Genomic DNA, 57,671 nt, shown 5'->3' with positions numbered 1-57,671 from the left:
CTGAGCGCGACCTTGGTGAGCGGGGTCTGCTCGAAGTCGGGGGCGGAGACCTGGGCGGTGCGCACCCCCGCGGCGTCGGCGCGCGTAAAGACGGTGGGGTACGGCTGCCAGGCCTTCGGCGGGGTCCAGGGCTGCCAGCGCAGCTGGTTCATCAGCTCGCCGGTCTCCGGGTTGCGCGCGGTGTAACCGGGAAGGCCGTGCTCCCCGGGCGGAAGTCCGGTACCGACCGAGGCCAGTGACGTCGCCGTGGTGGCCGGGAAGCCCGCCGTTATCGGGCGGCCGGTGCCGCCGCGCGAGGTGGGGAGCAGGGAGTGCAGAAACGGTGCCTCGTCCGGGTGAGCCTTGATCTGCTCCCAGCCGAGGCCGTCGATCAGGAACACGCAGTTCCGGTCGGCGGGGGTGAGTTCGGGGATCGCCGCGGTGAAGCCGGGCACGCCCTGGCCGGCGGCGAGCGTGGGCAGCAGATCGGAGAGCGAGCCGCTGCCGTACTCCGGGACGGGGGCGGTGTCGACGGGGAGCAGAACGGGATCCTGCCAGGCCGGCTGGGCCATCAGCGGCCGGACGCCGCGGTCGCGGCCGTGGCCTCGGAGAGGGACTGTGCGAACGCGAGGGTCTGGCGCACGGTGTCCGGGCCGTCACCGGCCTCGCTGACCCGCAGGCTCAGGTCGTCGGCGGTGGAACTGCCGGTGTAGCCGTGGTCGGCCTCGCAGTTGGGGTCGCCGCAGGCGGCCGGCTCCAGGTCGATACGGGAGACCGCGCCCCAGCCGATGGTGAGGACGACCTCGCGGGGCAGCGTGCCCGGTACGTACTTCTCCGGGTTGGCGACGACGCGGCTGACCACGACCGACGAGATCCGGTCGAGCTTGACCGACTCCGTGGAGGTGGTGGCGTACGGCGTCGGGGAGCTGGTGTCCGCGTTCTGCTCGTCGGTGTGGCTGACGATGAAGCGGGTGTCGGTCAGGACCAGGACCGTGACGTGACGGCGCACCTCGTTGGAGTCGAAGGTGGTCTCCTGGTGCACCAGGTACGAAGCGACCGGCTCACCGCCCACGGCGGCCTCCACCGCCTCGGCCACGAGGGCCGGGTAGTAGCCACTGCGCTCGATCGCCGCGCGCAGCCCCTGGGTCGTCGTACCGGTCTTAGCCATGAGGACCATCCTACGGGGGGCGGATGACTGCCGGGGACGATGTCCGGCAGGGCGACCGGGGCATGCGCGGAGAAGGGACCGGTACTTTCGGGCTCGTCCGGCGACCGGGGACGAAGCGGTGCCGTTCCGGTCGGTGGCCGGTCAGTAGTTGGGGAGGCGGCGGGGGCCGAGGTCGGTGCGGGCCGGGGGCGGCGAAAGCCGGACGCTCGCGCCGAGAACGGTCAGCCCCTGGGGGGCGACCACGACCGGTTCCAGGGCGATGGAGACCACCTCGGGGCGGTCGTCGACCAGCCGGGACACCCGCAGAAGCAACTCTTCGAGCGCCGCGGTGTCCACGGGCGCCGCGCCGCGCCAGCCGAACAGCACCGGGGCCGCCCGGATGGACCGGATCAGCTCGGCGGCGTCGCGGTCGGTAGCCGGCACGAGGCGGTGGGCGGTGTCGCCGAGGAGTTCGGAGGGCGCGCCCGCGAGCCCGAAGGAGAGGACGGCGCCCGCCGCCGGGTCGATCGTGGCCCGTACGACGGTGTCGACGCCGCGCGGTGCCATGGCCTGGACGACCGGCCGGAGTTCGGCGGGCTTGCCGAGCAGGTCGGTCAGTTCGCCGTAGGCCCGGCGCAGGGCGCTCTCGTTGGCGAGGTCCAGCCGGACCCCGCCGAGGTCGGCACGGTGGCGCAGATGGGGCGCAGTGGTCTTGAGCGCCACGGGATAGCCGAGCCGCGCCGCGGCGTCGACGGCGGCTTCGGGGTCGGGGGCCGGAAGCGTCGGCCGTACGGTGATGCCGTAGCGGCCCAGGAGTTCGCGCGCCTCGTCGTGCGCGACCGGCCTGCCCCGCGGGTCGGGGTCCGGGCCGAGCAGGGCGTCGATCAGGTCGGCGGCGCCCTGTTCGTCGATGGTGTCGTCGAGGAACTCGGGCACCTTGCCGGGCACGGCGGCCTGTCGTCGCCACTGCGCGTACCTCACCGCTTCGGCCAGGGCGCGCACGGCCCGCTCGGCGGCGGGGTAGGCGGGGATCCGGCCGATACGGGGGCGGGAGCCGGGGGCGGGTCCGAGACCGCCCTTGCTGTCCGTGCCCGTGGTCGCGGTGACCGCGTCGCCACCGGGGGCGGAAGCGGTGTGCGCCGGGGCGGGCGCGGGTGAGGCGGGGGCGGCTCCGGCGCGCGGGGGCGTCGCGGGCGCGGAGGGCTGCTTCGAAGGGCGCGGCTGCGCGACCGTGCTGGTGGCCGCGGCGAGGGCCTCTGCCAGGCCGCCGATCTCCACGTGGACGACGGCCACCGGCTTGGCGGGACCGGCGGCCGCGGCCGCGTGCAGGGCGGTCGCCAGTACCTCTCCGCCGCCCGGCTCCGCCTCGCCGTCCTCGCCCACCCACGGGATCGCCGTCACGATCACGGAGTCGCAGCCCTCGTCGGCGAGGGCCTCGGCCAGGGCGTCCCGGAAGTCCTGCGGGGTCGCGGCGGTGGTGAGGTCGAGGGGTTGACGCGGGCGGAGCCCCTCGGCCAGGCAGGCGTCGTACGTGAGCAGGCCGAGCGACTCGGAATTGCCGAGGATCGCGACCCGTGGGCCCGCAGGGAGCGGCTGGTCGGCGAGGAGGAGACCCGCGTCGACCATCTCCGTCACCGTGTCGACGCGGATTACGCCAGCCTGCCGCATGAGCGCGGAGACCGTCGCGTCCGGGATCCGGCTGACCGGCACCGCATGGCCGGGCGGGGTGGAGCCGCTGTGCCGGGCGCCCTTCACGACGACCACGGGCTTCACGGCCGCGGTGCGCCGGGCGAGGCGGGTGAACTTGCGGGGGTTGCCGAGCGATTCGAGGTACAGCAGGGCGACATCCGTGTCCGGGTCCTCGTACCAGTACTGCAGGAAGTCGTTGCCCGAGATGTCGGCGCGGTTGCCAGCGGAGATGAAGGTGGAGAGGCCGGCGCCGCGCCGGTAGAGCCCGGAGAGCAGCGCGATGCCGATCGCTCCGGACTGGGTGAAGAGGCCGATGCGTCCGGGGGCGGGCGGCTCGGGGGCGAGAGAGGCGTTCAGCCGGACGGCCTCGGCGTTGTTGATGACGCCGAAGGCGTTCGGCCCGATGGTCCGCATCCCGTACGAGCGGGCCTGGCGGACCAGTTCACGCTGCCGCTCCCTGCCCTCGGCACCCCATTCGGCATATCCGGCGGAGAGGACGACCAGCCCCTGGACACCGTGCTCACCGCAGTCGGCGACGGCCTCGGGAACGCGGTCGGCGGGGACGGCGACGACCGCGAGGTCGACCGGTTCGCCGATCTCGCCGATCGAACGGTGGGCGGGGACCCCGTCGACCGTGCCCTGGTCGGCGGCGAAGGCGCGGTTCACGGCGTACGTACGACCGGTGAAACCGGCTCCGAGGAGATTTCGCAGGACCGTGCGGCCGACCCCGCCGGGAGTGCGGCCGGTCCCGATGACGGCGACGGAACCGGGCGCGAGCAGCCGTTGCACGGACCGCGCCTCGGCCCGCTGCTCACGGGCGCGCTGGACGGCGAGGGACTCGGCGGTGGGTTCGAGGTCCAGGGTGAGGTGGACGGAGCCCTCCTCGAAGCTGCGCTGCTGGGTGTACCCGGCATCCCGGAACACCTTGATCATCTTGGTGTTGGCGGGCAGCACCTCGGCCGCGAAGCGGCGGATGCCGCGCTCGCGGGCGACGGCGGCGATGTGCTCGAGGAGCGTCGAGGCCACGCCCCGGCCCTGGTGTGCGTCCTGGACGAGGAAGGCGACCTCGGCCTCGTCGGCGGGTGCGGAGGCGGGTCTGCCCCGCTCGTCGATCCGGTCGTAGCGGACGGTCGCGATGAACTCGCCGCCGACCGTGACCGCGAGCCCCACCCGGTCGACGTAGTCGTGATGAGTGAAGCGGTGCACGTCCCTGTCGGACAGACGGGGATACGGAGCGAAGAAGCGGTAGTACTTCGACTCGTCGGAGACCTGCTCGTAGAAGCTGACCAGTCGTTCGGCGTCGTCCGTGGTGATGGGCCGGATCCGCGCGGTTCCGCCGTCGCGGAGGACCACGTCCGCTTCCCAGTGGTCGGGGTACGCGTGATGCGGACTCTGCTGCGACGAGGGCTGCATGCGCAAAGACTACGGCTCCGCCAGCGGTCGCGTAGGTCCTGGGGCCGGGGCAGGCTGAGGGGGCCGAGCCGCGGTACAGCACGGACTGCGGGCCTGCCGCGGGCCGGTCGGAGCCGCGCGCACTGCGTGAGAGACTGGTCTAGACAACCATTGATTCCTGAAGGGCAGAACCATGGCTGAGCGCCGCGTCAACGTCGGATGGGCCGAGGGCCTGCACGCCCGCCCTGCTTCCATATTCGTCCGTGCCGCCACGGCCTCCGGCGTCCCCGTGACGATCGCCAAGGCCGACGGCAATCCGGTGAACGCCGCCTCGATGCTCGCGGTGCTCGGTCTCGGCGCGCACGGCGGCGAGGAGATCGTGCTCGCATCCGAGGCCGACGATTCGGAAGCCGCCCTGGACCGCCTGGCGAAGCTGGTCGCCGAGGGGCTCGATGAGCTGCCGGAGACCGTCTGACCCATTTTCTACGAAAGAGCCGCGGCGCCCTTGACCGGGTCCGCGGCTCTTTCGCTTTCCCGGGCGAAACTCAGTGAGAAACGAAGAGCGAAGATATTTCGAACAGCCCGAAGAAGGCCCAACGGAATGACAACTCTTTGCATACGGCGTAATCGCTGATGCCGGATGCCCGTGGCGTTTACGGAATATTGCGAAGCTCTCACCCGGCCGGTGCGCGGAGCCGCGGGCGGGCCGTCCGGCCGGTCGATGCGGCGCAGCCGGTGCGCGGCCGCGGCCCCTTCGGCGTGCCGGGCGGTCGGCGCCCCGGCCCGTTCCGCGCCACCGCGCGCCGCCGCGTCCACGGCGGCTCCGTGCTCGGCCCGGGAATCCGCCGGGTGGGCCGACTGCTCGGCCGCGTACATCCAGGCTCCACCTGGCCCGCTCCTGACCGAGCCTGACCAGACCGCACAGCACCTTGAGGCGCGCCTCGGTGCGGCGCTGCACGGCGCGCGCGGCGGCCAGCGGCTCCAGCAGCGTCCGGACCTCCAGGAGGTCGGCGGCCTCCTGCTGAGTGGACTCGGCGACGCAGGCGCCCGCGTGCCGCCGGTGGATTGCCGTGCATACCGAATGGGCGGGAATGCGCATGTCCGAACCGCCGCCTCGATCCCCGCGGAACGCGGCCGACCGACGCATGTTCTGCGAGTCTATTGCAATGCGGCCGCATTTCCGATGCGGGGTGGAAATTCATGAATATCTTTTGGCCACGGGGCGACTCGGCATCTTTTGGCCACGGGGCGACTCGGCGCTCGGGTACCACGACGGACGCGGAGACCCGGCACGGCGAAGGCCCCGGGGTGTGCCGGGGCCTTCGAAGAGGTGCTGCGGAGGGACGGGCGGCGTCGGTCAGACGCTGACGCCGTGGGCGCGCAGGTATGCGACAGGGTCCATGTCGGAGCCGTACGACGGCGTCGTCCGGGCCTCGAAGTGGAGGTGCGGGCCCGTGGAGTTGCCGGTCGAGCCGGAGAGGCCGATCTGCTGGCCCGCGCCGACGCCCTGGCCGACGGTGACGCCGATCGAGGAGAGATGGCCGTACTGCGTGTACGTGCCGTCCGTCATCCGGAGCACGATGTTGTTGCCGTACGCGCCGCCCCAGCCGGCCTCGACGACCGTACCGGCACCGACGGCGACGACGGAGCTTCCGGACGCGGCGTGGAAGTCGATGCCCGAGTGCCTGCCGGACGACCAGAGCGAGCCGCTGGACTTGTAGCCGGTGGTGACGTACGAACCGGCGACCGGGAGCTGGAAGGCGCCCAGACGGGTGCGCTCGGCGGACCGGGCGGCACGCGCCTTCTCCGCGCGCGCCTCGGCCGCGCGCTTCGCGTCGGCCTCCGCCTTCTTCTTGGCTTCGGCCCGCTTCTTGGCCTCGATCTTCCGCTGGGCCTCCACCTTCGCCGCGGCATCGGCCTGGTGCTGCTGTGCGGCGGCCTGGGCCTCTATCTGGTCGGCGAGGGCACTGTCGATGGCGATGACCTGGTTCAGACCGGTCTCGCTGACGGAGGTGACCCCGGTGTCCGCGGCGAGGGCCGGAGAGGCCACCCCACCGACGACGCCGGTGGTGGCCAGCGCCGCGACGCCGGCCATCTTCGCGCTCCTGTGCGTCAGTCGGCTCGGGGCACGATGCTTCCCGGTGGCACGGGTGAACGCCATGAAGTGGCTGATCCTTTCCTTCCTTCTCGCCTACCGGGTTAGCTGACGGGTTCGGAGCAGGAAGGTCTCCTACGGATGCCCCGACCTCGGCGAGGCTCAGGCATCCGATTCACCCCAGGGACTTCACGGGTCCCCGGCTCCCCAGGCTCGCGCCTGACGGGGACTCGGCGATGACTGTCCGGTACGTCGCGGATGCGGCATACGAGTGACGGACAGCCCGGCCGACGCTAAGCGGGGTCACTTTCATTCACCAAACGGACAGGCCGTTTTGTAGCGCATCCCACAGGGCAGACAGGCAACCTCTCCACCAGAACGGACAAAAAGGAGGACCCCGGCGAGATCTCACTCACAGGGGTCTTCCTCGTGTCCCGGGATGTGGACAAGCGAGCTGCCGCGGGCGACGGGCCGACCGGCCTGTTCGGCCGCCTCCCGCGTCCGCGACAGGTACGCCCGTCAGCCGGTGACCACCGACACCTCTCCGATGTCCAGGGCCCGGACCGGCTCCTCGATCTGCGCCGCGTCACCGACGAGGACCGTGACCAGCCGGTCGCCCGGGAAGGCATTGACCACCGCCGCGGTCGCCTCGACCGTGCCGGTCTCCGCGAGCCGGGCATACAGGTGTGCCTGGTAGTCGTCCGGGAGGTGCTGCTCGACCTGGTCGGCGAGGGTGCCGGCGACGGAGGCCGCCGTCTCGAACTTCAGCGGTGCGACACCGACGAGGTTCTGCACGGCCGTCTCGCGCTCCTCGTCGGTCAGCCCCTCGGAGGCCAGGGTCCGCAGGACCGTCCACAGGTCCTTCAGCGCCGGTCCGGTGGACTCCGTGTCGACGGATCCGCTGATGGCGAGCATCGCGGCACCGGTCGCCCCCGTGGCGGAATCCGGGGCCGACGACCGCAGGACCTGGGCGAAGGCCCGCACGCCGTAGGTGTAGCCCTTCTCCTCGCGCAGCACTCGGTCCAGCCGGGACGTGAGCGTGCCGCCGAGGCAGTACGTGCCGAGCACCTGGGCCGGCCATACGCTGTCGTGCCGGTCGGGGCCGATCCGGCCGATCAGGAGCTGCGTCTGCACGGCGCCCGGACGGTCGACGATCACCACCCGGCCACTGTCGTCGGCGGTGATCGGCGGGGCGGGACGGGGCTCGGCGGTGTCGCCCGACCAGTCGCCGAGGGTGTCGGCGAGCAGGGCGTCCAGGTCGATGCCGGTGAGGTCACCGACGACCACGACGGTTGCCGCGGACGGCCTGACATGGGCGTCGAAGAAGGCACGCACGGCCGACGAGTCGATCCGCTCCACCGTCTCCTCGGTGCCCTGGCGGGGGCGCGACATACGCGCCGTGGCCGGAAAGAGCTCCTTGGAGAGCTGCTTGGCGGCGCGCCGGGCCGGGTTGGCCTGCTCGTGCGGGATCTCGTCGAGCCGGTTGCGTACCAGCCGCTCGACCTCGCTGTCGGCGAAGGCGGGCGCCCGCAGCGCCTCGGCGACCAGCGCGAGCGCCTTGGCCAGCCGGGAGGCCGGGACCTCCAGGGAGACCCGGATGCCGGGGTGGTCGGCATGCGCGTCGAGGGTGGCGCCGCAGCGCTCCAGCTCGGCGGCGAACTCCTCGGCGGTGTGCTTGTCGGTGCCCTCGGAGAGCGCCCTCGCCATGATCGTGGCCACGCCGTCGAGGCCCTCGGGCTCGGCGTCCAGCGGGGCGTCGAGGACCATCTCGACCGCCACGACCTGCTGGCCGGGGCGGTGGCAGCGCAGCACCGTGAGTCCGTTGGGCAGGGCGCCGCGCTCCGGTGCGGGGAAGGCCCACGGGCGGGCGACGCCGGGGGCCGGCTGCGGGTGGAACTGCATCGAAACTCCAGTCGCGGCAGCGTCGGTCACTTGTCCGCTCCTTCGTGCGCGTCGGTGTCGTCGGCTTCGGTCTCATCGGTGTCCGCTGATTCCGCGGACTCGGCCGATTCGACCGGTTCGTAGACCAGCACCGCCCGGTTGTCGGGGCGCAGCTGGGCCTTGGCGACCGCCTGGACCTCTTCAGCGGTGACATCGAGCACCCGCTGTACGGCGGTCAGGGCGAGCTGCGGGTCGTCGAACAGCACGGTGAACCGGCAGAGTTCGTCGGCGCGGCCCGCTACCGTACCGAGCCGGTCCAGCCACTCGCGCTCCAACTGGGCCTGCGCGCGCTCCATTTCCTCGGGCGTGGGGCCCTCGGCGGCGAACCGGGCGAGCTCCTCGTCGACCGCGGCCTCGATCTGCGGCACCTCGACGCCGCCGGACGTCTTGACGTCCAACCAGCCGAGGGAGGGCGCACCGGCCAGCCGCAGCAGCCCGAACCCGGCCGCCACGGCCGTACGGTCACGGCGGACCAGACGGTTGTGCAGCCGCGACGACTCGCCGCCGCCGAGCACGGTGAGCGCGAGGTCTGCCGCGTCGCACTCGCGGGTGCCGTCGTGCGGCAGCCGGTAGGCGGCCATCAGTGCCCGCGCCGGGACCTCCTCGTGCACCTCTTCACGCAGCTGCTCGCCGATGGTCTCGGGGAGCGTGCCGTCCCGGGGCGGCTGCTTGCCGTCGTGGGACGGGATGGAGCCGAAGTATTTCTCGATCCAGGCGAGCGTCTGCTCGGGGTCGATGTCACCGACGACCGAGAGCACCGCGTTGTTGGGCGCGTAATACGTACGGAAGAAGGTGCGCGCGTCTTCCAGGGTCGCGGCGTCCAGGTCCGCCATCGAGCCGATCGGCGTGTGGTGGTACGGGTGGCCCTCGGGGTAGGCCAGGGCCGTCAGCTTTTCGAACGCCGTGCCGTAGGGGACGTTGTCGTAGCGCTGGCGGCGCTCGTTCTTGACGACGTCGCGCTGGTTCTCCATGGACTCCTCGTCGAGCGCGGCGAGCAGCGAGCCCATCCGGTCCGCCTCGAGCCAGAGGGCCAGCTCCAGCTGGTGTGTGGGCATCGTCTCGAAGTAGTTGGTGCGCTCGAAGCTGGTGGTCCCGTTGAGCGAACCGCCGGCCCCCTGCACCAGCTCGAAGTGTCCGTTCCCCTTCACCTGGCCGGAGCCCTGGAACATCAGGTGCTCGAAAAGGTGAGCCAGACCGGTGCGTCCCTTGACCTCGTGGCGCGAACCGACGTCGTACCAGAGGCAGACCGCGGCGACCGGGGTCAGATGGTCCTCGGAGAGCACCACGCGCAGGCCGTTGGCCAGACGGTGCTCGGTCGCTGTCAAGCCGCCGGAGCCGGCCTGGGCTGTGGCCGTGTGACCCATGGGCATGTACGTCCCTTCGATCGCGATAATGGAATTCCTGCGAGACCTGCCACTGTAAGCAAGCGCGCAGACACCTGCCGAAGTTCCCATACCGCGGAAGTTCGCGTGAAAGAGGGGCGCACCCCCTGCGGGACGGGGCGTGAAGCCCCTCGGCAGGGGCCGGGAACACCTCTTGGGACGGGTCGAGGTCGGCGATGTCAGTGCGGCGGTCCACAATGGTCGGCGTCAGAACCTGAGGTTGCCCGGACAGAATCCGTCAGAATCCGTGAAGGAGTCGCAGCAGCGATGGCCCGCCGCAGCACGAAGACCCCGCCGCCGCCGGACGATTTCGAGGAGAAGATCCTCGACATCGACGTCGTCGACGAAATGCAGGGCTCCTACCTCGAGTACGCGTACTCGGTGATCTACTCACGGGCCCTGCCGGACGCCCGCGACGGCATGAAGCCGGTGCACCGCCGCATCGTGTACCAGATGAACGAGATGGGCCTGCGCCCGGAGCGCGGCTATGTGAAGTGCGCCCGCGTGGTCGGCGAGGTGATGGGCAAGCTTCACCCGCACGGTGATGCGTCGATCTACGACGCGCTGGTGCGGATGGCACAGCCGTTCTCCATGCGGCTCCCCCTCGTCGACGGACACGGCAACTTCGGCTCGCTCGGCAACGACGACCCGCCGGCCGCCATGCGGTACACCGAGTGCCGGATGGCCGACGCGACGTCACTGATGACGGAGTCGATCGATGAGGACACCGTCGCCTTCCAGTCGAATTACGACGGCCAGGAGCAGGAGCCGGTCGTCCTCCCCGCCGCCTATCCGAACCTTCTGGTCAACGGCACGACCGGGATCGCGGTCGGCATGGCGACCAATATGCCGCCGCACAACCTGGGCGAGGTGATCGCCGCCGCCCGCCATCTCATCAAGCATCCGGGCGCGGACCTGGAGACCCTGATGCGGTTCGTCCCGGGTCCCGACCTGCCGACCGGTGGCCGGATCGTGGGCCTCGGCGGCATCAAGGACGCCTACGCGGCCGGCCGCGGAACGTTCAAGATCCGCGCCACCGTCGCCGTGGAGAACGTCACGGCACGCCGCAAGGGGCTGGTCGTCACCGAACTGCCCTTCAGCGTCGGCCCGGAGAAGGTGATCGCCAAGATCAAGGACCTGGTCTCGGCGAAGAAGCTCCAGGGCATCGCGGACGTCAAGGACCTCACCGACCGCTCGCACGGACTGCGCCTGGTCATCGAGGTGAAGAACGGCTTCGTGCCGGAGGCCGTGCTGGAGCAGCTCTACAAGCTGACGCCGATGGAGGAGTCCTTCGGCATCAACAATGTGGCGCTGGTCGACGGTCAGCCGCTCACCCTGGGCCTCAAGGAGCTCCTGGAGGTCTATCTCGACCACCGCTTCGAGGTGGTGCGCAGGCGCAGCGAGTTCCGCCGGACCAAGCGCCGCGACCGGCTGCACCTGGTCGAGGGACTCCTCGTCGCGCTGATCGACATCGACGAGGTCATCCGGCTCATCCGGTCCAGCGACAACTCGGCGCAAGCGAAGGAGCGGCTCATCGAGCACTTCTCGCTGAGCGAGACCCAGACTCAGTACATCCTGGAGACCCCGCTGCGCCGGCTGACCCGGTTCGACCGGATCGAGCTGGAGAGCGAGCGGGACCGGCTCAACGCCGAGATCGACGAGCTGACCGCCATCCTCGAATCGGACACCGAGCTGCGCAAGCTCGTCTCCTCCGAACTGGCCGCGGTCGCCAAGAAGTTCGGCACCGACCGGCGTACGGTGCTGCTGGAGTCGGCCGGTTCGCAGGTCGCCTCGGTGCCGCTGGAGGTCGCGGACGACCCGTGCCGGGTGCTGCTGTCGTCGACCGGCCTGCTGGCCCGTACCGCCAATGACGATCCGATCGTCTTCGCCGAGGACGCCAAGCGTGCCAAGCACGATGTGATCGTGTCGGCCGTGCCGGCGACGGCCCGCGGCGATGTGGGTGTGGTGACGTCGACGGGGCGGCTGCTGCGGCTCGCGGTGATCGATCTGCCGCAGCTGCCGGACACCCACGCCGCGCCCAATCTTTCGGGCGGGGCGATGGTTTCGGAGTTCCTCACGCTGGGGAGCGACGAGGAGGTCGTCTGCCTCACTACGCTCGACGAGGCCTCGCCCGGCCTGGCGATCGGCACCCTGCAGGGGGTCGTCAAGCGAGTGGTGCCGGACTATCCGGCCAACAAGGACGAGCTGGAGGTCATCACCCTCAAGGACGGTGACCGCATCGTCGGCGCGGCCGAACTGCGTACGGGCGAGGAGGACCTGGTCTTCATCACGTCCGACGCGCAGTTGCTGCGCTACCCGGCTGCGCAGGTACGGCCGCAGGGCAGGCCCGCGGGAGGCATGACGGGCATCAAGCTCGCGGCGGACGCCGAGGTGATCTCGTTCACCGCGGTGGATCCGGCGGTGGACGCGGTGGTGTTCACGGTGGCGGGCTCGCACGGCACGCTGGACGACTCGGTGCTGACGTGCAAGCTCACCCCGTTCGACCAGTATCCGCGCAAGGGCCGGGCCACGGGCGGGGTGCGCTGTCAGCGGTTCCTCAAGGGCGAGGACGTTCTGGTGTTCGGCTGGGCGGGTGCGACGCCTGCCCGGGCCGCGCAGAAGAACGGCACGCCGACCGAGCTGCCGGAGCCGGACCCGAGGCGCGACGGTTCGGGGACGCCGCTGGTCAAGCCGGTCGCAGTGGTCGCCGGCCCCGTCTAGGGCCTCTCGTTTGGATCATGCCGGGCTCGCGTGCCCCGGAGCCGCACCTCGCCGCGTTGTCGTCAGCCTTCCCCAAGCTCTCGGCTCCGCTCGAGCAGGGGGACCCCATTGGCTCCGCCATGACTCCTTCCTCCGCCTTGCGATGCACGGCTCCGGACCCCGCTCCCTGATCCGGCCTGATCCAAACGAAAGGCCCTAGCCCGCCCCGGCGGGCAGCGGCGCAGGAAGTCGGCCGGGCAACGGGGCCCGCCGCTATGCGTCGTCGTCGGGCTGTTGTACGTACCGCAGGACGCCCCACATGCTTCGCTCATGTGCGGCGTCCTGCGTCGTGTCCGATGCCGGAGCGGTGGTCTCGCGGCAGTCGGCCAGCTCCTTGTGCAGCTGCTCCGGGTCGATGCCCGAGCCGATCAGCACCAACTGGGTGAGGCGCGGTTCGTCGCGTGCCCACGGCCGCGGGTCGAACCGCAGGAACCTGCCGACCGCGTGCAGGGCGTATTTGTTGCCGTGGTCGCCCGCGCCGAAGTCGACGAACCCTTTGATCCGGTAGAGACCCCGTGGCCGGGAGTCGAGAAACTCCATCAATCGGCGGGGATTCACGGGTACGTCCGAGGTGAAGGAGACGCTCTCGTACGCGGCATGCAGATGCTGCTCGTGCCCGGCGTCGGCCTCGTCCTCGGCCCGCTCCGCCAGGAGCAGATCCTCGAAGGTGAGCTGGCGCGCCTTCTCCTCACCGTCCGGCCGCAGCGCCGGGTCGAAGAGCAGCTCAGGGTCGATGCGTCCGTATGCGGCGCAGATGACGGCGGCCGCGTTGCCGCCTGCCGCCGCGCCGCCGGTCGCGGCGACGACGTCCCGGATTCGGGCCTGTTCCTCGCTCCCGACCCGGTCGGTCTTGTTCAGCACGACAAGATCGGCGACGGCGAGATGGCGGTCGATCTCCGGATGGCGCATTCGGGTGGCATCGAACTCGGCGGCGTCGACGACCTCCACCAGCCCCCCGTACAAGATGTGCGGATTTTCGCTGGCCAGGAGCATCCGCACCAGCTCCTGCGGCTCCGCCAGTCCGCTGGCCTCGATGACGATCACATCGAGGCGGGCGGCGGGCCGGGTCAGCGTCTCCAGGAAGGTGTCGAGTTCGCTCGCATCGACCGCGCAGCACAGACATCCATTGCCCAGCGAGACCGTCGAGCCGACCTGCCCCGAGACCGTCATGGCGTCGATCTCGATGGAGCCGAAGTCGTTGACGATCACGCCGATCCGGCTTCCCGCGCGGTTGCGGAGGAGGTGGTTGAGCAGTGTCGTTTTGCCGGATCCCAGGAACCCCGCAAGGACGATGACCGGGATCTGCTGCTTGCGGGGTGGGGACGACGGGTTCAACGGGGACCTTCCTCGGGGGACGTCAGGGCGCCGGGACCGGCTGCGGCGGGGGCGGGGGCGGGGGCGGACCGACGTAACGGGCCGCCGGGCGGATGATCTTCGAGTCCGCCGCCTGCTCCAGGATATTGGCGCTCCAGCCGACCACCCGCGCCGCGCAGAACGTCGGAGTGAACACCTCACGAGGCAGCCCGCAGGGGAATCACACAGAGAAATCGCAGAGGGAATTTCGGAAGGCACCGGAATGCCCTCTACCGTTCGTACGGTGAGCGCCCCACCGCCCGCCGTCAGAAGAGCGCGCCGACTCGGCTGGCCGCAGCGGGTCTTCTCCCAGGTCCTGCTGATGCAGCTGGCCATCGCCACCGGCGTCACCGTACTCGCCACCGGCCTCTTCCTGGCGCCCCTCAGCGCCCAGCTGGACGACCAGGCTATGCGTCGCGCACTGGCCATCGCGCAGAGCACGGCGGCCCAGCCGGAGATCGCCGAGGCGCTGCTCGCCACGGCTCCGGCCTCCGCCGGTCCCGTGCAATCCGCGGCCGAGCGGATCAGACGCGCCACCGGCGCCGAGTACGTCGTCGTCATGGACCGGCGCGGGGTGCGCTGGTCACACACCGACACCGACCAGATAGGCAAGGTCGTCTCCACCGACCCGAGCGACGCACTCGCGGGCCGGAACGTCATGGAGATCGACAACGGCACGCTCGGCCGCTCGGCCCGCGGGAAGGTACCGCTGCGCGACGAAGCGAACCGGATCGTCGGCGCGGTCTCGGTCGGTATCTCCTACGACAGTGTCCGCGCCCGGCTGCTCGCGGCGATTCCCGGACTGCTCGCGTACGCCGGCGGGGCGCTCGCCGTCGGGGCGCTGGCCGCCTGTCTGATCTCCCGACGCCTCCAGCGGCAGACCCATGACCTCGCCTTTTCCGATATCTCCGCGCTGCTCACCGAGCGCGAGGCGATGCTGCACAGCATCCGGGAAGGGGTCGTAGCACTCGACGGGCACGACCGCATCCGACTCATGAACGACGAGGCTCAGCGGCTGCTCGGGCTCGGCCCCGATGCCGCGGGCCGCACGCTCGACACTGTGTTCGGCGAGGGGCGGACCGCGGATGTGCTGGCCGGCCGGGTGGTCGGCGACGATCTGCTAACAGTTCAGGGCACCCGGGTCCTGCTCGCCAACCGGATGCCGACCGATGACGGCGGCGCCGTCGCCACCCTCCGCGACCGCACCGAACTCGAGCATCTCGGCCCCGAACTCGACTCCACCCGTGGCCTGATCGACGCGCTGCGGGCCCAGGACCACGAGCACGCCAACCGGCTGCACACCCTCCTGGGGCTGCTGGAGTTGAACATGCACGAGGACGCCATGGAGTACGTCACCGAGATCGTCGGCGTCCACCGGGCGACGGCCGAGCAGGTCACCGAGAAGGTGCGTGACCCACTGCTGGCCGCGCTCCTGGTCGGCAAGGCCACGGTCGCGGCGGAGCGCGGCGTCGCCCTGCGCATGGCGCCCGGGACCCTGCTGCCGAACCGGCTCGTGGACCCTCGCGGGCTGGTCACCGTCGTCGGGAATCTCGTGGACAACGCACTGGACGCGGCGGCCGGAACACCCGGCGCCCGGACCGAGGTGGGCCTCCACGCCGAGGGCCGGACGGTGGTGCTGCGGGTCCGTGACAGCGGCCCAGGGGTTCCGGCCGCGCAGCGCGCATTGATCTTCACGGAGGGCTGGTCGACGAAGGAGCTCCCGGCCCACGGCAGACGCGGTCTGGGACTCGCACTGGTGCGGCGGCTGGCGGAACGGCAAGGTGGCAGCGTGACGGTCGACGGGGCCGCGGACGGCGGCGCCGACTTCACCGTCGTACTGCCGGAGGCCCTCGGCGATCCGGACATGACGGACCCGGAATCGACCGAATCGGAAACGGCTGAACCGGAAGCCACAGAACCGAACACCGGCATCGCGGGAGAGACCCAGTGATCGGGGTCCTGGCCGTGGACGACGACATCAGGGTCGCGAAGGTCAATGCGGCCTATGTGTCCAGGGTGCCGGGATTCCGGGTGACCGCCCGGGCGCACTCCGCCGCCGAAGCCCTCGCGGCGATCGAGGAACAGCGTGTGGACCTGGTCCTGCTGGACCACTACATGCCCGGCCGCAACGGTCTGTCGATGTGCGGGAACTTCGCAGACTCGGTCACCACACCGATGTGATGGAGAGTGCGCCTGACCTTGCGGTACGGCGAGACGGGCCGCCCGGAACACCGCTACACCTGGTCCACCGGCGGTCAGGCCTGAAAGCCCCGGCCGGTACGGCGCAGGCATGCGGCTACACCGCCCCCGCCCCGGTCAGCGCACGGACCTCGGTCTCCGCATGCTTGGCGGCGTCGGGCGGTTCGGTGGAGGTGACCGTGCCGACCCAGCCGGCCAGGAAGCCCAGCGGAATGGAGACCAGGCCGGGGTTCTCCAGGGGGAAGAGCTGGAAGTCGGCGCCGGGGAAGAGTGAGTTCGGGCTGCCGGAGACGACCGGGGAGAGCAGTACGAGCAGCACGGCGGGGATCAGCCCGCCGTAGACGGACCAGACCGCTCCGCGGGTGGTGAAGTTCCGCCAGAACAGGGAGTACAGCAGCACCGGGAGATTGGCCGAAGCGGCGACGGCGAAGGCAAGCCCCACCAGGAACGCCACATTGAGGTCCTGGGCGACCAGGCCGAGCCCGATGGCGGCCACCCCGATCCCGGCTGCGGCGACCCGGGCCACGGTGACCTCGCTGTACTGCTTGGACCGCGGGCGCCTGAGCGAGGCGTAGAGGTCATGGGCCACGGAGGCGGAAGAGGCGAGGGTGATCCCCGCGACGACGGCGAGGATGGTCGCGAAGGCGACGGCAGCGACCACGGCGAACAGAATCGTCCCCCCGGTGGATCCTTCGCCGCCGCCGAGCTCCAGGGCCAGCAGTGGAACCGCGGTGTTTCCCGCAGAATTCGACGCCCGCACCTCGGCCGAACCGACCAGTGCCGCCGCCCCGAATCCCAGCGCGATCGTCATCAGGTAGAAGCTGCCGATGAGCCCGATGGACCAGACGACCGAACGGCGGGCCGTACGGGCTGTGGGCACGGTGTAGAACCGCGACAGGATGTGCGGCAGCCCCGCCGTACCGAGTACCAGCGCCAGGCCCAGGCTGATGAAATCGATGCGTGCCGTCCAGGTTCCGCCGTACCGGAGCCCGGGCGAGAGGAACCGGCTTCCATGCCCGCTCCGTTCGGCGGCGGAGTTGAGCAGGGCGTTGAAGTCGCCGTGGAAGCGGAGCAGGACGAGCACGGTGAGCACGACCGCCGCCACCATCAGCAGAACGGCCTTGACGATCTGGATCCAGGTCGTGGCGCGCATCCCGCCGAGCGACACATAGATCACCATGAGCGCCCCGACACCGATGACGGTCCAGGAACGGGCGGCACCGCTCGTACCGCCGAGGAGCAGCGCGACCAGGCTTCCCGCGCCGACCATCTGTGCCACCAGATAGAGCACCGAGACGGTAACGGACGAGGTGCCCGCGGCGATCCGGACCGGGCGCTCCGCCATCCGCGCCGCAACCACGTCGGCGAGCGTGAACCGGCCACAGTTGCGGACCAGTTCGGCGACCAGCAACAGGACGACCAGCCACGCGACGAGGAACCCTACCGAGTACAGCATGCCGTCGTAGCCGAAGAGCGCGATCAGCCCCGAGATGCCGAGGAAGGACGCGGCCGACATGTAGTCCCCGGCGATGGCGAAACCGTTCTCCATGGGGGAGAACAGCCGACCTCCCGCGTAGAACTCCTCGGCCGAGCCGTGCCGGTTACGGCTCACCCAGGTGGTGATGGCGAGCGTCACTGCGATGAAGGCGCTGAACAGCAGGAGCGCCAGCGTCTGGTGGTTCCCGTTCAACGCCCGATCCCCCGCGTCATCTCCTGTGTCTCCCACCGCAGATCGAGCGCGGCCCGGTCCCTGCACAGCCGCGCGTGCCGCGCGTACGCCCCGGTGAGAAGGAACGTCGTGAGGAACTGCCCGAGCCCCGCGACCATCGCGACATTGACCGCTCCGGCCACCGGACGGGCCATCAGTCCGGGTGCGGTGATCGCGACGACGACGTAGGCGAGGTACCAGACGAAGAAGGCAAGGGTTGCCGGGATGACGAACCGCCGGTACCGACGGCGCACTTCCTGGAACGCCTCGCTGCGCTGCACCTCCAGATAGATCTCGGCCGCACTGTGGCCGCGCTGCGGGTCCGCCGACCGCGGACGCCCGGCGGGAGCGAAGCCCCGCGCATCCAGCTCGCCCCAGCCGGAGGCCGGCGCGTCGCACCACGGGTCGTCGAGCCGCATCGCTGCGGCCTCACGCCCTGCTTCCTTCTCCACCGAACAACTCCCCTTGTCCACGGACCACTTCGGCCGCGTATCCAAGAATGGGCAGATCAGGAAGATCCCGGGCACTTCATTCGCCGGTCTTCACCTCTTCAGGTGAAGGTCGACCCGGGCGACTGTGCGAGGCCCCGAACGTACGCATAACGAACGGTCTGCCTCCGGTCGCGCACTCCGGCCTTGGCGAAGAGTTGAACGCCTTCGGCGCTACGGAGCGACCGGTTCAGGAGATCGGCTCAGGGGTTGATCACGGGTGGAGACGCCGTCTCCGCCCGTGGGTGGAGACGCCGTCTCCGCCCGTGGGTGGAGACGGCGATGCTCAGACGTCGATGCGCGAGCGGTCCAGCGTGGCGGCCGAGCTGGCGATGAACTCCTTGCGCGGTGCCACGTCATTGCCCATCAGCAGGTCGAAGACGTGCTCCGACGATTCCAGATCACCGATGTTGATCCGCCGCAGGGTGCGGTGGCGGGGGTCCATCGTGGTCTCCGCCAGCTGGTCGGCGTCCATCTCGCCCAGGCCCTTGTACCGCTGGATCGAGTCCTTGTACCGGACGTTCTTCCGCTGGAGCTCCAACAGCCGTTGGCGCAGCTCATTGTCGGAGTACGTGTAGATGTACTTGTCCTGGCCCTTCTTGGGCTGGACAAGCTCGATCCGGTGCAGCGGGGGTACGGCGGCGAAGACCCGGCCCGCCTCCACCATGGGCCGCATGTAGCGCTGGAACAGGGTCAGCAGCAGACAGCGGATGTGCGCACCGTCGACGTCGGCGTCCACGAGCAGGACGATCTTCCCGTAGCGGGCGGCGTCGATGTCGAAGGTACGCCCCGATCCGGCCCCTATGACCTGGATGATCGCACCGCACTCGGCGTTCTTCAGCATGTCCGAGACGGACGACTTCTGGACATTGAGGATCTTTCCTCGGATCGGCAGCAGCGCCTGGAACTCGCTGTTCCGCGCGAGCTTGGCCGTACCGAGCGCGGAGTCGCCCTCGACGATGAAGAGCTCGCTGCGGTCCACGTCGTCGCTGCGGCAGTCGGCGAGCTTCGCCGGCAGCGAGGAGGACTCCAGCGCTGTCTTGCGGCGCTGTGCGTCCTTGTGCTGGCGGGCCGCGATGCGCGTGCGCGCAGCCGCCACGGCCTTGTCCAGGACCGCCCTGGCCTGGGCCTTGGCATCGCGCTTCGTCGAGGTCAGGAACGCCTTGAGCTCCTTGGAAACGACGGCGGCAACGATCCGGTTGGCCGCCGAGGTGCCGAGCACCTCCTTGGTCTGGCCCTCGAACTGTGGCTCCGCCAGCCGTACGGTGACGACCGCGGTGAGGCCCTCCAGCGCGTCGTCCTTGACGATGTCGTCCTCGGCGACGCGGAGAAGCTTGGCCGACCGCAGTGCCTCATTGACCGTCTTGGTCACGGAGCGTTCGAATCCGGTCACATGGGTGCCGCCCTTGGGGGTGGCGATGATGTTGACGAAGGACTTGAGATTGGTGTCGTATCCGGTGCCCCAGCGCATGGCGATGTCTACGACGAGTTCACGAGTGACCTCGGTCGCCGTCATGTGACCGCGCTCGTCCAGGACCGGGACGGTCTCCTTGAATGTGCCCTGGCCGGTCAGACGCAGGACGTCACAGACCGCCTTGTCCTGGGCGAGGTACTCGCAGAATTCACTGATTCCACCGTCGAAGCGGAAGGTCTCCTCGGTCTTGCCCTGGCCATCGAGGCCACGCTCGTCGCGAACGACGATCGTGAGACCGGGGACGAGGAAGGCCGTCTGCCGCGCCCGCTGGTGGAGCGTCTCCAGGTTGAGCTTGGCATCCTTGAGGAAGATCTGCCGGTCCGCCCAATAACGCACCCTGGTTCCGGTGCGCGCCTTCGGTACCCGCTTGCCCTTGCGCAGGCCGTTGGCCGGGTCGAAGGGGCTGTCCGGCCCCTGCTCGGTGAAGATGCCGGGGACTCCGCGGCGGAAGCTGATCGAGTGGGTCGCGCTGTTGCGGTCGACCTCGACGTCGAGCCGGGCGGAGAGCGCGTTGACCACAGAGGCGCCCACGCCGTGCAGACCGCCGGACGCGGCGTACGAGCCGCCGCCGAACTTTCCGCCGGCGTGCAGCTTGGTCATCACGACCTCGACGCCGGACAGGCCCGTCTTGGGCTCGACATCGACCGGGATACCGCGCCCGTTGTCCCGGACCTCCACGGAATTGTCGTCGTGGAGGACGACCTCGATGTGATCGCAGTAGCCGCCCAGGGCCTCGTCGACGGAGTTGTCGATGATCTCCCAGAGGCAGTGCATGAGGCCGCGGCTGTCGGTGGACCCGATGTACATCCCGGGACGCTTGCGAACCGCTTCGAGCCCCTCAAGTACGAGCAGGTGCCGCGCGGTGTAGTTGGAACCGTCTCGGTCTGCTCCGGTCAGCAGCGCAGTGGACGGCACGGACGTATCGGCGGTCACGCGGTTCGCTCCTCGCTGAATTTCATTTGAGGCCCAAGTGGGTAACGGGCTCGGCTTCGGTCGCCGCTGAGAGGGTACCGAGGCCTGGTAGAGCGGTTGTAACGCCACCCTCCGAGAACCCTCACACTAGTCCAGCCTCGCATACACGTTCGATCCCTCGCGGGAGTGACGCGCACATCACGTTCCCTTCCAGGCATGAACCATTTAGGCTCCGGGCACGTCCTCATGAACAAACCGGCAAGCCAGCCGGGAGGATCCACACAAGACAAGCAACGCGAAACCGTAGCGCTACGCAATACGGCACATTCGCCGCCAACCGGCAACAGACAGCCATCTTGAGAAGAAGTTTCGAAGAAAAGCCACGAGCGGGAACGTTTTCGGCCTGGTTGGATGTTGACCCTGGTACGACAGCTCGTCGAGCTAGAGAAGAGGCGACGTGACTACTGTTCTGACCCCCGCGAGCCCGCTGACCGCAGCAGATCGCTGTGACCGTTGCGGCGCCCAGGCATATCTGCGCGTCGTCCTGATCAGCGGCGGTGAGCTGCTCTTCTGCGCCCACCACGGTCGCAAGTTCGAGCCGGAACTCAAGAAGATCGCCGCGGAAATACAGGATGAGACGGACCGGCTGACGGCTGTGCAGGCCCAAGCCGCCGAAGAGGAACAACACTGACACCTCGCATCCACGACGAGCCAGGGCCAGGTTCCGGACCGGCCGATGGGCGGCTTCCCAAGAGGAAGCCGCCCATTCTCGCGCCTACGCGGTGCTGTCGTTCAGCTACCGTCCGGCATCCAGCCGATGGCGGCCGAGATCCGGGTGTACACGCCGGGACTTCCCGCCCTGCCGCAGCCGTTCCCCCAGGACACCAGCCCGATGAGCCGCCCACGGGCCACCAGCGGCCCTCCGCTGTCGCCTTGGCATGAGTCACGCCCGCCCTGCAGTTCGCCCGCGCAGAGCATCGCCGAGGCGTCGTACGTGCCATCCCTGCCGCCCGGGTACGCCTGCGCGCACAGGCTGTCCGGCAGGACGCTCACTTGGGCGGCGCGGAGTGACGACGCGTAGTCGCCGTTCCCGGTCGTGTCACCCCACCCGTAGACGACGGCACCCGCACCCGGCTCGTATGCCGCGTCACCGGATTCGGCCATCGGGATCACGCTCGTCGCGGGCAGCGCGTCGGCCAGAGCAAGCACGGCTAGGTCCCCCGCGTTCGTGAGGGGGTCGAATCGCGGATTGCTCCACGTCGCCTCGACCCGTACCTCTTTCCCGCCTACCCCGGGAAGGACGTCCCGGCCTGAGATGATCCGCAGATCGCGCACTTTGCCGGCATCGACTCCGAGCGCCTCCCTGCTCAGGCAGTGCGCAGCGGTCAGCACCTTCTTCGGCGCGACCACGACGCCGCCGCAGAACTGGCCGGCACGCGTATCTCCGAACCGGTCCCGACTGGACAGCGCCACGACCCAGGGGCTGTCCTTGACGTGTGCGGGCTGACCACCGATGACGATGCTGTCCGAAACAGCCGGAGCGGAGGATCCGGGCGGCACCGCGGCCGTGGCGGCCACCAGGGCGAGCACCCCGGTCATGGCGTGGAAGACGGTCCGGGACATGCGCACTCCTGACTCTGTGGTGAACCATTTCCCACCCAGAGTCATCCGACCTGCCATGGATCGCACCCGCAGATAGGCCGAGGGCCCGACTCCCTTGCGGGATCCGGGCCCTCGTCCGTGTTCTTCGGCGACCTGGTCCGTGTACTCGTACGACCTAGTCGAGGTAATCGCGCAGCACCTGCGAACGCGACGGGTGGCGCAGCTTCGACATGGTCTTCGACTCGATCTGACGGATGCGCTCGCGCGTCACGCCGTAGACCTTGCCGATCTCGTCCAGCGTCTTCGGCTGGCCGTCGGTGAGACCGAAGCGCATCGAAACCACGCCGGCCTCACGCTCGGAGAGCGTGTCGAGCACCGAGTGCAGCTGCTCCTGGAGAAGCGTGAAGCTGACCGCGTCGGCCGGGACGACCGCCTCGGAGTCCTCGATCAGGTCACCGAACTCGCTGTCCCCGTCCTCACCCAGTGGGGTGTGGAGGGAAATCGGCTCGCGACCGTACTTCTGGACCTCGATGACCTTCTCGGGGGTCATGTCGAGTTCCTTGGCCAACTCCTCCGGCGTGGGCTCGCGACCCAGGTCCTGGAGCATCTGGCGCTGCACGCGGGCGAGCTTGTTGATGACCTCCACCATGTGCACCGGGATACGGATGGTGCGGGCCTGGTCGGCCATGGCGCGGGTGATGGCCTGACGGATCCACCAGGTGGCGTACGTGGAGAACTTGTAGCCCTTGGTGTAGTCGAACTTCTCGACCGCGCGGATCAGACCGAGGTTGCCTTCCTGGATCAGGTCCAGGAAGAGCATGCCGCGGCCGGTGTAGCGCTTGGCCAGCGAAACCACGAGGCGGAGGTTGGCCTCCAGCAGGTGGTTCTTGGCGCGGCGGCCGTCCTCGGCGATGATTTCCAGCTCGCGCTTGAGCTTCGGTGCGAGCTTGTCGGAGTTCGCCAGCTTGTCCTCGGCGAACAGACCCGCCTCGATGCGCTTGGCGAGCTCGACCTCCTGTTCGGCATTGAGGAGAGGAACCTTGCCGATCTGCTTCAGGTAGTCCTTGACCGGGTCGGCGGTGGCGCCGGCTACGGCGACCTGCTGCGCAGGTGCGTCGTCCTCGTCGTCGTCGGAGAGGACGAAGCCCTTGTTCTCGCCCTCGCTCTCCTCTTCCTCGCCCTTGCCGGCCTTTACTTCCTCGGCCGCCTCGTCGCCGTCGAGGAGCTCGTCGTCCTGCTTTCCGGACTTCTTCGTTGTTGCCTTCTTGGCCGCCGTCTTCTTCACGGCGGTCTTCTTGGCAGCCGTCTTCTTGGCTGCCGCCTTCTTCGCAGGGCCGGCCGCGGCAGCGTCGTCAGCCACCACGTCCACGGTCTCTGCCGATGGGGCGGCAGTGGCCGCGACCGTCCTGGTCACGGTCGTCTTGGCCGCGACAGTCTTGGTGGCGGTGCGCTTGACCGGGCTCTTTGCTGCGACGCTCTTGCGGGCACGTTTGGACGGCTCCGCGGCACTGACCATCAGCGTCACACCCTCTTCCTCGAGGATCTGGTTGAGGCTGCGCAGAACATTCTTCCACTGGGTTGGCGGAATCTGGTCAGCCTCGAAGGCCCGACGCACGTCATCGCCGGCGATCTGCCCATCAGCCTTTCCCCGCTCGATGAGCGCCATCACAGACTCGGACTCGGCGATCTCCGGCGGGAGCGTACGGGATGTGCTGGCCGACACGAACAACCTCTCGGAACGATGGAAACGGCTTCCGGTCCGGCCCCGGAGGGCTGGAACCGACGACCGCCGGGCTGGGAATGTACCGACGGCGCGGGTTTGGCCTCAGAACTGCACAGCGCACTGAATGGCTGCTGTATTCCTTCCGCGGCGGTCACCTCTTAAGTCATCGCACTGTTTCGAGGAGTGTTACGCCCAATCCGCGTGGCCCGAGTCACACCTCATTTGCGACGAACCTGACCATGGGTGCGATCCCACCACAATTGTGCCGCCGGACCGTAGGGGCCCGGCGACACGTGGTTCGTACACCCTGGCCGTGCTGCACTCAGTGCTCGCGGGGGGCGGGCACCACCCGTTCCACCTCGGGGTGGACGACGAGCAGTTGATGCATGGCCGCCTCGGCACCGGCCGAGTCGCCCGATGCGAGGGCGTCGACGATGCGTGCATGGTGGCCGAGGGACGCCTCTGTGGGGCGGTCACAGCCCGTGACAGGGCCACCCGAGACCTGCAGCGCCGCGGAAACGATGCCGGAGAGGTGCTCGAGCATGCGATTGCCCGCCGCCTGGATGAGCAGGGAGTGGAATTCCGCGTCGGCCCGTGAACAGGTGACCCCATCCCCCTGTCCGAGCGCGTGCCCCATGATCTCGACCATGTCACCGAGGCGCTGCTGAATGTCCTCGCGACCGTGGCCTGCAGCGAGACGGGCCGCGAGCGGTTCGATCGTCCACCGGAGCTCGCCCAGCTCGCGGCGCTGGTCCTCACGCTGGGGGCCGAAGGCGCGCCATTCGATGATGTCGGGGTCCAGTAGGTTCCAGTCACTGACCGGGCGGACCCGGGTACCCACATTGGGCCGGGCGCTGACCAGGCCTTTGGCCTCAAGAACGCGCAGCGATTCGCGTACGACGGTGCGAGAGACCTCGAAACGCTGACCGATCTCCTCCGGCACGAGGGGCCGGTCGGCACCCAGATCACCGGAGACGATCATCTGGCCCAGCTGCTGAACGAGTTGGCCGTGGAGGCCGCGGCCTCGACTGGCCGAGCCCCGTCGGCCCGCCCGGCCGAGGTCGGCATCGGGACCGTCCCAGGAGCGAAGAGGGGCACGCTCGCCGGCCGGCGCCTCCGCATACGGGTAGCGGTCGAGTTCACCCGGGCCGGCGAGGCCGGAATCGGCGGAGCGGGCGGCGGTCATCGTGGTGTGCGCAAGGGTACTCACGCATCCTTTGTCGGCGCGGCTCACCCGACCCTTGAGGTCTTTGGTGAAAAGCACACGAAAGGGTGATCGGCACCCGCCCCCCAATTGACGCCTTATCGGCGGAAATCGGGCACCTTCAAGGAAGTTGCCCGGCCTGGAGCGATCCGATGCAACCCTGTGATCACCAACGAACCCTGCTGCGAAGGCTGGTGAACAGATACGCACAGATCAGGGCCGACAACGACAATGACAGCGCGGTGCCCACGGGGTGCGCCACCACGCGCACGGCAGCCGCCACCCATCGATCCGTCTCGTACGGCCAGCGCGGCCACACCAGCTCGCGAAGCCTGCCCGGGAGTCCGGCGACCGGCCGGGGGGTCACCCCTGCCAGCGCATATTGGACAAATGGGACGACGAGTACGGGAACGGCGAGCACGGCGGCGACTCCGGCCGTCGTCACCCTGAACACTCCGGCGGCCAAGAGGCCCGCCCAGGCGCAGCCGACATTCAGTCCCGCCCAACCCGCGCCCAGAAATGCCGAGTTCGGTGGCATCTCGATCAAATCGTCGCCGTACACCAGGTGAATGGTTTCGGCGGACGCCAGCACGACAAGCACGGCGAGCACCAGGGCGACGCCTGCTGACACCACCAGCTTGGCGAGAAGCAATCCCAGACGCCGGGGGACGGTGCCTCGGCCCGCGGCGAGCGCCGGGTAGCGGAACTCGTCGCCGAAGGAGAGGGCGCCGATCAGTCCGGCCCCGACTGCCGCGGGTGGCAACGGCAGCAGCGACGGCCAGGCCGCCAGCATCTTCGGCAGCTGAGCATGGCCGGAGCGGGCGAGGAGGAGGGAGAGCCCGACTGAGGCGACAAGAACGGCTGCCACGACCAACATTGTTGTTCTGACGCCGAAGAGGCGGCGCAGTTCGTATCGCAGCGGGTGGAGCGGACCGCGGGCCGAGCGGCGGCGGATCGGCGGGAGCAGCTCCGAGCCGGAGGCCGACGCGGCCGGTCGCGGTTCGGCCTCCCTTCCACCGGGGTCTACTGGATCCGTGGGCTCTGTGGGATGTACGGGATCCGCGTCGGCAATCTCGTCGGCGAGTCGATGCACCGGGAGCCCATGCCGGAATGCCGCGTCGCCGACTTCCGCGCAGGTGGAACCGTAGACGGAGAGACGGCCGCTTGCTTCGGTGACCACCTCGACCGAGCGCCTGGCCGCTCGGGCCTCACGGGTGAGGACGGCAGCGAGGCGGGCTGCGTGCGGGGTCCGGATCGCGACCCGGGGGCGAAGACGGGTCCGTGAGAAGTCGCCCGCACTCTGGTCGGCGACGAGACGTCCGCTGTCGATGGTGACCACGTGGTCGGCGGCGCGCGCGGCTTCCTTGGGATCGGCCGTGGTGTAGAGAACGGTGCCGCCCTGGGTGGCGTGCGCCTGGAGCAGGCCGTGCAGCCAGCACTCCTCACGCGAAGAGAGACCTTCTGCGGGATCGTCGAGGACGAGGGTGTGCGGGTCGCCGAGCAGCGCCGAAGCCAGGGCGAGCAGGCGGTCCATGCCGAGTGAGAGTGTGCCGACGCGCTGGTCCCGGAGTCCGGCGAGGCCTACGACCTCGAGCAGTTCGTCGGCCCGGGATGCCGGTACGCCTGCGGCGGCGCAGAGCATACGGAGCTGACCGCGGACGGTGCGGGCGGGATGCCCCGGTACGTCCCCGAGGAGCACTCCCACCTCCCGCGCCGGGTGCGGAATGCGGTGCAGCGGTCTGCCCCGGAAGTAGGCACTCCCCCGCCCCGGGTCCAGTTCGAGCATCAGACGGAGGGCGGAGGTCTTACCCGAGCCGGGGGCACCCAGAAGCGCGGTGACGTGGCCTGGTCGGGCCTCGAAGGTGAGGTCATGCACGGCGGCGGCCGGAAGGCCGCGGCGGGGGGCACTAGTGAGTCCGATGGCCTGGAGCATCGCTTCTCTCGCGGAAGGTGAGACCGCTCGGCGGCAGGGCGGTACCGCAGCAAGATAACGCGACATATCCGACTTTTAGTGCAGCATCGACCTTGTGGGCGTTCCGCAAGGTCAGACTTCCGGCCTCAGCATCGGCGGGTTGAGCACTGTGGCCGCGCCGGCCCGGAAAAGCTGGGCAGGGCGACCGCCCTGCCGAGTGGTCGTTCCGCCGGCAGGAACCAGGAAGCCTGGCGTACCTGTCACTTTGCGGTGAAAATTCCGCGGGTCGAGAACGACGCCCCACACCGCCTCATACACCCTCCGAAGCTCACCGACCGTGAACGCCGGCGGGCAGAAAGCGGTGGCCAGAGAGGAGTACTCGATCTTGGAACGCGCCCGTTCCACGCCGTCGGCCAGGATCTGCGCATGATCGAAGGCGAGCGGGGTCTGGTCTTCGCCCTCATGACCGAGCCCGCTCTCCGGCCCGAGCAGATCCTCGACCGGTGCCCAACGCGCGCTGTTCGCATCGCCGCCTGCCCGCGGCGCCGGCAGGTCAGGGGCCAGCGCGAGGTGAGCGACGCTGACGACCCTCATCCGGGGGTCACGGCCGGGGTCACCGTAAGTGGCTAGCTGCTCAAGATGGGCACCGTTGCCGACCGCCGGGGCTGCAGGGTCCTGGGCGCACAGTCCGGTCTCCTCGACGAGTTCGCGCGCTGCTGCGGCTCCGAGATCCTCATCGGCTTTGACGAAGCCGCCGGGCAGCGCCCATCGCCCCTGGAATGGCGGCTCGCCTCGGCGCACCACCAGCGCACAGAGCGCATGACGGCGCACCGTGAGCACAACCAGGTCGACGGTGACAGCGAAGGGCGGGAAGGTCGACGGGTCGTAGGGCGGCATGCGGTGATCATAGTCGTCTGCCTGACGATAAACACTCCCTTCGCCGTGCTCGTAGGCATTACTACGTTTGCCACGCACCGATGGCTGAGGATCGCCGCTCTCCGGGGGCCACTCACCGCCCGGGAACGTCCGGGGCGGTGACCACCGACACCCGGAGATCACCGAGTCCCGCACCACGTCGATTCCTCTGGCGCCATCCCTTGCGGCATGGGCTTCGAACCACGGTCAGCCCTTGGCGCGCCACCGACTTCGTCTCGGGGGATTGCGTGCGGCGTCAAGCCGGTGTCGCACGGAGCGCCGACCGGCCCCGGCCCCCGGGTGAGGGCCGCCGGCAACGTCCACGGCATCGTCGGCCCGGTGCGGGGCGAGCCGGCGGGAGAGTGCCCGCAAGGCTGCGCACGTCGACACCCTCCGGGCCTGCGCTCTCCGTGCGGTGGGGACCGGGGATCTCGGTACCGGACCTTCGATGAGAGGTGTCGCAGCGCGACGAGGGGTGGCAGTCATCGACCGCTCCTGGACCCTCGACGGCTCGGGGAGACTTGCCCGGACCGGCGTCGGACAACAACTGCTTCGGGGCGAGTGGAGCCGGAAGAGGTCTTCCTCCGCCGAGTGGCGGTCGGGCGTACGGTGCGAGGCCGCGTCCGGTCCGGGCGTGGGCGCCCGTCCGTCCTACGCTCGCCCCGGAGACAGCGGCGCAGCGTCTCCGGGTCGAGCCCCTGGTTGCACGCCTCGTGGAGGAGCTGAGCAAAGGTGTACCCAGGGTCCACTCGCAGAGCGAGACCAAGCGCGACCCGTGCACCCGGTTCATCGCCTGTCGACCAGGAGACCCACCCGGCCAGGGTCAGCGGCGCCGCGGCATGCTCCTCGTACGGCGCGACACAGCGACGGGCCAGCGCCCGCCAGAGCCGCAACGCGGAATCGGCTTCGGGTCCTTCCATCCATTCCGCGGCCTTGTCGCGGGTTTCCCGGTCCTGCAGTCCGAGGATCACCGCAGCGGCCTCGTCATGGCTGATCAGCCGGTCGTCATTGACGTCCGACGCGGAGGGTGCCGCCATCGGCGCCTCCCTGAGGCGTTTCATGAGCCTTCGGACGAGTCCCAAGGTCTCCCGGGCCACGCCTTTCCGTCCCGCCTCGTCGAGAATCTTTGGCACCAGTTCGGCTCCGGCCGAGTCGAGTGCCCGTTGCTGGTCTGCCGCCGCCCCGGTGTTCAGCGGTTCGAGCCTGGCCTCCATCTCCCGCAGCGTTCCGCGCACTTGAATGCCCGCGTACGCGGCGGCGGCCGCCATCACAGAGGTGCCGGGCAGAGCCATCTGGTTCCCTTCCGCCGGGCAGCAGCGCTTGTCCGGGCAGCAGTACGACCAGTACCGGCCACCAGAAATGCAGAGTGCTTCGAGTACGGGTACGTCGAGGGCGCCGCAGGCCGTACGCAGGTGCTGGGCAAGCGGACGCAGCCGCTCCATCGTCTGGCTGCCGCTCTCGTCCTGGGCAGGATCCTGGCAGAGGAAGATGACGATCGCGTCAGGGCGCTCCCCACGCCGCTCGCTTCCCTTGATCAGGCACTCGGCAAGCTGCTCGGCGACGGACGCCCATTCTTGGGGTGACTGAGGGATGCCGAGCCTGAGCCGCCCGCCGAAGCGGCCCCGGCCGCCGTGCAGGGCGACCATGACCACGCTGTCGTTCGGGTGGAACCCCATGAGATACGGGAGGGCGTCTGCGAGTTCGGCAGGCCCCCGCAGGGTGATCTGCTGCTCGTCTACGGGACCGGTGGATTCGTGGTGCTGGTTCATGGCATGACCGTCCCGCGGGCGGCCAAAATCCGCGACCCCTGTGGATAACTTTATCCACAGCGGTGCGGGGTCGTTCGCGGTTTGTCATAGTCATCGGGTTGCATGGGGGCATGACCAACGCAGACCGCGCAGAGCTAAGGGCTTCGGCCGACTCCGTACTTGCCCGACTCGTCGGGGACACCTCAGGTGCTGCGCGACTGCGGGAGGACCAGTGGCGGGCCATCGAGGCACTCGTTGCCGACAAGCGCAGGGCCCTGGTCGTCCAGCGAACCGGCTGGGGCAAGTCCGCCGTGTACTTCGTCGCGACATCGCTGCTCCGGGCGCGGGGCGGCGGGCCGACCGTGATCGTCTCGCCGCTGCTGGCGTTGATGCGCAACCAGGTCGCGGCGGCGGCCCGGGCAGGAATCAGCGCCCGCACGATCAATTCGTCCAACGCCGAGGAGTGGGACACCGTCCAGGCCGAGGTTGCGGCCGGGGAGGTGGACGTGCTGCTGGTCAGTCCCGAGCGGCTCAACAATCCCGATTTCCGGGACCAGGTCCTGCCCCGGCTTGCCGCCACGACCGGGCTCCTCGTGGTCGACGAGGCGCACTGCATTTCCGACTGGGGCCATGACTTCCGGCCCGACTACCGACGTCTGCGGACCATGCTGGCCGATCTGCCCGCCGGCGTACCCGTGCTGGCGACCACGGCCACCGCGAACGCGCGGGTGACCTCGGATGTCGCGGAGCAGCTGGGCACCGGCGCGGGTACGGATGCTCTCGTACTGCGTGGACCGCTGGACCGGGAGAGCCTCAGCCTCGGCGTCCTTCAACTGCCCAATGCCGCACACCGGCTGGCCTGGCTGGGCGATCACCTCAAGGAACTTCCCGGCTCGGGGATCATCTACACGCTGACGGTCGCGGCCGCCGAGGAGATCACCACGTACCTGCGCCAGTGCGGGCACACAGTGGCGTCCTACACCGGCCGCACCGAAAACGCCGACCGCCAACAGGCTGAGGACGACCTCCTTGCCAATCGCGTCAAGGCCCTGGTGGCAACGTCCGCGCTGGGCATGGGATTCGACAAGCCCGACCTGGGTTTCGTCGTTCATCTCGGCTCCCCCTCCTCCCCCATCGCCTACTACCAACAGGTAGGACGCGCGGGCCGCGGCGTCGAGCGTGCGGAGGTGCTGCTGCTCCCGGGCAAGGAGGACGAGGCGATCTGGCAGTATTTCGCATCGGTTGCCTTCCCTTCCGAGGAGCAGGTCCGGCGGACGATCGATGCTCTCGCCCAGGCGGGCCGACCGCTTTCGCTGCCGGCTCTGGAGCCGTTGGTCGACCTGAGACGCACCCGGCTGGAGACCATGCTCAAGGTTCTCGACGTCGATGGCGCCGTCAGGCGGGTGAAGGGCGGCTGGATCGCCACGGGTGAGCCCTGGGTGTACGACTCCGAGCGCTATGCCTGGGTGGCCCGCCAACGGGCCTCCGAGCAGCAGGCGATGCGCGAATACGCGACGACGAACGGCTGCCGGATGGAGTTCCTGCGCCGCCAGCTGGACGACGAGAATGCAACCGCATGCGGACGTTGTGACAACTGCGCGGGAGCCCGCTTCGACGACCACGTGTCCGGTGCCGCACTGGACGGTGCCCGGGGCGAACTCGCCAGGCCCGGCGTGGAGGTGGAGCCCCGCAAGATGTGGCCGACCGGTCTCGCCGCTGTGGGTGTCGACCTCAAGGGCCGTATTCCTGCGGGAGAGCTCTCGTTCCCCGGCCGTGCGCTGGGTCGGCTCTCCGACATCGGCTGGGGCAACCGGCTGCGTCCGATGCTGGCGGCACAGACGGCAGATGCCCCCGTGCCGGACGACGTGACGAACGCGGTCGTGAGTGTGCTGGCCGACTGGGCCAAGGGACCCGGGGGCTGGGCCTTTGGGGGTGAGGACACCGCACCCCGGCCGGTCGGAGTGGTCACCATCGCCTCGCACAGCAAGCCGCAGCTCATCCAGTCGCTCGGCAGCCGCATCGCCGAGGTCGGCCGGATGCCCCTGCTGGGCACTGTCACCTATGCGCCGGAGGCCGATGCTGCGCGGATCTCGCAGACCAACAGCGCGCAGCGTGTTCGGGCTCTGCACGAAGCATTGGTCGTGGAGCCCGAGCTGGCCGACGCCTTGGCCACGGCGGGCGGTCCCGTACTGCTCGTGGACGATCTCTCGGACACCGGCTGGACACTGGCCGTGGCGGCCCGACTGCTGCGCCGGGCCGGGGCGCAGGGGGTGTTTCCGCTGGTCCTCGCCGTTCAGGCGTGATGGGAGGCGTCATCCGGGCACGGCATGGGCAGGGATATCAGAGTCATTCCGGCTGATTCCCGTCAGCTACGCCAATTGCTCGTTGCCGCCCGCCGATACGCCAGGAAGAATTGGACTCGCTCCCCGCACGACCCTTTCGCGCCCCTGAAGGGCTGTGCCGCGGTGCGCCCTCACTCGACCCTGCCCGCACCATGGGCGCGTATGCGAAGGGAGGACCGTGACCTTCGGATTCGCTCCGTCCGCAGCCACTTCGATATCGGCGTCTTCGGCATCCGTCGACTCCGCCAACCGCCTTGCCAGGATGCTCGAACCGGCCGAGTGGGCAGAAGCGGGTATACCGTTGCTGCGCAACCCCCGCGAGGTGGTCAGCGGCATGCACGCCCGGCACCGGCCCGCACCGGAAACCGCTGTCGTCGCCGTACTCGATCACGAGGAACGCCTCACGGCCAGCGCCTCGTTCGCCCGCCGCTCCACAACCGCGGACGGCTGGGAGTTCCGCAACGCGCTGCTGGCGCACATGCGCCGAGTGATTCCGCACGACCTTCGCCGCCGCACGCCCGTCCGCACCGCCGTGCTGCTCTACTGCCGTGAGGGCGACGAGCGTTGGACGGAGGAGGACGGGGCATGGATGTGGGGCCTGCGGGACGCATGCACGTTGCATGGCCTGCGGTGCGGTGCGTACATCACGCTCACCCGCGGCGGCTGGCAGGTGTTGGGCGAGGGCCGGGGCGGGCGTCGACCCAACTCCACAGCGCAGCCGTCCGCGCTCGCCGAAACGTCGCTGGACCCAAATCCGATCCCGCTGCGCACCGGCGGCGGTGCGGCTCAGGCACTGCGGCGCACCGCAGCACGCTGACCCGTGGTCGCGGGCCCGGCCGCCATTTCGGGCAGCCGGGTCACCACGGTTCCTTACGGATCAGACCCCGGCGCCGAGCTCTGCGTTGATCCGCTGCGGGTCCCCGCACACGATCAGCAGGGCACCTGCTCGTTCACGGGCACCCGAGAGCACACCGGCAACGGCGTCACCACCGTCGCCGTTGACAGCGACGACCACTACCGACCGGGGCTTGAGCCGGTCCGTGGCTGCGGCACCGGCGAAGAAGACATCGTCTCCGGCTTCGTGCTGCGCCCAGTAGGCGGCCTCACCGAAGGTGAGTTCGTGCGCAGCCCACGGGTGCTGTTCTCCCGTGGTGAGCACCAGGATGTCGCCCGGCGCGCGTCCGGAGTCGAGCAGCAGATCCACCGCTTCGTCGGCGGCGTCGAGCGCACCGGCGGCCGAGGAGGGGATCAGCTGGATCTGCGGTGCGGAACGATTCTCCGACCGGGCCGCCTGCGGCTGGCCGGAGCTGGAGTGCGGGCGCTGCGCCGGCGGCGCGGGCCTCGCGGGGCCGGGTCCCGGGCGACCCGGGCGCGGCATGGCCGCTGAACGCGGACCGGGTACAGGACGGGGGGTCGACGCGGTGCGGCCTGCGGCCGGAGTGACGCGGGGACCCTGGGCGCTCTCGTGAATCTGAGGCTCCTCGGGGGTGAGAGGCATGGGTGGTTGTCTATCAAACGCCGACGCGCAAGGCATCAGCGGGTGGGTACATGTGCGCGATCAGAAGTCGAAGCCGAGCTGGCCCCCGCTTTCCAGTGCAGCCGCCTCGGCGGAGAAGCGGATCTTCTTGAGGTGCTGCCACCTGGGCAGCGCGTCGAGGTAGGACCACGAAAGGCGGTGAAGGGGTGTGGGCCCCCACTCCTCCAGCGCGGCCCGGTGCACGGGCGACGGGTAGCCGGCGTTGGCGTCGAAGGCGAAGGCGGCGTACTCGCCGGAAACCGCGCCCAGTTCGGCCATCATCGTGTCCCGGCGAACCTTCGCGATCACCGAAGCTGCCGCGACCGCGATACAGGACTGGTCGCCCTTGATCACAGTGCGGACCTGCCAGGGCTCTCCCAGGTAGTCGTGTTTGCCGTCGAGTATCACCGCGTCGGGTCGGACCGGCAGGGCTTCGAGGGCGCGCACGGCGGCGAGGCGGAGTGCAGCCGTCATGCCCAGGTCGTCGATCTCCTGTGGAGAAGCATCTCCCAGAGCGAACGCGGTGACCCAGCGCTCCAGCAACGGGGCCAGCTCCGCGCGGCGCTTGGGGCTGATCAGCTTGGAGTCGGTGAGTCCGGCGGGAGGTCTGCGAAGGCCGGTGACGGCCGCGCACACAGTGACCGGTCCCGCCCACGCTCCGCGTCCGACCTCGTCGACACCGGCGACGGTCTTGGCACCAGTGGTCGCGCGCAGTGAGCGCTCGACGGTGTGCGTGGGTGGTTCGTACGGCATGGCGCCTGTCAGCGTACGCCGATGGGTACGCCGACAACACCCCGGGGCGCCCGCCGGCCGACCCGGCAGCACGCCGAGCCGCGGAACGGTTTGCGGCACGGTCGTGGCCCTCGGCATTCAGTTTGCTGCCGTACACACGTCCACTGAGTCGGATGTACGCAGTCGGCACTCACGAACGGTTGTGCCGAAGCCGGGAGAACTCCACTGAGGATCACGGATTGGAGGTGCTCCCTGGTGCCTGCGTCACATCCGTGAAGCACGGAACGCAGCGCGGAACGATGCGCCGCCTGGACCTGTCGGGCCGGGCCAGCTCACATCAGTACGGGTCGTAGGGGTCGTACTGATCGTCTTCGTCACCGCCGCGGTCGCCACCACCGCCGCTCGTACGCGAAGCGTCGCAGCTCCGTGCCAGGCCGTTCGAACTCCGCTTTCTCAGAATGTCCCGGGCCCGCGCCTCGCCCCAGCTCGTGGCGTACCACGGGGTGTCCGAGGATCGCAGCGACCGTTCGATGTCCTTGAGGGCGCAGGAGCGCAGTGGTTCGGGCAGCGTGTCCAGGGCCGGTACGGCGTCGGCCGAGAGGCCCCGGAGGTAGTCGATGTCGATCGAATGGTCGTTGCGGTACCGCTGAACGTTCTGCTCCGCGATCAGCCCATCGGGCGAGACCAGTCCGAACGCGAGCACGGCGACGGCTGCGCTGGCGGCGACGGCGCGCGGCAGCAGGCGGGCGCCGAACACTCCGGCCGCCATGATCAGGACGAGAACCACGCCGAGCCAGAGTTCCACCGCAGCCACGGATATACGCAGCCTTGTCAGACCGTACGCATCGACGTACAGGTCCATACGCCTCAGTGCGGACGCCACGACTACGAGGGTGAGCAGGCACAGCGTGCCGAGCACGCTCCGTACGAGAGTGCGGTCGCTCCCCACTCCGCGAGGAGCCCAGCGCAGGGCGATCGCGATCACCAGCAGCGTGAGGAGCGTGGCCCAGAGAAGCTGCCAGAAACCCTGACGGGCGTATTGGGAGTAGCTCAGATCGGTTTCGGCCATCACCTTGTCGTATCCGCCAAGCAGCACGGTGAGCTGGATGGCGATGAAGGCGGCGAACAGCATATTCAGCACGATGAGCGGCAGGGCCCATTCCAGCCGTCCGCGAGCCTTCCCCGGACGAACGGTGATGCCGTCCCACCGGACCGGTGCGGCTGCGCTGTACGCGGCGGCAAGCGCACCGACCAGGCCGATCACGAAGAGAAACAGACGCCAGGGGCTGCCGCCCACCGAAACATCCGGAATCAGGTTGCCGAGCACATCGGCGAAGGCGGCATCGGCGCTTGCGAACAGTGCCCCGAACACGATGAGCAGAACGACCGCCACGCCAGTGGTGCGGAACACGACTCCGAGCCGACCCCGGGAGCCTGCCATCCGTTCGCGCACTCCTCGCCCGCCCCAGGCCAGGCCGTCGGCGATAGAGCTGAACAGGCCCAGTGAGCCGAGAAACACCCCGAGCCAACTGCGACTGCCGTGCAGAGCGAGTGAGCCCAGTGCGACAGCCGATACGACGGCCAGGAAGGTAGGCCATCCAGCGTCCCGAAGGGCCGGGACCGCGAGGAGCGCAAGGCCGCCGACAGCCCAGACAGCTGTCCACGGACGGAGCCGGCGACCGGCCGCCTGTGCGGCGAAGCAAGCCGCGAGCGCTGCGGGAACCGCGACGATCAGAAGGTTCGGGCCGAGGCCGTCACCCAACAGGAAGGCGCTCAGCATCGCGGTGGCCAGGACGGAACAGAGTGTCGCGCTCCGGATGGCGGCGGGCTTGGCCGGGCGAAGTCGCGAGACCGCCGGGGCCTGGGGTCTGCCTTGCTGCCAGGGGTTGGGCGGGCGCTGTTGTCCATCCTGTTGCGCGTGGACCGACACCTTCTGCGGCTCGGCGGCTGCGCCGCGGGGCTCCTGCGTCGGAGCCTTCGGCATCCCGGCCGTCCCGGGCGTCCCGGCCCGCTCCGACAGCTCGGACCCCTCAGACCGCTCGGATGCCTCGGGGACATCTTCCGGCCGAGGTGTTTCTGACGTGTGATCGGACATGGGACCCCTCCCCCACCGGGGGCTGCACGCACCGCCACTGGGCAGCGCGGGAGGCACCCCGGCGTCTCATTTCGGCGCGCGCCCTTCACGATGATCACCGAGGGCGACGTGGCCGAAAGAGTAACTTCCCCTTACGGTTACCGGCCGCGCGAGGAAGGGCTGTGGCAGTACCGTGACAGTCGATGCGGTCCGATCGACGCACCGCATGTCGGCGCCGCCGTCGTCGCCCTTCGCCCTACCGCGGGAGCCAGCCCGGCAGGTCCTCCGTATACGCCGACCAGTCGGCAGGCGGTGCGCCAGATTTGCCTGCCGCGACGATCCCGCCGACGATCGCACAGGTCGTGTCGACATCGCCGCCTGCCTGGACCGTCACCCAGAAGGCCTGCTCGAAATCGCCGAGACTTCGCGCCGCCGACCAGAGGGCGAACGGAACGGTGTCATGTGCACTGGTGCGCCGGCCGTTACCGAGGACCGCGGCAACCGTCCCGGCATCGCCGTAGTCGAGCATGTCGCGTGCCCGGCGCAGCCCGGCGCCGACCGCGCTGCGCGGTACGAGCCCGATCACACCGTCGAGAAGTTCTGTCGGGGTGGGCGGTCCCGCGGGCGCTGCCGCCAGCGAGGCAGCGGCCGCAACGGCCATCGCGCCCACGACCGCCTCGCGATGCTGATGCGTGGTGTACGAGGAGATCTCGGCCTGGTGTGTGGCCTGCTCCGGGTCGTCCGCATACCAGGCACCGAGCGGCGCGATGCGCATCGCCGAACCGTTGCCCCAGGAGCCCTGTCCGTTGAACAGCGCGGACGCCAGCTCCCGCCAGTCGCCGCCTTCCCGCACCAGTCGGAGCAGCCGGTTCACGGCAGGACCGTATCCACGGTCGAAGTCGTGGTGGTCGGCGAAGGAACGAGCGAGCGCGTCCTGGTCGATTCGCTCGTGCCTCACCAGCACGGCCAGCACCGAGGAGGCCATCTCGGTGTCGTCCGTCCACTGCCAGGGGCCGGGTGGGAGTACGCGCTGCTTCAGCAGCGGATAATTGGCCGGTACAAAGAACTGGGAACCCAAGGCGTCTCCCACAGCCAGTCCACGCAGGCTGGCCAGGGCGCGTTCGAGACGTTGATCGGAGTCAGAGTCAGCGGTTGTCATCGCCCTTCCACTCTATCCGGTGATGCCGTACGGCTCAGGGGTGCGCCAGCGTTCGAACGGCCGGTCAAGGGTGTAGCGCCCGTCCTCTCCGAGTATCAGTGCCCTGGTTTCGCCGTTGCCCGGATTGGACAGCGATTCGAACTCGGCCACCGACCAGTGAAACCAGCGCATGCAGAACAAACGCATGGTCAGCCCGTGCGTCACCAGCAGAACATTCGGCGGGTGGTCAGGGGCTTCGAAGCTCCGGTACAGACTCTCCAGGAAGGCCCCGACCCTGTCGTACACATCGGCCCCGGACTCGCCTTGTGCGAAGCGGTAGAAGAAGTGCCCGTATGCATCCCGGTACGCCTTCTGCAGTCTCACATCTTCTCGGTCCTGCCAGTTCCCCCAGTCCTGCTCCCGCAGCCGCGGCTCTTCCCTCACCCGCACCCGCTCGAGGTCCAGCCCGAGGGCCCGGAAGGTCTCGTGCGTGCGGCGGTAGGGCGAGACGTACACGCTGACCCGTTCGCCGTCGAACAGCTCGCGCAGCAGCACGCCCGTCTCCCTGGCCTGCCGCAGCCCTGTCGCGGTGAGCCTCAGCGCATGGTCCGGCTCACGCTCGTACACCGTGTCATCGGCGTTGCCCTCGGACTCCCCGTGCCGTACGAGGACAATGCGTTGCGGTCGTGCCATGTACCGACCCTAGATCGACTGCGGCTCAATCGAGCAGTTGTCCGGACTCCATCCGACGGATGTCGCCCGTGAAGCGGCGGCGCAGCGCCCGGTCGCGGGAGACCACCACCAGAGCGCCCTGCCAAGTGGGCCGGCGCTTCTTCCAGTAGTCAGTGAGTGGCAGGTCCCCGGCCGAATGCCGCGAGCACCCGCTCCGCGGGTCGGTGCGTCGGTATCTCCTGCGCGAGGTAGCCGATTCCGCCCCTCCGACCACGCGGCCCGCGTCCGGTTCGAGCACGCCCGCCATGACGCGGAGCAGAGTCGGCTTCCCCGCTCCGTTGCCGCCGTGAATCAGCAGCCTGTCGCCCGCTGCCAACGGAGAGCAGGTCGACTGCGAACCGATCACCGACCCGGACATCCAACAGGCAGCGGAAACAACACCGATCAGTAAGGAACTGCCGAGAACAGCCCCGAGCCGCCCAGCGACTGCACATAAACGCAATCACTGTCGCATTAACGATGAGCGTGGCACGCTGGAACGCACTAACGCAACAGGAGTAGCAATTGACTGGACTGAAAGCCGCCCCGGAGACCGCCGTTCCGGCAGCCCCGCCCGCCCCCGGCGCCCCGTCGCACACGACGGCCGCCGCCTTCACCGACCCCACCGCAGCGACCGCGCCGACCGCGTCCATCGCCGCGGCCTTCCAGTCCTGGTGCGCCGCCGAGGCGCTGAGTGGTTTCTACGCTGAGCGGTTCGCCCGCTGCGATGTCATCGTCGCGCGCTGTCGCGCGCCGAACTGGACCGGTACATGGATTCAGGAGCGCTGGTCAGGGCGGTGACCTCACCCTTGTTCTTCACCTGTGAACCCATCGACGAGAGGCTGGCCGACCAGGCCGCGGACGCAGCACTGGCAGCTGCCCGAGCGGGCGTCTTCAACAGCCCGCCCACCTCGGCCTCGGCCGAACCCGCCTGATCAGCGGCCGAATCGCCCACGTGCAGAGCCTCGACCGCACCGATTCGTCCGATCGAACCCGGCTCGGCCAATTGCCTGCCCCGCCCGACCGGCCCCGCACCATCCGTCCGGCCGATCACACCGTCCAGGACGGCTCGAGCTGCACCACGTCTCCCGCCACGGCCGCCACATCGTCCTCGGTCTGTGCCCGTTGCGTCAGCCGCTCGATGCTCCCCGCCCGGTACTTGCCACGCTCGGCGCTCGACTGCCACATGGACAACACAAGGAATTCGTGCCCCGGCGCCTCCCCGAACACCCCCCGCAGCATCCCTGGAGATCCGGCCATCGCCGGGTTCCACACCCTCTCCTGCATCAATGCGAAATGCTCGACCCGATCCTCATGCACCTTGCTGTGCGCCACCCTGACGACATCCGCATCGGTGAAGCGCGGCTCGAAGCCGGTCTTCACATCGAAGCGGTACTCGAACAGCTTGACCTGAATGCTGCTGTACGTGCCGGACTGCGCTGCGGCCAGCCGGTCGTGGGCACGCGCCATGAACGAGTCGTAGAAGACGCGGTTCTCCCAGAAGGTGAAGACATGCGCCACTTCCGGACGCCCTCGGCTCCACCCGCCGCCCTGTCCCCTGAATCCCGGCTCACCCAGCAGCCCCGCCCACTTTCGCTGTTCCCGTTCAAAACCTCGACGGTCCACCACGGTGCAACGAATCCACTTGACCAGCACCGCGCCATCGTACGGTGCCGAACAAGGCGCGGGTCACGCTCTGATGGAGTACACCCGAACCGATCGTCGTGAAGCGCAGAATGATCTCCATGGCCTCGCTGCACACCAACCCCCTGTTCTCCCGACTCGAATCCGCGCAACGCGTCCTCGTCGCGGGTGCCGGAGGCGGGTTCGACATCTATGCGGGACTCCCCATCGCGCTCTCCCTGTTCCACCAGGGCAAGCAGGTCCAACTCGCCAATCTGTCTTTCAGCGCTCTCGAAGGACTGCCCCTCGATGCCTGGCTCGCGCCGGATGTCGCCGTCATCACCCCCGAAACGGCCCTCCACCAGGCCTACTTCCCGGAACGCACTCTCGCCCAGTGGCTCGCCCTGCACAGCTACCCGAGCAATGTGCATGCCTTCTCCCGAGTGGGCGTGCAACCGCTGCGAGCCGCCTACCGGGCGTTGATCGAGAAGTACGACATCGATGCGGTCGTCCTGGTCGACGGCGGTACGGACATCCTGATGCACGGCGACGAATCCGGCCTCGGCACTCCGGAGGAGGACCTCGCCAGCGTCGCTGCGCTCGCCCCGATCGACGTACCGGAACGCCTGGTTGTGTCCATCGGCTTCGGCGTCGACGCGTATCACGGGGTGAGTCACGGACTCGTACTGGAGAACATCGCCGCTCTCGAACGCGACGGTTCATGCCTCGGCGCGTTCTCCATATCCCGTAATTCTCGTGAAGGCGCCCTCTTCGTCGACGCGGTGGCGCACGCGCACCACCACACCCCCGACCGCCCCAGCATCGTCAACGGGTCGATTGCCGCAGCCGTTCAAGGAGCGTTCGGGGACGTGCAGTTCACCTCGCGCACCCGTGGCAGCGAACTGTTCATCAACCCTCTGATGACGCTCTGCTTCGCCTTCGAACTGGACGGAGTGGCCCGCAACTGCCTCTATCTCGACCGCATCGAGCACACCCATCTCATCCGTCAGGTCAGCAGCGCCATCGAGGCCTTCCGCGAGGAGGTCCGGCAGCGACCCCCTCGCCGCATTCCGCACTGAACCAGCGAACCGGCGAACGCCGAACCGTCGATCGACGGAGTGGCCCGATTCCGTCGTCGCCGGCCGAGCCGGTTGGATCCACCGTCCGTTACGGACATGATCTGGTGGTATGAACGGCCCGACGGCCCAGCGGCGCACCAAGGAGGGAAGTCCGATGAGCACGCCCAACAAGGACATCGAGAAGGTCGAAGTCAGGCTCAAATGGGATCCCAGCCCTCCGGGTGCCCCGGCCCATGACCTCGACATCATCGCGGCGACCTACCTCGCGGATGCGCCCTATGGCAGTCCCGCGTATCTCGTGCACTTCGACAGCCGCTCGCCGGACGGCACCATCACCCTCAACCGCGACAGCAAAACCGGCCAGGGATTCGGTTTCGACGAGGTGATGACGCTGGAACTGGGCCGGTTGTCGACCGCCTACACCCGGGTCGTCGTCGGGGTCGCCATTCAGCAGCGCGACGGCCACAAGACATTCGCCGAAATAGCGAATACCGGTGTACAAGTCCGGGAGGGCTACACGAATCTGGCGGAGGACGACTTCTCCGCGGTCGGCGCCGCCACCGCGGCAACTGTCGCAGAGTTCGTCCGCAACACCTCCGGTGTCTGGGAGTTCCACGCTACGGTCCGGGGCTTCGACGGCGACGCCGATTCGTTTGCCGGAATGATGGGAAGCCGTAACCCCGGAACCTGACGCCTCACGGGACACGGTCCGCACGAAAACCGGCCGAACGGTCCCGGCTACTGCGGCTTCGTACGGAGGGGACCGGCCATTGGTCGGTCCCCTCCGTACGAAGCCGCTCATCAGCTGGGGATCGGCCGGGGTGCCCGCCCCACGCGATGGCGCCGGTGTACTGGTGGGGATCGGCGTGCGCTATTCCTCGTGTTCAGACTCGCCACCACTACGGCCAGGGGTAACCGAGCCGGCTGTCGAACTCTGGCCACCCACCGCAGGCTTCGGCGGTCTGCCGTGGGTTGTCCGCCACGAGCTGCTCGGCAAGACCTCTCGGCCTGCCAGCAGGATCGTCGATGGAGACGGCGAGGCATGGAATCGGGTCCTCTCGCAATCAGCCGCGTTCGAAGGAGTGCGACTGGCCGATGACGGAGAAGCCGCGGCGCTCGTACCAGTGGCGCGGCCAGTCCGCCGCATCGGCGGTCAGGAACCGGATACCGCAGTTCTCGTCGGCAGCCAAGCGCAGGGCGGTGGTCAGGACGGCGTCGGCGTAGCCGCTCCTGAGGTGGGCCTCCGAGGTGATCAGGTCCTCGATCTGGGCTGTGCCGGTTGCCGGGTCCAGATAGAGGTCGGCCCATGAGGCGACCTCGCCCTCTTCCGTACGGGCACCGAGGAAGTGAACGACGTCGGCTCCCCGGCGGCGAGCCTCGCGTCGGTCGACGAGGTGGCGTATGACCTCGTCGTCGACATCCGGGAGGAAGCCCCGCCATCGCCGGGTGAGTGGAGTACGTATCGCGTCGAGGTCCATCTCCTCCGCCGGCCTGCCGACCGGCACCGGGCCTGCGTGCAGCATGACCACATAGGTGGAGTGGGTGTATCCGGCCCGGATCAGCGGCTCGGCGCACGCCATTGCGACTTCGTCGTCAAGGACGGAGATCAGTCGGTGGGGCAGATGCCCCAGCGCCTCCTCCGCAATGGCGGGCAGCGCCTCGGAATCGACGACCTTGTCGATAATGACCTGGTTGTTCGCGCGGGAATGGGCGAAGGCGTCGTCATACACAGCGAACCCGCCAGGGAGGTCGACGATGTGCGCGGCCTGACGACGGGCGAAGGCGGACAGGAAGGCGTTGATCCGCTGAAGTTCTGAGCTTGGCATGGAGGGAGCCTATGCAGCCGTGAACCACGGCCGCCTTCGAATTGCCCCACAGGGGGACACTGCCAGGGGCCCTCAGGCCACTTCGCCTTCGGGATCCGCATGAGGGTCGAGCTGCTGATTCCCGTCGTCGGAACGTGCCGCGAGGTAGGTGGCCCAGCCCCGACTAACGAGTCTGCCCCATCGGACTGCGGTGGATTTGTGGACGCCGAGCAGGCGACCACCAGGGCGGGGAGATGCACGACCCCAGAGGCGGGTACCAGGGACGCAGAACCTGGTGGATCAGCTGCTCTCGTCACGATGCACTGAACGCAACATGGGTGCATCGCTTACGCGATGTCTCGTCTCCGCGGATCCAAGACGCAGGAGAGGGTGCCGATCGGTGGTCGGCACCCTCTCTCAAGTGCGGCTCAGCACCCTCAGCAGCAGATGCTCAATGTTGCATCAGGCGCAATTCCGCTCATTTTCAGCTGCAACCGCTGGTCGAGCCGCAGCCCTCGCAGATGTAGCAGGACCCGGCGCGCTGCATCTTCGTACCGCAGGAGAAGCAGAGCGGTGCGTCCGCGCTGATACCCAGCTGCATCTCGACGAGCTCCGCCGAGGTGTGCGCCGTCTTCGGCGTCGGCTTCTCTGCCTCCTGCACAGGGGCCACCGCCTTCAGGGGCTCCGTACGCACCGGGGCGGACTGGGCCAGGCCTTCGACGTCCAGTTCGTCGTCCTCCAGGGAGGGCTCGTACGAACCGGTGTCGAGGTGGCGCTGACGCTCCTCGGCCGAGTGGATACCGAGTGCCGAGCGGGTCTCGAAGGGCAGGAAGTCCAGCGCGAGGCGGCGGAAGATGTAGTCGACGATCGACTGCGCCATCCGCACGTCCGGGTCGTCCGTCATGCCGGCCGGCTCGAAGCGCATGTTGGTGAACTTCGAGACGTACGTCTCAAGCGGGACGCCGTACTGCAGACCGACCGAGACGGCGATGGAGAAGGCATCCATCATGCCCGCGAGGGTGGAGCCCTGCTTGGACATCTTCAGGAAGACCTCGCCGAGACCGTCGTCCGGGTAGGAATTGGCGGTCATGTAGCCCTCGGCGCCGCCCACCGTGAAGGAGGTGGTGATGCCGGGACGGCCCTTGGGAAGGCGCTTGCGGACCGGGCGGTACTCGACGACCTTCTCGACCGCGCTGCGGATGGTCTGCTCGGCCTTTGCCGTGACTGCGTCCGCTGCGGACTTTCCCTTCTCCTTGGTCTTCGCGGAGAGCGGCTGGCCGACCTTGCAGTTGTCACGGTAGATCGCGAGCGCCTTGACGCCCATCTTCCACGCCTCGAAGTAGACCTCTTCGACGTCCTCGACGGTGGCCGTCTCCGGCAGGTTGACCGTCTTGGAGAGCGCGCCGGAGATCCACGGCTGGATAGCGGCCATCATGCGCACGTGGCCCATCGCGGAGATGGAACGCTCGCCCATCGCGCAGTCGAAGACCTCGTAGTGCTCGGTCTTGAGACCGGGGGCGTCGATCACATTGCCGTGATCGGCGATGTGGGCGACGATCGCCTCGATCTGCTCCTCCTGGTAGCCCAGGCGGCGCAGGGCCTGCGGGACGGTGCCGTTGACGATCTGCATCGAGCCGCCGCCGACCAGCTTCTTGAACTTGACCAGGGCGAGGTCGGGCTCGAGGCCGGTGGTGTCGCAGGACATCGCGAGACCGATGGTGCCGGTGGGCGCGATGACCGAGGCCTGCGAGTTGCGGAAACCGTTCTTCGCGCCGAGGCGGATGACGTCCTGCCAGGCCTCCGTCGCGGCGGCCCAGATCGAGTTGTCCAGGTCGTCCATGTGGACGGCCGCGGCGTTGGCATCGGCGTGCTGCTTCATGACGCGCTGGTGCGGCTCGGCGTTGCGGGCATAGCCCTCGTACGGGCCGACGACCGCCGCGAGTTCCGCGGATCGCTTGTACGAGGTGCCGGTCATCAGCGAGGTGATGGCACCGGCGAGGGCGCGGCCGCCGTCGCTGTCGTACGCGTGACCGGTCGCCATCAGCAGCGCGCCGAGGTTGGCGTAACCGATGCCCAGCTGACGGAAGGCGCGGGTGTTCTCGCCGATCTTCTGCGTCGGGAAGTCGGCGAAGCAGATGGAGATGTCCATCGCGGTGATGACCAGCTCGACGACCTTGGCGAAGCGCTCGGACTCGAAGGACTGGTTGCCCTTGCCGTCGTCCTTGAGGAACTTCATCAGGTTCAGCGAGGCCAGGTTGCACGAGGTGTTGTCCAGGTGCATGTACTCGCTGCACGGGTTCGAGCCGTTGATCCGGCCGGACTCCGGGCAGGTGTGCCACTGATTGATCGTGTCGTCGTACTGGATGCCCGGGTCGGCGCAGGCCCAGGCGGCCTCGGCCATCTTGCGGAAGAGGGACTTCGCCTCGACCTCTTCGATGACGTCACCGGTCATCCGGGCACGCAGCCCGAACTTGCCGCCGGACTCGACGGCCTTCATGAACTCGTCGTTCACGCGGACCGAGTTGTTGGCGTTCTGGTACTGGACGGACGTGATGTCGTCGCCGCCCAGGTCCATGTCGAAGCCCGCGTCGCGCAGGGCGCGGATCTTCTCCTCTTCCTTCACCTTGGTCTCGATGAAGTTCTCGATGTCGGGGTGATCGACATCGAGGATGACCATCTTGGCCGCGCGTCGGGTGGCACCTCCGGACTTGATCGTTCCGGCGGAGGCGTCGGCGCCGCGCATGAAGGAGACCGGTCCGGAGGCGTTGCCGCCGGAGGACAGCAGCTCCTTGGAGGAGCGGATACGGGAGAGGTTCAGGCCGGCGCCGGAGCCGCCCTTGAAGATCATGCCCTCTTCCTTGTACCAGTCGAGGATCGACTCCATGGAGTCGTCGACGGCCAGGATGAAGCAGGCCGAGACCTGCTGCGGCTGGGGCGTACCGACGTTGAACCAGACCGGCGAGTTGAAGCTGAAGATCTGGTGCAGGAGAGCGTACGCCAGCTCGTGCTCGAAGATCTCGGCGTCCGCGGGGGAGGCGAAGTAGCCGTGGTCCTCGCCGGCCTTGCGGTACGTCTTCACGATCCGGTCGATGAGCTGTCGCAGACCGGTCTCGCGCTGCGGGGTGCCGACGGCCCCGCGGAAGTACTTGCTGGTGACGATGTTGACCGCGTTCACCGACCAGAAGTCGGGGAACTCGACGCCACGCTGCTCGAAGTTGATCGAGCCGTCGCGCCAGTTGGTCATGACGACGTCACGGCGCTCCCACGCCACCTCGTCGTACGGATGCACGCCGGGGGTGGTGTGGATGCGCTCGATACGCAGACCCTTGCTCGACTTGGATCCCTTGGCTCGGGAACCTCGTGCCGGGCCGCTCGCCGTCTCTGTCATGCCGCCTCCCATATGTGGGCAAAAACGCCCTGAAGTGCCCAGAACTTCCCGGGGCACAGTCTGTCTCTGATGCTTCGTGTGCCGCGCACAGCACCCGGAGCAGGTCTATACAGCCGCCTGCAGCCGATCGGACCCGTGTCGATCGGCCGGTGTCGTTCAGTCGACGGCGACGGCGGGCACGGGGACCTCAAGGGTCTCGCCGGTCCCGCGTTCCTCCATGAGAAGCCGCCGCTCGCGGAGCTCCGCGATCGCGGCCTCGAAGTCCTCAAGTGTGTCGAACGCCCGGTACACGGACGCGAAACGCAGGTACGCGACGAGGTCGAGTTCCTGCAGGGGGCCGAGAATGGCCAGACCCACGTCGTGGGTGGTCAGCTCGGCGCTGCCGGTGGCACGCACCGCCTCCTCGACCCGCTGGCCGAGCTTGGCGAGGGCGTCCTCGGTGACGGGCCGCCCCTGACATGCCTTGCGCACGCCGGAGATGACCTTGGTACGACTGAAGGGTTCGGTCACACCGCTGCGCTTCACCACCATCAGCGAGCAGGTCTCCACCGTCGTGAAACGGCGGGAGCAGTCGGGGCACTGGCGGCGGCGGCGGATCGACGTGCCGTCATCGGTGGTGCGACTGTCGACGACCCGGCTGTCGGGGTGCCTGCAGAAGGGGCAGTGCATGGCTCCCAACCCTCCTTCACAGCACGACTGAATAGCCTCTTCAAGGCCCGCCAGGGCCCCTCGAAGCAGTCTCAAGCATAGGCGATGGCCGCGCTCCCAGCGGACCAGGGACCACAACTTCTGGGCGGCTGGAGCAATCCAACCACTAGATCTTGGGTTTGGTCGCGCATTCAGCCCTAGCGCGTGTCGCGCACCGCGGGCGGCCAGCAGGCAGCGTACGGCCGAGCACGAGGTTACGGGAACCGCGCGGCCGTCAGGATTGCGGGGCCCCGTCTGTCGGACCCCGACAACGTTCCCGCCGGAACCGGATCACAGCCTTCTCGACCCCGGACGCCGACCGGAAGGCGACCCCGCGTGGCGACGACGCACCGGCGGACGCTAGCGTAATGATCCGAATCGCCGCCCGGGCCGACCGCCCGAGCCAACCGATCGGCCGGACCGGCCGCCCCGAAGGGGCCCTGGCCGCGTCGGCGTCGCGCATACACCCAGCAGTGAACACACGACAGACTTTTATTAGTTTTTCACTCGAACGTGTGTTTGGCGCAACCTTTCGAAAGCTACTACCGTTGTCCAGCTAGGGAGACCATTCGAGAGGGGCCGACGTGACCACCACCGCAGACAGTGCCACCATCACTGCCCAGGACCGCTCCCAGAGCCGACTCGAGCCGGTGCATGCCATGAATGACTCAGTCGCGAACACGGAGGGCCCGGAACCCGTGCGCCCAGCGCGCTCGCTGCCCGGCCGACCTCCAGGAATCCGGGCGGACAGCTCGGGGCTCACGGACCGGCAGCGGCGCGTGATCGAAGTGATCCGGGATTCCGTGCAGCGGCGCGGGTACCCGCCCTCGATGCGGGAGATCGGTCAGGCGGTGGGCCTGTCCAGCACGTCCTCCGTCGCCCATCAGCTGATGGCCCTGGAGCGCAAGGGTTTCCTCCGTCGCGACCCCCATCGCCCGCGGGCGTACGAGGTCCGTGGCTCGGACCAGCCCAGCTCGCAGCCCACCGACACGACCGGGAAGCCCGCGGCGTCGTACGTGCCGCTCGTCGGCCGGATCGCAGCGGGTGGCCCGATCCTCGCCGAGGAATCGGTCGAGGACGTCTTCCCGCTGCCCCGCCAGCTGGTCGGTGACGGTGAGCTGTTCGTCCTCAAGGTCGTCGGTGACTCGATGATCGAGGCGGCGATCTGCGACGGCGACTGGGTCACCGTGCGCCGCCAGCCCGTCGCGGAGAACGGCGACATCGTGGCAGCCATGCTGGACGGCGAGGCGACGGTCAAGCGCTTCAAGCGGGAGGACGGTCATGTGTGGCTGCTCCCCCACAACTCCGCGTACCAGCCGATCCCTGGCGACGAGGCGACGATCCTCGGCAAGGTGGTGGCGGTGTTGCGGCGGGTGTGAAGACTCGCCGACTCCGACTGGGCCCCGGGATCCACTGCGCCGATCCCGGGGCCCTTGCCTGTGCCACCGTCCGCCCCAGGGTCCACGGACACCGGGTCCGGGAGCGGACGGGCTACTGGCCGTTGGCCTTGGCCGCCGCGTCGATGGCCGCGAGTGAGCGGCGAGCCTGGTTACGGTCGGTGGTGTACCAGAAGTCGGGCAGCGAGGCACGCAGGTAGCTGCCGTACCGGGCGTTGGCCAGCCGCGGATCGAGCACCGCGACGACGCCCTTGTCGCCCGTGGCCCGTACCAGTCGGCCGGCGCCCTGCGCCATCAGCAGCGCGGCGTGCGTCGCCGCGACAGCCATGAACCCATTGCCGCCGGACTCCTCGACCGCCTTCTGGCGTGCGCTCATCAGCGGGTCGTCGGGGCGTGGGAACGGGATCCGGTCCATGACCACCAGCTGACAGCTGGCCCCGGGCACATCGACGCCCTGCCAGAGCGACAGCGTGCCGAAGAGGCAGGTCTCGGGATCGGCCGCGAAGTTCTTGATCAGCTCTCCGAGGGTCTCCTCGCCCTGCAACAGGATGGGCTTGTCAAGCCGGCCGCGCAGTTCCTCGGCGGCGGCCTGGGCCGCCCGCATGGACGAGAACAGCCCGAGGGTGCGCCCGCCCGCCGCTTCCACCAGTTCGGCGAGCTCGTCCAGCATGTCCGTGCGGGAGCCCTCGCGACCGGGCGTGGCCAGATGCCTGGCGACGTACAGGATGCCCTGCTTCGGGTAGTCGAACGGCGACCCTACGTCGAGCCCCTTCCACTGCGGAAGGTCGTCGCCCGCTGTGCCTTCGGGAGCGAGCCCGAGCGACGCACCCACTCCGTTGAAATCCCCGCCGAGCTTGAGCGTGGCCGAGGTGAGGACGACGGACCGGTCGGCGAAGAGCTTCTCGCGCAGCAGTCCGGAGACGGAGAGCGGGGCGACCCGCACAGAGGCGCCGAAACGGTCGTGACGCTCGTACCAGACGACGTCGTACTCCGAGCCCTGGGTGATGCGCTCAGCGACGCCGTGAATCGTCTCCACCGAAGCCAGAGCCTGCTTGCGGACGGCGTCCTCGTCCTGGACGGACTTGTCGCGAGTGGCGCCGATGGCCGAGATCACCGTACGCGCGGCGTCGCGCAGCGCCAGCAGTGCGTAGCCGAGGTCCTCGGGGACCTCCTCCAGACGGCCGGGCAGCGCCAGCTCCATCACCCGCTCGAAGCCCTCCGACGCTGTCTGCAGGGCGTCGGCGGCCTTCTCGTTGACCAGCTTCGCCGCGCGGCGCACGGCGCGGTTGACCTGGCCGGGGGTGAGCTCGCCGGTGGCGACTCCGGTGACCCTGGAGACCAGCTCATGCGCCTCGTCGACGATCAGCACCTCGTGCTGCGGGAGCACCGGAGCGCCTTCGATGGCGTCGATGGCGAGGAGGGCGTGATTGGTGACGACGACATCGGCGAGCTTGGCACGCTCACGGGCCAGCTCCGCGAAGCACTCCGCGCCGTAGGCGCACTTGCTTGCGCCCAGGCATTCGCGGGAGGAGACCGAGATCTGCGCCCAGGCTCGGTCGGAGACGCCCGGGGTGAGGTCGTCGCGGTCGCCGCTCTCGGTCTCGTCCGACCAGTCCCGCAGGCGGAGGAGATCCTGACCGAGCTTGCTCGACGGGGCCGCGGCCTCGAACTGGTCGAAGAGCCCCTCCTCCTCGTCCTGCGGCACACCTTCATGGAGCCGGTGAAGGCAGAGGTAGTTCGACCGGCCCTTGAGCATGGCGAACTGGGGGCGTCTGCGCAGCAGCGGATGCAGGGCGTCGACCGTACGCGGAAGGTCGCGCTCCACGAGCTGGCGTTGCAGCGCCAAGGTCGCCGTGGCCACCACGACGCGCTCCCCGTGCGCCAGCGCGGGCACCAGGTAGCCGAGGGACTTGCCCGTGCCGGTACCGGCCTGGACGAGCAGATGGGCGTTGTCGTCGACAGCCTCGGCAACGGCCGCGGCCATGGCGGCCTGGCCAGGCCGTTCCGTACCGCCGACGGCGGTCACGGCGGCGTGCAGGAGCTCGGGGAGGGATGGCTTCGTCATAGCCCGACCACCCTACGGGGCACCACTGACAACGGCGATCACTCCCGGACTCGGACGGAGGGGTGGAGCGGGTTCGGAACCGTCCCGTGGATGGTTGCGTGCGGGCGCCGGGGGCGGTCCCGGTATCCGTCCACATGCAGACGGTTGCGGTTCAGACAGAGACGTTCGATGCGGGGCGTCAGCATGTCGAACAACTCGAACCTCTCCTTGAGCTCGGGAAAACGGGCGTGATGCCGCAGGATCTCGGCCCGCACGAGTGACCAGAAATCGGCCTCCGGAACTCCGAGCTGTTCCTCGCACAGCGGGGAGAGGAACCGGAAGACACCGATGAACAGTCCGGCGTGAATGAACTGGGTGAGGAAGGAGGGCTCCTCCGTGAGGAGGATGTCGCGTACGTCCTGCGGCATCGACTCGTGCTCCGGCAGCGGCTGGGAGCTGATGTTCACATCGTCCACGAAGTCCTTGATCGCCAGGCGCACTGGTACGTCCTGTTCGTCGAAGACGACGATGGCGTTCTCGCCGTGCGGGGAGAACACGGTGCCGTAGCGGTAGAGGAAACGCAGCAGCGGCGGAAGCAACGCCCCGAAGAGCCGGGTCAGCCAGGCGGCGGGGGTCAGTCCCGAGCGGGCGACGAGCTCGGCCGTGAAGGCGCGGCCCTGGGGATCGGTGTGGAGCAGCGAAGCGAGCGTCCGGGCCCGTTCGCCCGGCGCGAGCCGGGGCTGGAGGGGCTCTCGCCAGATCGCGCCGAGGATCTCCTTGAACTGGTACGGCGTCTCGGGGAGGCGGTCGTAGAGCGGATGCTCGACGGTCACGGAGGCGACCTCGCCGAGAAGGATGACACCGCAGGTGTCGCGCAGAAAGGTGTCCCGGTCCCGCAGGCCCTGGACCCAGGTCGTGACTGCGGGGGCCGCGAGGGTGCGTTCGGTCGGAAGGCCTCGCCAGACCAGCGTGTTGAGGATCGAGAGGGGCAGTTTGACGGTGTGCCGGTCGGGGCGGGTCACATTGGCGAAGGTGCGGATGGACTGCTGCGGCAGCCGGAGGTCCGCGTCTGTATGGAGCGGGACGATGTCGCCTGCGGCGATGGCCGGGGCGAAGACCGGAACGATCCATTCATCCCATTGCCAGGGGTGCACGGGAAGACAGAGGTATCCGTCGGGGTCGAGGTTGCGGGCGCGGAGCACGGCGGCGAAGGAGGCGCGGACCGACGGGTCGAGTTCCTGTGCGTACAACTGCTCGGGAGCTGCCAGGCCGGGCACTCCGCGGTAGGCGGCGATCCGGGTGGAAACGGCGATCCACGGCAGCCCGACCGGCCTGCGGGCCTCGGGCGTGTAGCGGGCGGCGTCGGTGGCGGAGAAGCCGAGGCGCCCTTTGTTGGCGACGAGCCAGGGGTGGCCCGTCTGGTGCCCTTCCAGCTCGGCGTAGTCGAGGTCGGCCAGCCGGGCGGCGGAGAGCGCGGTGTGGTCGAGCCGGGCGTCGGCGGCGAGAGTGGTGGTGATCTCGCGGATGAGGTGGCCGAGGGTGGCACCGTCGATCCCCAGGAGGTGGCGAGCGCGGGCCAGGAACTGCAGCGGATCCCGGAAGGGGACGGCGCCGGAATTCCGGTCCTGCAGCGGACCGGCCGACGCGCCGCGGTCGCGGTCGCGCGGCCGTTCTGCCGGTGCGTTCCGGTCGCTCGTGCCTGTCGCTCCGGCCGGTGCCTCCCGGACGCCCCAGGACGTCTCCAGGATCGACTCGGGGGCGATGTGCCAACCGCCGTACACACCCCGCCGGGCGCTGAAACTCAGCGTTCCACCGTCGTCGAGCGTGAGGGTGTACGTATCGCCCCCGTCGGCCTGCCCGAGCGGCTCGATGACTTCCTCGTAGGCGAATTGACCGAGCATCTTCGCGAGCAGGCGGGCGGCGGCTCCGTCCCAGACCGTCCGGTTCAGTTCTGGCGCGCTGAGCAGCGCGTCGGACTCCGCTGAATCATGACTCGCAGGATATTTCGGCACGGGGACTCCTCCGGGTGGAACCGATGGGGTTCGAGCGGGGTGCGCGTTGCAGCGGTTCGTTCAGTGAGTTCGATTCGTTCACAGCTGGGCACGGTGCGTTCGGTCGCGGACCATCAGGGCAGCTCGTTTGTCGGGGAGTTCGACTTCCGCAAAGAAGCGGAAGCCGGCACTCAGGAAGGCGGAGACGGAGGGTGTGTTTCGCAGATCGGGCTCCGCGACAACCCGCGCGCACAGGGGGCGGTTGTCGAGTACGAGGTCGGCGACGGCCCGGAGCAGGGCCGTACCGACGCCGCGTCCACGGTCGTTCACGCCGCCGATGAGAAGGTGGATCCCGGTGTCGTGCGGGCGAGCGGGGTAGTGGCGCGCCAGCGGATCGAGATCCGCGCGATAGATCTCCCAATAGCTCATAGGGATGCCGGCCAGCACACCGAGGCACGGGACGCTGCGTCCGTCACCGTCGAGCTGCGGACCCAGATGAGCGGCTGTGACGGCTTCGGATCCGGCGAGCTCCCAGAACGCGGCGACCGCCGGGTCGTTCATCCAGCGGCTGATCACGGCGAGATCGCGTTCCAGCCGCACGGGGACGAGTTGGAACACACCGGCCGGGGTGGCCACCGGTCCCCAGTCGGCCGGGTGGTCGAGCAGAGCGGAGGAGGCCGTCCTGTTCACGGTCGCCTGCGTGCCTGCGGCCGGGCCCGCGCCATCCGGTGCGGATGACGCGGGCCCGTTCAGCGGCAGCGGTTGTGCGGCGGTGGCCGGGGTGGCCTCCGCGAACACGGCGAGGAATTCTTCGGAGAGCGGCAGGTCCAGGGTGTCCTCGGCGCCCGTGTCGGTCTGTGGGGCAGGTCCGGGACCGGCGTCGGTGTGCGCATCGGCGGGAGCCACGGTGTTGCTCTCCTCTCGGCGGTTCAGGCGGTGGTCATCGTCTTTCAGACATACAGGGGGTTGGCAATGGTGACGTACACGGACTGGGTGTCGACAGGCCCGACGAGCTCGTCGAGGCCGTGCAGCCGGGTCAGCAGGTTGGCCTTGCACCGCAGTTGGGGGTTGTCCAGCAGATGTGCGGGCAGCGGGGAGCCGAGTTCGGTGGCCGAGTCGAGGAACCGGCGGAACGCGGCGATGAGCACGTGTTCGTCGGCGAGGCGCTGGGCGCCGAACGCTCCGATCAGGCCGAACACATTATTGATGCCGAGGTAGTAGGCGAAGCGTTCGTCGGTGACCGCGTCGGAGACGAAGGTGTCGCTGACCGATCCGATGCCAGGGAGCCGGTGCTCCAGTGCTGCGCGGTGGGACTCCCGGAAGTAGTAGCCCTGGTTGTCCCGGTACCGGCCGCCGACGGGCCAGCCGTGCGGGTCGAGCAGCACCAGGGTGTTCTGCTGGTGGGCTTCGAGCGCCACGCCTGCGTGGGCGTCGAACCAGAGCACGGGGCGTACGACGCGGTCGAGGTAGCGCAGGAACCACTCGGTGGCGACGGCCCCCACGGCTCTTCCGGTGGCGGCGACCAGGGAGAGAACGATCTCGGCGAGCCGTGAACGCATGCCGGCCCGTCCGGGCCAGGGGCGCGGGGCGGTGAGCGCGGCGATACAGACGGCGTCGTCGTACGGGCCGAACGGGTTGTGGCGCAGCATCACGTCGAGGCCCGCGACGGGCTCTCCGTCCGGGCCGTCGACGGCGAGCCAGGCAGGGTCGCGGACGATGTCGAAGCCCGGGTGGACGGCGTGCCACTGCGCGGCGAGTCCGCTGCGGAGCAGCCGGTGGACTTCCACTCCGCGGTGGAGTTCCTTGCGGAGGTTCTCACGACGGGAGTTGGTGATGCGGACGCCGAGGGAGAGCTTGAGCATGACCTCGGCACCGGGCCGATGCACGGTACGGACGGAGGAGGTGGGGTGCCAGTGCTTCCCGTGCGGCCCCAGGTCGTGAAGGAGTCCGGCGTCGAGCAGGGCGACCACCTCGGGCCGGTGGCCGAGTTCGCGGGCCTGCCAAGGGTGGAGCGGAATCGGTGCGGTGTGGTCGGGGAGCGACATTCCGCCGGCGTGGGAGGTGACCAGTTCCGTGGCCGGCACGGGACGGCCTCCGTCGGTCCAGGCGGAGTCGGTGGCCAGCACGGACCGGTCGACGGCCATCCAGTGCAGCGGGAAGGAGCCGTGCAACTCGGGTGAGTAGCGGCGGGATTCGGAGTCGGAGAGGCCCTCGCGGCTCTTGGGGGTGGGGTGGAGAGGATGTCCGAGGAGAAGTGACTGCTCGGCGGTGAGGAAGAAGTCCGCTTCTGGCAGGGCGTCCGGAGTGCGGCGCCGTTCGGCGATGAAGCCGGCAGTCCGCCGTACCGAGTCGGCGACCCGGGCCACCATGTCGGCGCCTTCGTGATGGTCGGCCTCGCGGCCCAGGAGAGCGGCGACCGTGACGGCGTCGGCAGTCGGTGCTCCTTCGGGCGCCCCCTCCAGGGCGGGCGTCCCGAAGCGGTGCCAGCCCGTGGCGGACCAGTAGGCAACGGGAACGAGCAGCGCGGTTCCACTTGCGGGGAGGGGGATCCGGAGGGTGTCGCCGGCCGGCCGGGGGAGGTCGCTCTCCCGGACCCAGCAGCGGAGCAGATTCTCGGCACCCGCAGTGTCGGCGGCGCGCAGCGGATCCGGATGGTCGAGTAGGTCGGCGGGTGCCGCGCCGGTGTTCGTGCACTTCGGGGCGTACTGCTCGTCGTACGGTGCCGCCTTCTGGCGCGGCACGATGGTGTGCTCGGCGACGAGGCCGCCGGTGTGTGTGTCCTGTCCTCGCTGCTGGCTGGGGGGAGGGCCGTCGGCCTGGGGCGCGGGTGTGGGGTTCACGGCGGTCTTCCTTGTGATGGTGTCCGGGGTCAGCGGATCGACCCGGTCGTGTTCCGGCGGTGCGGCAGGCGCTCCGCGGCTGCCAGGGCGTCGGCGAGGCGGTCCACGACCGCTGTTGCCTGTTCGTCGGTGAGAGTGAGGGGCGGCAGGAGCCGCACGACGGTCGAGTGGCGTCCGCCGAGTTCGACGATGAGCCCGCGGCGCAGACATTCCTTTTGGACGGCAACGGCGAGGGCCGGGGCGGGCGGCGGCTCGGGGCTGCCGCCCTGCGGAGCGGCCTCCGGGTCGACGAGTTCCACTCCGATCATCAGGCCCCGTCCGCGGACGTCTCCGATGGATGGGTGGTCCGTGGCCAGCGCCTGGAGGCGCGCGACCATCCGGGCGCCGAGCGTCGCGGCACGCTCGGCGAGCTGGTTCTCCCGCACGAAGGAAAGGGTGGCCGTACCGGCCGCCATCGCGAGTTGGTTGCCCCGGAAGGTGCCGGCGTGGGCGCCCGGCTGCCAGGTGTCGAGCTCGGAACGGTAGACGATCACCGCGAGCGGGAGGGAACCGCCGATGGCCTTGGAGAGCACCATCACATCGGGCACGATCCCGCTGTGTTCGACCGCCCAGAAGGCACCGGTGCGGCCGACGCCCGTCTGGACCTCGTCAGCGATCAGGGGGACGGACCGGGTCTCGGTGATCTCGCGCATCCGGCGCATCCAGTCGTCGGGGGCGGGGTTCACGCCGCCCTCGCCCTGCACCGGTTCGAGGATCATTCCGGCCGGCGCGGGTGCGCCTCCCTTGGGGTCGTCCAGGAGGTTCTCGGTCCAGCGGGCAGCCGTCTCCGCGCCACGCGCACCGCCGATACCGAAGGGGCAACGGTAGTTCTGCGGGAAGGGCAGCCGCGTCACCCGTACGTCCTCGGCGCCGCCCGACGCGGCGAGGGCTCCCGCCGTCATCCCGTGGTAGGCGCCGGTGAAGGCGAGGAGTCCGCTGCGGCCGGTCGCGGCACGGACCAGCTTGAACGCCGCCTCCACGGCGTCCGTACCGGCCGGTCCGCAGAACTGGATCCGGGCATTGTCGGCGAACTGCCGTGGCAGGGTGGCGAACAGCTCCGTGGTGAAGGCGTCCTTGACCGGGGTCGCGAGGTCGAGCACGTGCAGCGGTGCGCCCGAGTCGATCACTTTCCTGATCGCCTCCAGGACCACCGGGTGGTTGTGCCCGAGCGCCAGAGTGCCGGCCCCGGAGAGACAGTCGAGATATCGCCGCCCGTCCGCGCCCTCGATGGTCATCCCACGGGCCCGTACCGGCACGATCGGCAGCGAACGCGCGTACGTACGGGCGGCGGATTCGCGCAGCGATTGGCGGCGCAGGATCCCCTCGTGCACCGCCGGTGCTGCCACCGGAGCTGGTTCGGTCACGGCCACGGCTGTTGGTCCTCCTGCTGTAACAGTTGCGTTGCGCGTCAGTACGTCGGCGTACGGACGGACTGCGGGGATGAACGCTGTCCTCGAGTCCCTCGCACGTACCAACGACGCCGGTCGCAGCGGATCACGGGCAATTCCGAAGATCCTTACGGGGGCGGAACCGTGGCCCTGCTGCGTACCGTCCCCATCGGCACCGGCATAGTGGGGGGCCGCACGGAGGGATCGGGCAGTTTTCCGGGTGTCCACCGGACGTTCGGAGCAGATGGCTCGGAGCAGTGCCGAAGTGCAGTACAGAAGCGTTGAGTTACGAAGTCCCAGGGGGATCACCAGATGCGACTCATTCGACCAGTTCCCACCAACCGTCGGGGGAGCGCAGGCCGCACACGTTCCTCGGCGCTCGCCGTGGCCGCGGTCGCCGCGGTCCTCGCACTCACCGCCACCGCCTGCGGGCCCGACGAGACCAATGCCAACGACAAGCCGAGCAGCCCGGCCGGCCAGGCCTCGGACGGCAAGATCACCATTCCGGACGATCTGAAGGACCGGCTCAAGGAACACGGGATCGACCTCGACCAGTGGAGGAACGGCGAGTGGAAGAACTGGGACAGGGACAAGTGGCTGCACGAGGCCAAGGACTTCGTCAATCCGATCATCGAGGGCCTCTGGGACCCGGACCGGATGCGGGATGCCGACAAGTCTCCGGAGAAGCCGGTCGACAATGACATCTCGGGCGATGTTGGCGTGACGGACCCGACACCCGCACCGGTCCAGGCCACCGACGTCCGGACGCCGTACCACGCCAACGCCGCGGAGTCCGGGAAGCTGCTGTTCGACAGCCCCGAAGGTTCCATGGTCTGCTCCGCGACCGTGGTGAAGGACCCGGCGCATCCCGGGAAGTCCAACCTGGTGTGGACCGCCGGACACTGTGTGCACGCCGGCAAGAAGGGCGGCTGGTACCGCAACATCGCCTTTGTGCCGTCGTACAACAACAACGGTCTGTCGACAGCCGAGTTGAAGAAGGCGACCAAGCAGGAGATCGCGCCCTACGGCGTGTGGTGGGGTCAGTGGGCGCAGACTTCCGACCAGTGGATCTCGCAGGGCTCCTCGGTCGGCGGGCAGGGCGCCCCGTACGACTTCGCGGTGCTGCGCGTCACGCCGGAGAAGGGCTCGACGGGCAAGTCCCTGGAGGAGACGGTCGGCTCCGCGCTGCCCGTCGACTTCAACGCCCTGGCCGTGCCGGAGATCAACAGCATGACGGCCACCGGCTTCCCGGCC

43 protein-coding genes, 3 pseudogenes and 1 riboswitch (2 of these 47 cut by a window edge) are annotated in these 57,671 nt (G+C 69.1%); of the genes and pseudogenes, 13 read left to right on the top strand and 33 right to left on the bottom strand.

Annotation, left to right across the window (positions count from 1 at the left end):
* From ACZ7L9_RS23745 to ACZ7L9_RS23735, 3 genes are all read right to left on the bottom strand, one after another.
* A protein-coding gene (locus ACZ7L9_RS23745) for an alkaline phosphatase family protein (protein ID WP_471417836.1) crosses the window boundary here: on the bottom strand, positions 1-551 show its beginning. Its footprint begins 637 nt before the window's first position; only the first 551 of its 1,188 coding nucleotides appear in the window; it begins with the start codon at positions 549-551; its stop codon lies beyond the left edge, outside the window.
* Positions 551-1,147: a DUF5998 family protein gene (locus ACZ7L9_RS23740; protein WP_389986676.1), complete on the bottom strand. Its 597-nt coding sequence runs from the start codon at positions 1,145-1,147 to the stop codon at positions 551-553. The genes ACZ7L9_RS23745 and ACZ7L9_RS23740 overlap by 1 nt, the downstream gene beginning before the upstream one ends.
* A 141-nt stretch (positions 1,148-1,288) precedes the next feature.
* A complete protein-coding gene (locus ACZ7L9_RS23735) occupies positions 1,289-4,228 on the bottom strand; it encodes a bifunctional acetate--CoA ligase family protein/GNAT family N-acetyltransferase (RefSeq protein WP_471417833.1) in 2,940 nt (979 codons plus the stop codon).
* A gap of 172 nt (positions 4,229-4,400) precedes the next feature.
* Between ACZ7L9_RS23735 and ACZ7L9_RS23730 the strand changes: the two genes are divergently transcribed.
* Positions 4,401-4,682, top strand: a complete 282-nt coding sequence (locus tag ACZ7L9_RS23730) for an HPr family phosphocarrier protein (protein WP_266749172.1) — start codon at positions 4,401-4,403, stop codon at positions 4,680-4,682.
* Between the two features lie 158 nt (positions 4,683-4,840).
* Here ACZ7L9_RS23730 and ACZ7L9_RS23725 read toward each other — a convergent pair.
* The 4 genes and pseudogenes from ACZ7L9_RS23725 to ACZ7L9_RS23710 form a co-directional block, all read right to left on the bottom strand.
* Positions 4,841-5,306: pseudogene (locus ACZ7L9_RS23725) on the bottom strand (GntR family transcriptional regulator); the annotation flags it as partial.
* 258 nt (positions 5,307-5,564) lie between these two features.
* On the bottom strand, positions 5,565-6,368 hold the full coding sequence (locus tag ACZ7L9_RS23720; protein WP_471417831.1) for a M23 family metallopeptidase: 804 nt from the start codon (positions 6,366-6,368) through the stop codon (positions 5,565-5,567).
* A 13-nt stretch (positions 6,369-6,381) separates the two neighbouring features.
* Positions 6,382-6,548: riboswitch (cyclic di-AMP (ydaO/yuaA leader) on the bottom strand.
* A gap of 273 nt (positions 6,549-6,821) precedes the next feature.
* Positions 6,822-8,204 carry a M16 family metallopeptidase gene (locus ACZ7L9_RS23715; RefSeq protein WP_471418004.1) on the bottom strand — a complete coding sequence of 461 codons (1,383 nt, stop codon included), beginning with the start codon at positions 8,202-8,204 and terminating at the stop codon, positions 6,822-6,824.
* Positions 8,205-8,230: 26 nt separating this feature from the next.
* A complete protein-coding gene (locus tag ACZ7L9_RS23710) occupies positions 8,231-9,613 on the bottom strand; it encodes a M16 family metallopeptidase (protein WP_471417829.1) in 1,383 nt (460 codons plus the stop codon).
* A gap of 279 nt (positions 9,614-9,892) precedes the next feature.
* Between ACZ7L9_RS23710 and ACZ7L9_RS23705 the strand changes: the two genes are divergently transcribed.
* A complete protein-coding gene (locus ACZ7L9_RS23705) occupies positions 9,893-12,346 on the top strand; it encodes a DNA gyrase/topoisomerase IV subunit A (protein WP_471417827.1) in 2,454 nt (817 codons plus the stop codon).
* A 252-nt stretch (positions 12,347-12,598) separates the two neighbouring features.
* Here ACZ7L9_RS23705 and ACZ7L9_RS23700 read toward each other — a convergent pair whose 3' ends face one another.
* Positions 12,599-13,720 carry a CobW family GTP-binding protein gene (locus tag ACZ7L9_RS23700; protein WP_471417825.1) on the bottom strand — a complete coding sequence of 374 codons (1,122 nt, stop codon included), beginning with the start codon at positions 13,718-13,720 and terminating at the stop codon, positions 12,599-12,601.
* A gap of 22 nt (positions 13,721-13,742) precedes the next feature.
* Positions 13,743-13,913, bottom strand: a pseudogene (locus tag ACZ7L9_RS23695) (citrate/2-methylcitrate synthase); the annotation flags it as partial.
* A gap of 69 nt (positions 13,914-13,982) precedes the next feature.
* Here ACZ7L9_RS23695 and ACZ7L9_RS23690 point away from each other — a divergent pair.
* Positions 13,983-15,689: an ATP-binding protein gene (locus ACZ7L9_RS23690; RefSeq protein WP_471417823.1), complete on the top strand. Its 1,707-nt coding sequence runs from the start codon at positions 13,983-13,985 to the stop codon at positions 15,687-15,689.
* A pseudogene (locus ACZ7L9_RS23685) lies at positions 15,686-15,954 on the top strand (response regulator); the annotation flags it as partial. The gene ACZ7L9_RS23690 and the pseudogene ACZ7L9_RS23685, both read left to right, overlap by 4 nt.
* A gap of 80 nt (positions 15,955-16,034) precedes the next feature.
* Here the strand turns inward: ACZ7L9_RS23685 and ACZ7L9_RS23680 are convergent.
* The 3 genes from ACZ7L9_RS23680 to ACZ7L9_RS23670 all read right to left on the bottom strand — a co-directional run bounded on the left by ACZ7L9_RS23680 (position 16,035) and on the right by ACZ7L9_RS23670 (position 20,540).
* Positions 16,035-17,627, bottom strand: coding sequence for a solute symporter family protein (locus tag ACZ7L9_RS23680; protein WP_471417821.1), 1,593 nt, complete (start codon positions 17,625-17,627; stop codon positions 16,035-16,037).
* A complete protein-coding gene (locus ACZ7L9_RS23675; protein ID WP_471418003.1) occupies positions 17,624-18,064 on the bottom strand; it encodes a DUF485 domain-containing protein in 441 nt (146 codons plus the stop codon). The genes ACZ7L9_RS23680 and ACZ7L9_RS23675 overlap by 4 nt, the downstream gene beginning before the upstream one ends.
* Before the next feature lie 355 nt (positions 18,065-18,419).
* Complete coding sequence (locus tag ACZ7L9_RS23670) at positions 18,420-20,540, bottom strand: DNA gyrase/topoisomerase IV subunit B (RefSeq protein ID WP_471417818.1); 2,121 nt, start codon at positions 20,538-20,540, stop codon at positions 18,420-18,422.
* A 436-nt stretch (positions 20,541-20,976) separates the two neighbouring features.
* On the opposite strand from ACZ7L9_RS23670, the gene ACZ7L9_RS23665 reads away from it, so the two are divergent.
* Positions 20,977-21,210 (top strand): DUF7455 domain-containing protein, encoded by a 234-nt coding sequence (locus ACZ7L9_RS23665; protein ID WP_024489001.1) that lies wholly within the window; start codon positions 20,977-20,979, stop codon positions 21,208-21,210.
* Between the two features lie 101 nt (positions 21,211-21,311).
* Here ACZ7L9_RS23665 and ACZ7L9_RS23660 read toward each other — a convergent pair whose 3' ends face one another.
* From ACZ7L9_RS23660 to ACZ7L9_RS23635, 6 genes are all read right to left on the bottom strand, one after another.
* A complete protein-coding gene (locus ACZ7L9_RS23660) occupies positions 21,312-22,142 on the bottom strand; it encodes a serine protease (protein WP_471417816.1) in 831 nt (276 codons plus the stop codon).
* Between the two features lie 154 nt (positions 22,143-22,296).
* Positions 22,297-23,844, bottom strand: coding sequence for an RNA polymerase sigma factor (locus ACZ7L9_RS23655; RefSeq protein WP_471417814.1), 1,548 nt, complete (start codon positions 23,842-23,844; stop codon positions 22,297-22,299).
* Between the two features lie 322 nt (positions 23,845-24,166).
* Positions 24,167-25,054, bottom strand: a complete 888-nt coding sequence (locus ACZ7L9_RS23650; protein ID WP_471417812.1) for a FadR/GntR family transcriptional regulator — start codon at positions 25,052-25,054, stop codon at positions 24,167-24,169.
* Positions 25,055-25,214: 160 nt separating this feature from the next.
* Positions 25,215-26,981, bottom strand: coding sequence for an ATP-binding cassette domain-containing protein (locus ACZ7L9_RS23645; RefSeq protein ID WP_471417810.1), 1,767 nt, complete (start codon positions 26,979-26,981; stop codon positions 25,215-25,217).
* Between the two features lie 111 nt (positions 26,982-27,092).
* Positions 27,093-27,857, bottom strand: coding sequence for an NUDIX hydrolase (locus ACZ7L9_RS23640; RefSeq protein WP_471417808.1), 765 nt, complete (start codon positions 27,855-27,857; stop codon positions 27,093-27,095).
* 500 nt (positions 27,858-28,357) lie between these two features.
* On the bottom strand, positions 28,358-29,644 hold the full coding sequence (locus ACZ7L9_RS23635) for a DUF4192 domain-containing protein (RefSeq protein WP_471417806.1): 1,287 nt from the start codon (positions 29,642-29,644) through the stop codon (positions 28,358-28,360).
* A 110-nt stretch (positions 29,645-29,754) separates the two neighbouring features.
* On the opposite strand from ACZ7L9_RS23635, the gene ACZ7L9_RS23630 reads away from it, so the two are divergent.
* Positions 29,755-31,926, top strand: coding sequence for a RecQ family ATP-dependent DNA helicase (locus tag ACZ7L9_RS23630; protein ID WP_471417804.1), 2,172 nt, complete (start codon positions 29,755-29,757; stop codon positions 31,924-31,926).
* Positions 31,927-32,143: 217 nt separating this feature from the next.
* A complete protein-coding gene (locus tag ACZ7L9_RS23625) occupies positions 32,144-32,782 on the top strand; it encodes a hypothetical protein (RefSeq protein ID WP_471417802.1) in 639 nt (212 codons plus the stop codon).
* A 60-nt stretch (positions 32,783-32,842) separates the two neighbouring features.
* Here ACZ7L9_RS23625 and ACZ7L9_RS23620 read toward each other — a convergent pair whose 3' ends face one another.
* From ACZ7L9_RS23620 to ACZ7L9_RS23595, 6 genes are all read right to left on the bottom strand, one after another.
* Entirely contained in the window at positions 32,843-33,463 is a 621-nt protein-coding gene (locus tag ACZ7L9_RS23620; RefSeq protein ID WP_471417800.1) for a hypothetical protein, read from the bottom strand.
* Between the two features lie 60 nt (positions 33,464-33,523).
* Positions 33,524-34,234, bottom strand: coding sequence for a ribonuclease HII (locus ACZ7L9_RS23615; RefSeq protein WP_471417799.1), 711 nt, complete (start codon positions 34,232-34,234; stop codon positions 33,524-33,526).
* Positions 34,235-34,550: 316 nt separating this feature from the next.
* Positions 34,551-36,308, bottom strand: a complete 1,758-nt coding sequence (locus ACZ7L9_RS23610) for a DUF4153 domain-containing protein (RefSeq protein WP_471417798.1) — start codon at positions 36,306-36,308, stop codon at positions 34,551-34,553.
* Positions 36,309-36,543: 235 nt separating this feature from the next.
* Entirely contained in the window at positions 36,544-37,446 is a 903-nt protein-coding gene (locus ACZ7L9_RS23605; protein ID WP_471417797.1) for an ADP-ribosylglycohydrolase family protein, read from the bottom strand.
* Positions 37,447-37,458: 12 nt separating this feature from the next.
* On the bottom strand, positions 37,459-38,118 hold the full coding sequence (locus ACZ7L9_RS23600) for a histidine phosphatase family protein (protein ID WP_471417796.1): 660 nt from the start codon (positions 38,116-38,118) through the stop codon (positions 37,459-37,461).
* Positions 38,119-38,143: 25 nt separating this feature from the next.
* Positions 38,144-38,515: an ATP-binding cassette domain-containing protein gene (locus ACZ7L9_RS23595; RefSeq protein ID WP_471417795.1), complete on the bottom strand. Its 372-nt coding sequence runs from the start codon at positions 38,513-38,515 to the stop codon at positions 38,144-38,146.
* Between the two features lie 146 nt (positions 38,516-38,661).
* On the opposite strand from ACZ7L9_RS23595, the gene ACZ7L9_RS23590 reads away from it, so the two are divergent.
* Positions 38,662-38,937, top strand: coding sequence for a hypothetical protein (locus ACZ7L9_RS23590; protein WP_471417794.1), 276 nt, complete (start codon positions 38,662-38,664; stop codon positions 38,935-38,937).
* Positions 38,934-39,071 (top strand): hypothetical protein, encoded by a 138-nt coding sequence (locus tag ACZ7L9_RS23585; protein WP_471417793.1) that lies wholly within the window; start codon positions 38,934-38,936, stop codon positions 39,069-39,071. The genes ACZ7L9_RS23590 and ACZ7L9_RS23585 overlap by 4 nt, the downstream gene beginning before the upstream one ends.
* Positions 39,072-39,186: 115 nt before the next feature.
* On the opposite strand, the gene ACZ7L9_RS23580 is transcribed toward ACZ7L9_RS23585, so the two are convergent.
* The gene (locus tag ACZ7L9_RS23580; protein WP_471417792.1) at positions 39,187-39,792 is read right to left on the bottom strand and encodes a YdbC family protein; all 606 of its coding nucleotides are present in this window, start codon (positions 39,790-39,792) and stop codon (positions 39,187-39,189) included.
* 89 nt (positions 39,793-39,881) lie between these two features.
* Here ACZ7L9_RS23580 and ACZ7L9_RS23575 point away from each other — a divergent pair, with 89 nt between their 5' ends.
* A complete protein-coding gene (locus tag ACZ7L9_RS23575) occupies positions 39,882-40,838 on the top strand; it encodes a DUF1152 domain-containing protein (protein ID WP_471417791.1) in 957 nt (318 codons plus the stop codon).
* A 154-nt stretch (positions 40,839-40,992) separates the two neighbouring features.
* Entirely contained in the window at positions 40,993-41,529 is a 537-nt protein-coding gene (locus ACZ7L9_RS23570; protein WP_471417790.1) for a TerD family protein, read from the top strand.
* Positions 41,530-41,902: 373 nt separating this feature from the next.
* On the opposite strand, the gene ACZ7L9_RS23565 is transcribed toward ACZ7L9_RS23570, so the two are convergent.
* The 3 genes from ACZ7L9_RS23565 to nrdR all read right to left on the bottom strand — a co-directional run bounded on the left by ACZ7L9_RS23565 (position 41,903) and on the right by nrdR (position 46,700).
* Positions 41,903-42,664, bottom strand: coding sequence for a GNAT family N-acetyltransferase (locus ACZ7L9_RS23565; protein WP_471417788.1), 762 nt, complete (start codon positions 42,662-42,664; stop codon positions 41,903-41,905).
* Positions 42,665-43,127: 463 nt separating this feature from the next.
* Entirely contained in the window at positions 43,128-46,031 is a 2,904-nt protein-coding gene (locus ACZ7L9_RS23560; RefSeq protein ID WP_471417786.1) for a vitamin B12-dependent ribonucleotide reductase, read from the bottom strand.
* A gap of 156 nt (positions 46,032-46,187) precedes the next feature.
* Positions 46,188-46,700, bottom strand: coding sequence for a transcriptional regulator NrdR (gene nrdR, locus ACZ7L9_RS23555; protein ID WP_471417784.1), 513 nt, complete (start codon positions 46,698-46,700; stop codon positions 46,188-46,190).
* Positions 46,701-47,302: 602 nt separating this feature from the next.
* On the opposite strand from nrdR, the gene lexA reads away from it, so the two are divergent.
* Complete coding sequence (gene lexA, locus ACZ7L9_RS23550) at positions 47,303-48,097, top strand: transcriptional repressor LexA (RefSeq protein ID WP_471417782.1); 795 nt, start codon at positions 47,303-47,305, stop codon at positions 48,095-48,097.
* A 112-nt stretch (positions 48,098-48,209) separates the two neighbouring features.
* On the opposite strand, the gene ACZ7L9_RS23545 is transcribed toward lexA, so the two are convergent.
* From ACZ7L9_RS23545 to ACZ7L9_RS23525, 5 genes are all read right to left on the bottom strand, one after another.
* Positions 48,210-50,180, bottom strand: coding sequence for an ATP-dependent DNA helicase (locus ACZ7L9_RS23545; RefSeq protein ID WP_471417780.1), 1,971 nt, complete (start codon positions 50,178-50,180; stop codon positions 48,210-48,212).
* A gap of 38 nt (positions 50,181-50,218) precedes the next feature.
* Positions 50,219-52,171: an IucA/IucC family protein gene (locus ACZ7L9_RS23540; RefSeq protein WP_471417778.1), complete on the bottom strand. Its 1,953-nt coding sequence runs from the start codon at positions 52,169-52,171 to the stop codon at positions 50,219-50,221.
* A gap of 78 nt (positions 52,172-52,249) precedes the next feature.
* Positions 52,250-53,056 carry a GNAT family N-acetyltransferase gene (locus tag ACZ7L9_RS23535; RefSeq protein ID WP_471417777.1) on the bottom strand — a complete coding sequence of 269 codons (807 nt, stop codon included), beginning with the start codon at positions 53,054-53,056 and terminating at the stop codon, positions 52,250-52,252.
* Positions 53,057-53,100: 44 nt separating this feature from the next.
* Positions 53,101-54,990: an IucA/IucC family protein gene (locus ACZ7L9_RS23530; protein ID WP_471417775.1), complete on the bottom strand. Its 1,890-nt coding sequence runs from the start codon at positions 54,988-54,990 to the stop codon at positions 53,101-53,103.
* Positions 54,991-55,019: 29 nt separating this feature from the next.
* Complete coding sequence (locus tag ACZ7L9_RS23525; protein ID WP_471417773.1) at positions 55,020-56,399, bottom strand: diaminobutyrate--2-oxoglutarate transaminase family protein; 1,380 nt, start codon at positions 56,397-56,399, stop codon at positions 55,020-55,022.
* A gap of 330 nt (positions 56,400-56,729) precedes the next feature.
* Between ACZ7L9_RS23525 and ACZ7L9_RS23520 the strand changes: the two genes are divergently transcribed.
* Positions 56,730-57,671: the 5' portion of a trypsin-like serine peptidase gene (locus tag ACZ7L9_RS23520; protein WP_471417771.1), read on the top strand. Its footprint extends 279 nt past the window's final position; 942 of the gene's 1,221 nt are visible here — the first part of the coding sequence; it begins with the start codon at positions 56,730-56,732; the stop codon falls past the right edge of the window.

It is taken from the genome of Streptomyces sp. NPDC111516 (assembly GCF_055635345.1).
Note: the sequence above shows the minus strand (reverse complement) of the source record. Positions and strands in the feature narration are given on the sequence as shown.

Excerpts from the sequence above, each read along its gene's own strand:
- ACZ7L9_RS23740 (WP_389986676.1), bottom strand. The coding sequence starts at position 1,147 with ATGGCTAAGACCGGTACGACGACCCAGGGGCTGCGCGCGGCGATCGAG.
- ACZ7L9_RS23735 (WP_471417833.1), bottom strand. The coding sequence starts at position 4,228 with ATGCAGCCCTCGTCGCAGCAGAGTCCGCATCACGCGTACCCCGACCAC.
- ACZ7L9_RS23730 (WP_266749172.1), top strand. The coding sequence starts at position 4,401 with ATGGCTGAGCGCCGCGTCAACGTCGGATGGGCCGAGGGCCTGCACGCC.
- ACZ7L9_RS23720 (WP_471417831.1), bottom strand. The coding sequence starts at position 6,368 with ATGGCGTTCACCCGTGCCACCGGGAAGCATCGTGCCCCGAGCCGACTG.
- ACZ7L9_RS23715 (WP_471418004.1), bottom strand. The coding sequence starts at position 8,204 with ATGCAGTTCCACCCGCAGCCGGCCCCCGGCGTCGCCCGCCCGTGGGCC.
- ACZ7L9_RS23710 (WP_471417829.1), bottom strand. The coding sequence starts at position 9,613 with ATGCCCATGGGTCACACGGCCACAGCCCAGGCCGGCTCCGGCGGCTTG.
- ACZ7L9_RS23705 (WP_471417827.1), top strand. The coding sequence starts at position 9,893 with ATGGCCCGCCGCAGCACGAAGACCCCGCCGCCGCCGGACGATTTCGAG.
- ACZ7L9_RS23675 (WP_471418003.1), bottom strand. The coding sequence starts at position 18,064 with ATGCGGCTCGACGACCCGTGGTGCGACGCGCCGGCCTCCGGCTGGGGC.
- ACZ7L9_RS23660 (WP_471417816.1), bottom strand. The coding sequence starts at position 22,142 with ATGTCCCGGACCGTCTTCCACGCCATGACCGGGGTGCTCGCCCTGGTG.
- ACZ7L9_RS23645 (WP_471417810.1), bottom strand. The coding sequence starts at position 26,981 with ATGCTCCAGGCCATCGGACTCACTAGTGCCCCCCGCCGCGGCCTTCCG.
- ACZ7L9_RS23640 (WP_471417808.1), bottom strand. The coding sequence starts at position 27,857 with ATGCCGCCCTACGACCCGTCGACCTTCCCGCCCTTCGCTGTCACCGTC.
- ACZ7L9_RS23635 (WP_471417806.1), bottom strand. The coding sequence starts at position 29,644 with ATGAACCAGCACCACGAATCCACCGGTCCCGTAGACGAGCAGCAGATC.
- ACZ7L9_RS23630 (WP_471417804.1), top strand. The coding sequence starts at position 29,755 with ATGACCAACGCAGACCGCGCAGAGCTAAGGGCTTCGGCCGACTCCGTA.
- ACZ7L9_RS23620 (WP_471417800.1), bottom strand. The coding sequence starts at position 33,463 with ATGCCTCTCACCCCCGAGGAGCCTCAGATTCACGAGAGCGCCCAGGGT.
- ACZ7L9_RS23615 (WP_471417799.1), bottom strand. The coding sequence starts at position 34,234 with ATGCCGTACGAACCACCCACGCACACCGTCGAGCGCTCACTGCGCGCG.
- ACZ7L9_RS23610 (WP_471417798.1), bottom strand. The coding sequence starts at position 36,308 with ATGTCCGATCACACGTCAGAAACACCTCGGCCGGAAGATGTCCCCGAG.
- ACZ7L9_RS23605 (WP_471417797.1), bottom strand. The coding sequence starts at position 37,446 with ATGACAACCGCTGACTCTGACTCCGATCAACGTCTCGAACGCGCCCTG.
- ACZ7L9_RS23600 (WP_471417796.1), bottom strand. The coding sequence starts at position 38,118 with ATGGCACGACCGCAACGCATTGTCCTCGTACGGCACGGGGAGTCCGAG.
- ACZ7L9_RS23595 (WP_471417795.1), bottom strand. The coding sequence starts at position 38,515 with ATGTCCGGGTCGGTGATCGGTTCGCAGTCGACCTGCTCTCCGTTGGCA.
- ACZ7L9_RS23575 (WP_471417791.1), top strand. The coding sequence starts at position 39,882 with ATGGCCTCGCTGCACACCAACCCCCTGTTCTCCCGACTCGAATCCGCG.
- ACZ7L9_RS23570 (WP_471417790.1), top strand. The coding sequence starts at position 40,993 with ATGAGCACGCCCAACAAGGACATCGAGAAGGTCGAAGTCAGGCTCAAA.
- ACZ7L9_RS23565 (WP_471417788.1), bottom strand. The coding sequence starts at position 42,664 with ATGCCAAGCTCAGAACTTCAGCGGATCAACGCCTTCCTGTCCGCCTTC.
- ACZ7L9_RS23560 (WP_471417786.1), bottom strand. The coding sequence starts at position 46,031 with ATGACAGAGACGGCGAGCGGCCCGGCACGAGGTTCCCGAGCCAAGGGA.
- nrdR (WP_471417784.1), bottom strand. The coding sequence starts at position 46,700 with ATGCACTGCCCCTTCTGCAGGCACCCCGACAGCCGGGTCGTCGACAGT.
- ACZ7L9_RS23545 (WP_471417780.1), bottom strand. The coding sequence starts at position 50,180 with ATGACGAAGCCATCCCTCCCCGAGCTCCTGCACGCCGCCGTGACCGCC.